At 65.5% G+C, this 53,597-nt stretch carries 50 protein-coding genes and 1 tRNA gene (1 of these 51 cut by a window edge); 26 read left to right on the top strand and 25 right to left on the bottom strand.

The window, feature by feature from the left end; genetic code table 11:
* The first annotated feature begins 74 nt into the window (after positions 1 to 74).
* Both FR728_RS12905 and FR728_RS12900 read left to right on the top strand, forming a co-directional pair.
* A tRNA-Met gene (locus FR728_RS12905) sits at positions 75 to 151 on the top strand.
* 484 nt (positions 152 to 635) lie between these two features.
* Positions 636 to 1,136 carry an Lrp/AsnC family transcriptional regulator gene (locus FR728_RS12900; protein ID WP_149893048.1) on the top strand — a complete coding sequence of 167 codons (501 nt, stop codon included), beginning with the start codon at positions 636 to 638 and terminating at the stop codon, positions 1,134 to 1,136.
* Positions 1,137 to 1,255: 119 nt separating this feature from the next.
* Here the strand turns inward: FR728_RS12900 and FR728_RS12895 are convergent, their stop codons facing one another.
* The 9 genes from FR728_RS12895 to FR728_RS12855 all read right to left on the bottom strand — a co-directional run bounded on the left by FR728_RS12895 (position 1,256) and on the right by FR728_RS12855 (position 12,973).
* A complete protein-coding gene (locus FR728_RS12895) occupies positions 1,256 to 2,257 on the bottom strand; it encodes an EamA family transporter (protein WP_149893047.1) in 1,002 nt (333 codons plus the stop codon).
* A gap of 431 nt (positions 2,258 to 2,688) precedes the next feature.
* Positions 2,689 to 3,789 carry a class I SAM-dependent methyltransferase gene (locus FR728_RS12890; protein WP_149893046.1) on the bottom strand — a complete coding sequence of 367 codons (1,101 nt, stop codon included), beginning with the start codon at positions 3,787 to 3,789 and terminating at the stop codon, positions 2,689 to 2,691.
* Positions 3,777 to 5,327, bottom strand: a complete 1,551-nt coding sequence (locus tag FR728_RS12885; RefSeq protein ID WP_188318890.1) for an amino acid adenylation domain-containing protein — start codon at positions 5,325 to 5,327, stop codon at positions 3,777 to 3,779. Before FR728_RS12885 ends, FR728_RS12890 begins: the two co-directional genes overlap by 13 nt.
* Before the next feature lie 566 nt (positions 5,328 to 5,893).
* On the bottom strand, positions 5,894 to 6,097 hold the full coding sequence (locus FR728_RS12880; RefSeq protein ID WP_149893044.1) for a formate dehydrogenase subunit delta: 204 nt from the start codon (positions 6,095 to 6,097) through the stop codon (positions 5,894 to 5,896).
* Positions 6,087 to 6,917 carry a formate dehydrogenase accessory sulfurtransferase FdhD gene (fdhD, locus tag FR728_RS12875; RefSeq protein WP_149893144.1) on the bottom strand — a complete coding sequence of 277 codons (831 nt, stop codon included), beginning with the start codon at positions 6,915 to 6,917 and terminating at the stop codon, positions 6,087 to 6,089. Before fdhD ends, FR728_RS12880 begins: the two co-directional genes overlap by 11 nt.
* Positions 6,918 to 7,015: 98 nt before the next feature.
* On the bottom strand, positions 7,016 to 9,877 hold the full coding sequence (gene fdhF, locus FR728_RS12870) for a formate dehydrogenase subunit alpha (protein ID WP_208998807.1): 2,862 nt from the start codon (positions 9,875 to 9,877) through the stop codon (positions 7,016 to 7,018).
* 77 nt (positions 9,878 to 9,954) lie between these two features.
* Positions 9,955 to 11,484 (bottom strand): formate dehydrogenase beta subunit, encoded by a 1,530-nt coding sequence (locus FR728_RS12865; RefSeq protein ID WP_149893143.1) that lies wholly within the window; start codon positions 11,482 to 11,484, stop codon positions 9,955 to 9,957.
* A 20-nt stretch (positions 11,485 to 11,504) separates the two neighbouring features.
* Positions 11,505 to 11,981: a formate dehydrogenase subunit gamma gene (locus FR728_RS12860; protein ID WP_149893042.1), complete on the bottom strand. Its 477-nt coding sequence runs from the start codon at positions 11,979 to 11,981 to the stop codon at positions 11,505 to 11,507.
* 89 nt (positions 11,982 to 12,070) lie between these two features.
* Positions 12,071 to 12,973, bottom strand: coding sequence for a LysR family transcriptional regulator (locus tag FR728_RS12855; protein WP_149893041.1), 903 nt, complete (start codon positions 12,971 to 12,973; stop codon positions 12,071 to 12,073).
* Between the two features lie 319 nt (positions 12,974 to 13,292).
* Here FR728_RS12855 and FR728_RS12850 point away from each other — a divergent pair, with 319 nt between their 5' ends.
* From FR728_RS12850 to FR728_RS12830, 5 genes are all read left to right on the top strand, one after another.
* Positions 13,293 to 13,985 carry a response regulator gene (locus FR728_RS12850; protein ID WP_149893040.1) on the top strand — a complete coding sequence of 231 codons (693 nt, stop codon included), beginning with the start codon at positions 13,293 to 13,295 and terminating at the stop codon, positions 13,983 to 13,985.
* 46 nt (positions 13,986 to 14,031) lie between these two features.
* Entirely contained in the window at positions 14,032 to 15,195 is a 1,164-nt protein-coding gene (locus tag FR728_RS12845; protein ID WP_149893039.1) for an FIST N-terminal domain-containing protein, read from the top strand.
* Positions 15,192 to 17,432, top strand: coding sequence for a hybrid sensor histidine kinase/response regulator (locus FR728_RS12840; protein WP_149893038.1), 2,241 nt, complete (start codon positions 15,192 to 15,194; stop codon positions 17,430 to 17,432). Before FR728_RS12845 ends, FR728_RS12840 begins: the two co-directional genes overlap by 4 nt.
* A gap of 100 nt (positions 17,433 to 17,532) precedes the next feature.
* Complete coding sequence (locus tag FR728_RS12835; RefSeq protein ID WP_149893037.1) at positions 17,533 to 18,294, top strand: hypothetical protein; 762 nt, start codon at positions 17,533 to 17,535, stop codon at positions 18,292 to 18,294.
* The gene (locus FR728_RS12830) at positions 18,291 to 18,692 is read left to right on the top strand and encodes a hypothetical protein (RefSeq protein WP_377175588.1); all 402 of its coding nucleotides are present in this window, start codon (positions 18,291 to 18,293) and stop codon (positions 18,690 to 18,692) included. The genes FR728_RS12835 and FR728_RS12830 overlap by 4 nt, the downstream gene beginning before the upstream one ends.
* A gap of 47 nt (positions 18,693 to 18,739) precedes the next feature.
* On the opposite strand, the gene FR728_RS12825 is transcribed toward FR728_RS12830, so the two are convergent.
* On the bottom strand, positions 18,740 to 19,603 hold the full coding sequence (locus tag FR728_RS12825; RefSeq protein WP_149893036.1) for a quinoprotein dehydrogenase-associated SoxYZ-like carrier: 864 nt from the start codon (positions 19,601 to 19,603) through the stop codon (positions 18,740 to 18,742).
* Positions 19,604 to 19,762: 159 nt separating this feature from the next.
* On the opposite strand from FR728_RS12825, the gene FR728_RS12820 reads away from it, so the two are divergent.
* The gene (locus tag FR728_RS12820; RefSeq protein ID WP_149893035.1) at positions 19,763 to 20,827 is read left to right on the top strand and encodes a quinoprotein relay system zinc metallohydrolase 2; all 1,065 of its coding nucleotides are present in this window, start codon (positions 19,763 to 19,765) and stop codon (positions 20,825 to 20,827) included.
* Between the two features lie 12 nt (positions 20,828 to 20,839).
* Here the strand turns inward: FR728_RS12820 and FR728_RS12815 are convergent, their stop codons facing one another.
* Positions 20,840 to 21,406, bottom strand: a complete 567-nt coding sequence (locus FR728_RS12815; protein ID WP_244304585.1) for a hypothetical protein — start codon at positions 21,404 to 21,406, stop codon at positions 20,840 to 20,842.
* A 290-nt stretch (positions 21,407 to 21,696) separates the two neighbouring features.
* Here FR728_RS12815 and FR728_RS12810 point away from each other — a divergent pair, with 290 nt between their 5' ends.
* From FR728_RS12810 to FR728_RS12785, 6 genes are all read left to right on the top strand, one after another.
* Entirely contained in the window at positions 21,697 to 22,809 is a 1,113-nt protein-coding gene (locus tag FR728_RS12810) for an S-(hydroxymethyl)glutathione dehydrogenase/class III alcohol dehydrogenase (protein ID WP_149893034.1), read from the top strand.
* 8 nt (positions 22,810 to 22,817) lie between these two features.
* Complete coding sequence (gene fghA / locus FR728_RS12805) at positions 22,818 to 23,648, top strand: S-formylglutathione hydrolase (protein WP_188318899.1); 831 nt, start codon at positions 22,818 to 22,820, stop codon at positions 23,646 to 23,648.
* Positions 23,649 to 23,875: 227 nt separating this feature from the next.
* A complete protein-coding gene (gene xoxF5, locus FR728_RS12800; RefSeq protein ID WP_149893032.1) occupies positions 23,876 to 25,684 on the top strand; it encodes a lanthanide-dependent methanol dehydrogenase XoxF5 in 1,809 nt (602 codons plus the stop codon).
* 110 nt (positions 25,685 to 25,794) lie between these two features.
* Positions 25,795 to 26,412: a c-type cytochrome, methanol metabolism-related gene (locus FR728_RS12795; protein ID WP_244304583.1), complete on the top strand. Its 618-nt coding sequence runs from the start codon at positions 25,795 to 25,797 to the stop codon at positions 26,410 to 26,412.
* Positions 26,393 to 27,301 carry a substrate-binding domain-containing protein gene (locus FR728_RS12790; RefSeq protein WP_208998788.1) on the top strand — a complete coding sequence of 303 codons (909 nt, stop codon included), beginning with the start codon at positions 26,393 to 26,395 and terminating at the stop codon, positions 27,299 to 27,301. The genes FR728_RS12795 and FR728_RS12790 overlap by 20 nt, the downstream gene beginning before the upstream one ends.
* Positions 27,302 to 27,327: 26 nt before the next feature.
* Positions 27,328 to 27,927, top strand: coding sequence for a PQQ-dependent catabolism-associated CXXCW motif protein (locus tag FR728_RS12785; RefSeq protein ID WP_149893139.1), 600 nt, complete (start codon positions 27,328 to 27,330; stop codon positions 27,925 to 27,927).
* A 32-nt stretch (positions 27,928 to 27,959) separates the two neighbouring features.
* Here the strand turns inward: FR728_RS12785 and FR728_RS12780 are convergent, their stop codons facing one another.
* The gene (locus tag FR728_RS12780; protein WP_149893030.1) at positions 27,960 to 28,886 is read right to left on the bottom strand and encodes a YncE family protein; all 927 of its coding nucleotides are present in this window, start codon (positions 28,884 to 28,886) and stop codon (positions 27,960 to 27,962) included.
* A 61-nt stretch (positions 28,887 to 28,947) separates the two neighbouring features.
* Positions 28,948 to 29,517 (bottom strand): SRPBCC family protein, encoded by a 570-nt coding sequence (locus tag FR728_RS12775; RefSeq protein WP_149893029.1) that lies wholly within the window; start codon positions 29,515 to 29,517, stop codon positions 28,948 to 28,950.
* A 184-nt stretch (positions 29,518 to 29,701) separates the two neighbouring features.
* On the opposite strand from FR728_RS12775, the gene FR728_RS12770 reads away from it, so the two are divergent.
* From FR728_RS12770 to gfa, 9 genes are all read left to right on the top strand, one after another.
* A complete protein-coding gene (locus FR728_RS12770) occupies positions 29,702 to 30,919 on the top strand; it encodes an ABC transporter substrate-binding protein (protein ID WP_149893028.1) in 1,218 nt (405 codons plus the stop codon).
* Positions 30,916 to 31,887, top strand: a complete 972-nt coding sequence (locus FR728_RS12765) for a YVTN family beta-propeller repeat protein (protein WP_149893027.1) — start codon at positions 30,916 to 30,918, stop codon at positions 31,885 to 31,887. Before FR728_RS12770 ends, FR728_RS12765 begins: the two co-directional genes overlap by 4 nt.
* A gap of 150 nt (positions 31,888 to 32,037) precedes the next feature.
* Positions 32,038 to 32,532, top strand: coding sequence for a cupredoxin domain-containing protein (locus FR728_RS12760; RefSeq protein WP_208998787.1), 495 nt, complete (start codon positions 32,038 to 32,040; stop codon positions 32,530 to 32,532).
* A 101-nt stretch (positions 32,533 to 32,633) separates the two neighbouring features.
* A complete protein-coding gene (locus FR728_RS12755; protein WP_377176020.1) occupies positions 32,634 to 33,602 on the top strand; it encodes an ABC transporter substrate-binding protein in 969 nt (322 codons plus the stop codon).
* A 34-nt stretch (positions 33,603 to 33,636) separates the two neighbouring features.
* Positions 33,637 to 34,392: an ABC transporter permease gene (locus FR728_RS12750; protein WP_377176023.1), complete on the top strand. Its 756-nt coding sequence runs from the start codon at positions 33,637 to 33,639 to the stop codon at positions 34,390 to 34,392.
* On the top strand, positions 34,389 to 35,021 hold the full coding sequence (locus FR728_RS12745) for an ABC transporter ATP-binding protein (protein WP_149893025.1): 633 nt from the start codon (positions 34,389 to 34,391) through the stop codon (positions 35,019 to 35,021). Before FR728_RS12750 ends, FR728_RS12745 begins: the two co-directional genes overlap by 4 nt.
* Positions 35,018 to 35,824, top strand: a complete 807-nt coding sequence (locus FR728_RS12740) for an ABC transporter ATP-binding protein (RefSeq protein ID WP_149893024.1) — start codon at positions 35,018 to 35,020, stop codon at positions 35,822 to 35,824. The genes FR728_RS12745 and FR728_RS12740 overlap by 4 nt, the downstream gene beginning before the upstream one ends.
* A complete protein-coding gene (locus FR728_RS12735) occupies positions 35,821 to 36,615 on the top strand; it encodes an ABC transporter permease (RefSeq protein WP_149893023.1) in 795 nt (264 codons plus the stop codon). The genes FR728_RS12740 and FR728_RS12735 overlap by 4 nt, the downstream gene beginning before the upstream one ends.
* 122 nt (positions 36,616 to 36,737) lie before the next feature.
* The gene (gene gfa / locus FR728_RS12730; protein WP_149893022.1) at positions 36,738 to 37,307 is read left to right on the top strand and encodes an S-(hydroxymethyl)glutathione synthase; all 570 of its coding nucleotides are present in this window, start codon (positions 36,738 to 36,740) and stop codon (positions 37,305 to 37,307) included.
* Between the two features lie 93 nt (positions 37,308 to 37,400).
* Here the strand turns inward: gfa and FR728_RS12725 are convergent, their stop codons facing one another.
* From FR728_RS12725 to FR728_RS12680, 10 genes are all read right to left on the bottom strand, one after another.
* Positions 37,401 to 38,543: a Gfo/Idh/MocA family protein gene (locus FR728_RS12725; RefSeq protein WP_149893021.1), complete on the bottom strand. Its 1,143-nt coding sequence runs from the start codon at positions 38,541 to 38,543 to the stop codon at positions 37,401 to 37,403.
* Positions 38,540 to 39,601 (bottom strand): sugar phosphate isomerase/epimerase family protein, encoded by a 1,062-nt coding sequence (locus tag FR728_RS12720; RefSeq protein WP_149893020.1) that lies wholly within the window; start codon positions 39,599 to 39,601, stop codon positions 38,540 to 38,542. Before FR728_RS12720 ends, FR728_RS12725 begins: the two co-directional genes overlap by 4 nt.
* A 54-nt stretch (positions 39,602 to 39,655) precedes the next feature.
* On the bottom strand, positions 39,656 to 41,275 hold the full coding sequence (locus tag FR728_RS12715; RefSeq protein WP_149893019.1) for a glycoside hydrolase family 43 protein: 1,620 nt from the start codon (positions 41,273 to 41,275) through the stop codon (positions 39,656 to 39,658).
* Positions 41,272 to 42,318 carry an L-glyceraldehyde 3-phosphate reductase gene (gene mgrA / locus FR728_RS12710; protein ID WP_149893018.1) on the bottom strand — a complete coding sequence of 349 codons (1,047 nt, stop codon included), beginning with the start codon at positions 42,316 to 42,318 and terminating at the stop codon, positions 41,272 to 41,274. Before mgrA ends, FR728_RS12715 begins: the two co-directional genes overlap by 4 nt.
* Before the next feature lie 12 nt (positions 42,319 to 42,330).
* The gene (locus FR728_RS12705; RefSeq protein WP_149893017.1) at positions 42,331 to 43,452 is read right to left on the bottom strand and encodes a Gfo/Idh/MocA family protein; all 1,122 of its coding nucleotides are present in this window, start codon (positions 43,450 to 43,452) and stop codon (positions 42,331 to 42,333) included.
* 11 nt (positions 43,453 to 43,463) lie between these two features.
* Positions 43,464 to 44,210, bottom strand: a complete 747-nt coding sequence (locus FR728_RS12700; RefSeq protein ID WP_149893016.1) for a sugar phosphate isomerase/epimerase family protein — start codon at positions 44,208 to 44,210, stop codon at positions 43,464 to 43,466.
* A gap of 27 nt (positions 44,211 to 44,237) precedes the next feature.
* Positions 44,238 to 45,329 carry an ABC transporter ATP-binding protein gene (locus tag FR728_RS12695; protein ID WP_149893015.1) on the bottom strand — a complete coding sequence of 364 codons (1,092 nt, stop codon included), beginning with the start codon at positions 45,327 to 45,329 and terminating at the stop codon, positions 44,238 to 44,240.
* 12 nt (positions 45,330 to 45,341) lie between these two features.
* Positions 45,342 to 46,352, bottom strand: coding sequence for a carbohydrate ABC transporter permease (locus FR728_RS12690; protein WP_149893014.1), 1,011 nt, complete (start codon positions 46,350 to 46,352; stop codon positions 45,342 to 45,344).
* Complete coding sequence (locus FR728_RS12685; RefSeq protein WP_149893013.1) at positions 46,349 to 47,239, bottom strand: carbohydrate ABC transporter permease; 891 nt, start codon at positions 47,237 to 47,239, stop codon at positions 46,349 to 46,351. Before FR728_RS12685 ends, FR728_RS12690 begins: the two co-directional genes overlap by 4 nt.
* Before the next feature lie 213 nt (positions 47,240 to 47,452).
* Complete coding sequence (locus tag FR728_RS12680; RefSeq protein ID WP_149893012.1) at positions 47,453 to 48,685, bottom strand: ABC transporter substrate-binding protein; 1,233 nt, start codon at positions 48,683 to 48,685, stop codon at positions 47,453 to 47,455.
* Here FR728_RS12680 and FR728_RS19715 point away from each other — a divergent pair.
* The 3 genes from FR728_RS19715 to FR728_RS12670 all read left to right on the top strand — a co-directional run bounded on the left by FR728_RS19715 (position 48,684) and on the right by FR728_RS12670 (position 50,779).
* Positions 48,684 to 48,806, top strand: a complete 123-nt coding sequence (locus tag FR728_RS19715; protein ID WP_280115342.1) for a hypothetical protein — start codon at positions 48,684 to 48,686, stop codon at positions 48,804 to 48,806. The genes FR728_RS12680 and FR728_RS19715 overlap by 2 nt on opposite strands.
* Positions 48,807 to 48,933: 127 nt before the next feature.
* Positions 48,934 to 49,989 carry a LacI family DNA-binding transcriptional regulator gene (locus FR728_RS12675; RefSeq protein ID WP_341872934.1) on the top strand — a complete coding sequence of 352 codons (1,056 nt, stop codon included), beginning with the start codon at positions 48,934 to 48,936 and terminating at the stop codon, positions 49,987 to 49,989.
* 160 nt (positions 49,990 to 50,149) lie between these two features.
* On the top strand, positions 50,150 to 50,779 hold the full coding sequence (locus FR728_RS12670) for a YitT family protein (RefSeq protein ID WP_149893010.1): 630 nt from the start codon (positions 50,150 to 50,152) through the stop codon (positions 50,777 to 50,779).
* Positions 50,780 to 50,794: 15 nt separating this feature from the next.
* Here FR728_RS12670 and FR728_RS12665 read toward each other — a convergent pair whose 3' ends face one another.
* Both FR728_RS12665 and FR728_RS12660 read right to left on the bottom strand, forming a co-directional pair.
* Positions 50,795 to 51,679, bottom strand: a complete 885-nt coding sequence (locus FR728_RS12665) for a transglutaminase family protein (RefSeq protein ID WP_149893009.1) — start codon at positions 51,677 to 51,679, stop codon at positions 50,795 to 50,797.
* 8 nt (positions 51,680 to 51,687) lie between these two features.
* Positions 51,688 to 53,597 carry the 3' portion of a circularly permuted type 2 ATP-grasp protein gene (locus FR728_RS12660; RefSeq protein WP_149893008.1) on the bottom strand. Its footprint extends 502 nt past the window's final position, so only the last 1,910 of its 2,412 coding nucleotides appear in the window; its start codon lies off the right edge, out of view; its stop codon occupies positions 51,688 to 51,690.

The raw sequence follows: 53,597 nt of genomic DNA, 5'->3' as shown, positions 1-53,597 counted from the left end.
AAGGTGTGGGAGAGTAGGTCGCCGCCAGGCCTGCTAAACGCAATCAATTCTCTTCAACAAATCCTCCGACATAACGCGGGATGGAGCAGCCCGGTAGCTCGTCAGGCTCATAACCTGAAGGTCGCAGGTTCAAATCCTGCTCCCGCAACCAATCAAAAATACCCGCCCAAAAGGCGGGTTTTTTGTTTGGTAACGGGATCCAGCCGAGATCCTCACGCCGGCCCCCTCAAGGAGGGCAAAGCCCGACGCAGAAGGGCAAAAATGACAAATCCTGCGACACAAACCAAAATCCATATAGAAGAATACCATCAGCCTCGCCAAAAGCGGGGCTGTCTTGCGTTTTAAGGACCACCAAAACTTAACAGCCCAGAAACCCAGCCTCTGGAAGAAAACCCGCCCTCGTGGCGGGTTTTTGCGTTTGAAGGGGGAGATTTGATGCTGGATCGGGCGGAAGCCTTTCACCTATCCCGAGGCCGCTTGAGCAGTAATGGGAATGCTACAAGCGGCATAGATTGCGGTAACCGAAATGTCCCGTTCGGGGCGTTTTGGTTTGAAGGGAGCGGAGCGGTCGGATATCCTTCTGTGAATGGATCCGGCGCAGATCGGGTCGTGCAATCGCCAACAAGCAAGTCCTGATGCCCCGGCCCGTTCCTTCCGAGAAGATTTCGCTCACCGACACGGATCGCAAGATCCTTGACATTCTGTCCCTGGACGGATCGATCAGCTATGCGGCCCTTGGGGCTGCGGTCGGCCTGTCGTCGACGGGGGCCCATGAGCGGGTGAAGCGGCTCAAGGAGCAAGGGGTCATCAAGCGCATTGCCGCGGTGATCGAGCCGCGCAAGATCGACCGGAGCTTCCTCTGCTTCGTGCGCCTCAAGCTGTCGGATGTCGACAAGCGCGGCAAGGCCGAGCAGCTGATGAAGATCAGCGAGATCGAGGAAATCCATAACATCGCCGGGGAATACTCCATCCTGTGCAAGATCCGGTCCAAGGATACGGAGCACATGGAGCAGGTGTACAACGAGATCTACAAGATCCCTGGCGTGGTGCAATCCGAGACCACGGTTGTCTTCGGAACCTTCCTCGAACAGCCCATGCGCCTGTCCAGCGACGAGGATGATGGGGCCGAGGCCTGAGGCCGCGCACCGCGTCTCGTCATCCGGCAGCCGCCACGCCGCAGCCTGACGGGCGATGGCCCGACCTGCGCTTCTTCAGTTTCCGGGAACCAGCTCTTTGACGCCTGTCAGCCTCGAGGCTAGAGGGGATTGCGGAGCCTTGCGACCTGGGCCGTCGTGACGGGAGCGCTCGTCGAGGCACCGTTGCGGGCGAGGCGGGCGCGGTTGAGCTTGTTGGCGATGAAGATGCCGATGCCCGTCCAGACCAGCAGGAACATGATGAGCGAGGGCAGGCCGAAGGGCTCGCGGTAGTAGAAGACCGCCAGAAGGAAGTTGAAGGTCGGCGACAGATACTGAATGAAGCTCATGGTCACCGAGGGCACGTTGGTCGAGGCGTAGCTGTAGCACCACATGGGAATGACATTCATCAGGCCGATGAAGATCAGAAGGGCCGTCTGGGTCGGGGTGGTGGTGACGAAACCGACCAGGGTTCCCTCCGCGCCCTTGGCAGCCAGATAGGCGAGCGCTGGAACGAGCAGCAGACCGAATTCGATGGTGATGGCGACCTGGCTCGGGACGCGGACAAAGCCGCGCTTGAAGATGGTGTAGCCCGCATAGAACAGGCCGAGCATCAGTCCGTAGACCGGGAAGTGCCCCTGGGTGGCGAAGGCGTAGATCAGGATGCCGGTGAAGGAGACGGCGACCGCCAGAAGCGATCCGCGATCCGGCTTCTCCTTCAGGAAAACCACCCCCATGAGGGCAGTGAGGACGGGACCGAGGTAATAGCCGAGGCCAGCGTCGAGAATGCGTTCCGACACCAGGCAATAGACATAGGTCAGCCACCAGCCGGCGAGAATGCCGGCGCAGGCCGTCAGCAGGGCGACGGTCCGCAGGCTACGGAGGGTCTCGATCAGGCGCGGGCCCTGCCGGGACACGAGGAGCGTGACCGGAAGGAGAAAGACCACGGACCAGAGCACCCGGTGCGCGATGACCTCGAGGATGTCGATGGAGGCGAGGGGCTTGTAGATGAAGGGATAGACGCCCCAGATCAGGCCGGCTGCGATGCCGGTGTATATTCCCTGTCGCGTCTGGTTGGCCTGTTCCGACTGCAGCTGGTGATGGCCGGACCCGTCCTTCGTCATGATGCGCCTCGACTTTCTCGTTCCCCGATCCCCGGTTGTGCTGATGTTCCTGTCTTGTCGTGTTCTGTCGTGCCGGGCCCGCTTTTCGGGCTCTTGCTGCTCAGGCGGGCCTGATCTTATGTCGGGTCCCGCTCGGGGCGGCTAGAGGCCAAGTGGGAGACTTGCTCCGGCCGAGCCTTTGTCTTTGTGGCCTTCATCCGCTGTTGCGGTTGGAGCCGGTCCGGTGCCTGTAACGCGGGCGAATGCGGGAAAGGGGAGAAACGTCGCTTGTCTTGCACTCCCCTTCGACCCTGCAAGGGGCCGGAGGCCTCAGGGGCGCGCTCCGGATTACCCGGGGTTCCCCGAAAGGGCCCGCCGGAGGGGTGGGCTCACTTGAAGCAGACCAGGCTGATGATCTGCCTCAACCCCTCCGACGGAAGGTGGACGGGAGGTCAGGCCTCCCGAAACGGCTTCTGGGCAGTAAACAGGTAACGGAACTGTTGGATCCCTGCCTCATATGCGGCTTCATCGTGACGGAAGACGAAGAGCTCCTCGAAGCCTTCCGCGATGAAGTCGTCCCGCAGACTGTCGAGCACGCGGAGCTTGCTGGCCCAGTGCTGGTTTTCCTCGGCGCTGAAATCGACCGCCCGGTAGTCCCCGAAGACCTCGCGCAGGATGACGGCGAGTTCGGTCAGATCCGGGCGCCAGGTGTCGCTGGTGAAGGAACGCTTGGGGAAGGTGCGGAAGATCGCGAGCTTGCCGCCGGGCTTCAGGGCCTCGTGGAAGTCGCGGATCGTCTGGCGCTGGTCACGGGTGAAATAGATCGTGTCGATGGACACGATATGATCGAAGCTTTCGGGCTCGAAATCGATCTGCTGGAGATCCATGCGATGGAATTCGAGCGGCAGATCGCCGAGGCGCGCCCGCTCGGAAGCCTCGGCGATGGCGCTGGCTGCCAGATCAATCCCGACCACCTGCGCGCCGGTCTTTTGTGCCATGTAGGTGGAGATCAGCCCGTAGCCGCAGCCCACGTCCAGCAGCCGGTCACCGGCTTCCGGGGCCAGAAGATCGAGCATGGCGTCGAGCTGGGTGAAGTCGGCCATGCCGTGCTGGCCATAGTTCTCGCCATAGACCTGGCGGCAGAACTCCGCGTGGGCCTTCGAGCGCAGAGCCTGGGCATAATAGCTCTCGTAGGCGGCGTTGCGCATCGCCTGCTTGTCCGGATCGTTGTAGCGCAGGAGATACTGGATCTGGGTCTCCTTGCCGTCGATGCTGAAGGGCTCGACCGCCTCGTGCTGCAGGCGCGGATTGCTGCGGATGTAGTCCGCCAGCCCGCCCAGGGTCGGGTTCTCGACCAGTGCCGAGAGCGGCAGGCAGATGCCGTGGTCTTTCTCGAGCTGGCTGACGAAGAGCATGGCCTTGAGCGAGTGGCCGCCGGACTGGAAGAAGTCATCCGCAGGAGCGGCCGACGGCACGCCCAGGGTCTCGATCCAGAGCGGAGCCAGAAGGTCGATGATCGTTTCCGTCGGCGACGGGGCGGTCAGCGTGGACATTTCGTTTGGGCCTCCCAGGCATTCAAGAGAGCGGTCCGGTCGATCTTCTGGTTTGCCGTGAGCGGCAAGGCGTCGACCATCAGCACATGCGACGGCACCATGTGGGCTGGCAGCCTGGCGCCGAGGGCGCTGCGGATCTGCTCGGCCGTCATCGGAACGCGGGTGACGACGGCTGCAAGCAGGTCGCGCGTCGCCCGGTATTCGATGCTGGTGACATGAGCCGAGGCCACGCCGTCCAGCGACTTGAGCGTGCTTTCCACCTCCCCGAGTTCGACCCGGTGACCGCGGATCTTCACCTGATCGTCCTTGCGGCCGATGAAGACGAGGTCTCCGTTGTCCCGCGGACGGGCATAGTCTCCGGTGCGATAGATCCTTTCGCCGGGGCGGAAGGGAAGGGAGCAGAAGGCGCGCTGGGTCAGCTCGGGCCGGTTCAGATAGCCGGAGGCGACCGAAGGACCGGCGATGAAGATCTCGCCGCTGGCGCCCGGCGGCACGGGTTGAAGCGTGTCGTCGAGCAGCAGGATGTCCATGTTGTCGATGGGGCGACCAATGGAGACGGATCCGTCCTGATCTCTCAGCGGATCATAGACGTGATGCATGCAGCCGACCGTGGCCTCTGTCGGGCCGTATTCGTTGATCAGCTGGACCTTTCCTCCCATGCGGGAGTGAACCTTCGCGGCGAGGTCGGAGGTGAAGTCCTCTCCGCCCACGATGATCCGCGAAATGCGGCTGGTCGCGGTGACCAGCTCTGCAAACACCTCCAGATAGGCGGGGGTGATCTTGAGGACGTCGACCCGATTGTCCGACAGGATCGTGCGGATCACGAAGGGATCGTTGATCCCGTCATAAATCTCGATCGTGCCGCCGCGCAGAAGGGGCGGAAAGATGCAGGTCGCCGTGAAGTCGAAGGACAAGGGCGAGTAGAGGGCAAAGCGCTCGGGACCGCGCGGTGCATAGGCCTCGGCCGCCCAGTGGCAATAGTTGGCGAGATTGGCGCGGCTGACCACCACACCCTTCGGCTGTCCGGTGGAGCCGGAAGTGTAAATGACATAAGCCGGATCATCCTCTTCCACGAGCGCGCCATGGGCAATCGCCAGATTGCCGGACGGGGTGATCTCGTCGACGGCGATGGCGCTTGCGGTCGTGTCACCGGGGAGGCGGGAGAGCAGCGCGCTTGTGCCCAGGATGGCAGTAGCGCCACTGTCGGTCAGGAGAAAGGCGAGGCGCTCTTCCGGCAGGCGCTGGTCAAGCGGCAGATAGGCCGCGCCCACATGCAGGATCGCCAGCAGGCTGGCCACAAGGTCGAAGCCGTGGGGTTGCAGAACCCCTACAACCGCTCCCCTGCCGATGCCGGCCTGGATCAGGGTTTCGGCAATGGTCGACATGCGCTGCACCAGGTCATCGCAGGTCCAGGTTTCATCCCCTTGCGAGAGCGCGGGATTGAGCGGATTACGCGCACAGGTCTCCAGAATGCAGAACAGCACGTCCGATGTGACGGACGATATGTCTTGAGCTACGGTTCTGGTCAGCAGTGCCATGATCCCCTCCAAGGATGACATCCTATGATATGATCAATATCCGGATATTGTACAGTGATAAGCGAAAAAAATATGACAGCATCCCGCATATGTCCCTGTTTGCCGGATGGAAACATACACGCAAAGGTGGTGTTTGCGGGCTCTGTCACCTGACCGCTGGGGCGGGTCAGATTGGGGCGCGAGTGGCGGCCAGCGCCCCGTTCTCAAGGCAGATGGCGGTATTTATTCCGGGTCGCGCGCAGGCGTCTGGCGGAGGTGTCCGGGCTGCTGCGACTAGGGGATCAGGAGCTGGCAACCCGAATTGCAACCAGAGCGCGTTCCTGTCTTTTTTGCGGATTTTTTGTCACCGATCCATTCGCAAGCGCAAATGGCGGGCGGAAGGGGGCATTTTGGCAAACGCATGCCGGTGCCGTCGCGCGGGGCAGGTGCCACGGCGCGGCCGGACGAGAGCCGGAGCGGAACGCTCTCAGCGTCGATTCGCAAGGGTCGCAGCCGTCACGCTGAGCCCGGCACTAGGGTCGCGGCAGCCAGGCAACCCCAAAAAACGGCGCGGGCCGATTGTGGTGTCAGAGGCGGCGTGCGGCTTCGATCACCGTGGCGTCGAGGCCAGCGCCGCCGGTTTCCACGTGGGCGATCAGCTGTTCGCGCATGCGTGGTTCCCAGAAATCCTTCAGGTGGGCGGCAATCCGCTCGGCCTGGTCGCTGCCGCGCTGGCTCTTGAAGAAGGTGGCGATCTGGTTGGCCATGTAGACCATCTTCTCAGGCGACATCACTGTCCTCGTGGCGAATGCGATGCGGGTGGGCGTAGAGATCGAAGCCGGAGCCGCGGGCAAAGGCGGCCAGGGTGATGCCGCAGCTTTCCGCCAGCCGCTTGGCATGGGCGGTCGGAGCGGAGACGGCGATCAGGCAGGGAGAGCCGGCGAAGGCGCATTTCTGCACCAGTTCAAGGGACACGCGGCTCGTCAGCACGAAGGCGCCATCGGCAGGTGAAAGGCCGCCCCGGGCCAATGCGCCGATCAGCTTGTCGAGGGCGTTGTGGCGGCCGACATCTTCCCGGGCGAGCACGATGCCCTTGCCCGGAACAAGAAAGCCGGCGGCATGAACGGCGCCCGTCTGGTCATAAAGGGGCTGCATCCGGCGCAGCTGCTCCGTCGCGCCGGCAACCTCGGCGCGGCTCAGGGTGAGCGTGGTGCCGATCACCGGCAGGTCCCTGAGCGCCTGGTCCAGACTGTCGAGCCCGCAGAGGCCGCAGCCGGTGGGGCCAGCCATGACGCGGCGGCGCTGGTGCAGAGCGTCGGCCCGCTCGGCGCGCAGCCACATGCGGGCCTCGATTCCGTTCTCGTGGGCGACGGGCTCGAAACTCTCGATCTCGTCCGCATGGGTGACGATGCCTTCGCTCAGCGAGAAGCCGACGGCAAAATCTTCGATGTCATCAGGCGTGGCGAGCATCACCGCGTGGGAGGTGCCGTTATAGACCAGGGCCACGGGCACCTCTTCCGGCAGGGTGCGCGAAATGGCCCGGCGGCCATCGGCCTGCTGGGTCACGCCCTGTTCGCTGGAGGCGCGGGAAAACGCCGGTCCTGTGGTCATCGGTCCTTCCTCGCCCGCGGCGCCCGGCTGCTCTGCGCCGCGCCAGCCCGCATTCGGGCGGGGCAGGGCAGACAGGCGCAGGGCGGCGCGGACCTTGCTCATTCGGCGGCCGGCAGGATGCGGCGGGAGCGTGTGGCCTGGGCCGCATAGTCTTCCTGCCAGTCGGTCGGCCCGTTGGACGGGCTGACCTGCACTGCCGTCACCTTGTATTCCGGGCAGTTGGTCGCCCAGTCGCTGTAATCGGTGGTGATCACATTAGCCTGAGTGTCCGGGTGGTGGAAGGTGGTGTAGACGACGCCGGGGCTGACCCGGTCGGTGATCTTCGCCTTGAGCGTGGTCTCTCCGGACCGGCTGGCGAGCTTGACCCAGTCGCCTTCCTTGATGCCGCGCTGCTCGGCGTCATGGGGATGGACCTCCAGACGGTCCGCATCGTGCCAGATCACGTTGTCCGTGCGCCGGGTCTGGGCGCCCACGTTATACTGGCTGAGGATGCGGCCGGTGGTCAGCAGCAGCGGGAAGCGCGGTCCGGTCTTCTCGTCGGTGGCCACATATTCGGTCAGGATGAAGCGCCCCTTGCCGCGCACGAAGCCCTCCACATGCATCAGCGGCGTGCCGTCCGGATTGGCGTCGTTGCAGGGCCACTGGACCGAGCCCTTCTGCTCCAGCAGCTCATAGGTGACATTGGCAAAGGAGGGCGTGGTGGCCGCGATCTCCGCCATGATCTCAGACGGGTGCTCGTAGGACCATTCGGCCCCCATTGCATTGGCCAGCATCTGAGTGATTTCCCAGTCCGCATAGCCGTTCTTCGGTGCCATCACCTTGCGCACCCGGTTGATGCGGCGCTCGGCATTGGTGAAGGTGCCGTCCTTTTCCAGGAAGGACGAGCCCGGCAGGAAGACGTGGGCGTAATTGGCGGTCTCGTTCAGGAAGAGGTCATGCACGATGACGCAGTCCATCGCCGCCAGGCCCGCGGCCACGTGCTTTGTGTCCGGATCTGACTGCAGAATGTCCTCGCCCTGGCAATAGAGCCCGCGGAACGTGCCGTCGACGGCGGCGTCCAGCATGTTGGGAATGCGCAGGCCCGGCTCCGGGTCGATGGTCACGCCCCAGGCCTTCTCGAAGATGGCGCGCACTTCCGGCAGCTTCACATGGCGATAGCCGGGCAGCTCGTGGGGGAAGGAGCCCATGTCGCAGGAGCCCTGCACATTGTTCTGGCCGCGCAAGGGGTTCACGCCCACACCCTCGCGGCCGATGTTGCCGGTGAGCATGGCCAGATTTGCGATGGCCATGACCGTGGTCGAACCCTGCGAATGCTCCGTCACGCCGAGGCCGTAGTAGATTGCCCCGTTGCCGCCGGTGGCAAAGAGCCGGGCCGCGGCCCGCAGCTCTTCCGCCGGCACGCCGGTGAGAAACTGGGTGGTCTCCGGGCTGTGACGCTCCTCGGCGACAAATTCCGCATAATCCTGGAACTCGTCCCAGTTGCAACGGTCGCGGATGAAGGCCTCGTCATAGAGCCGTTCGGTGACGATGACATGGGCGAGCGCGGTCACGACCGCGACGTTGGTGCCCGGACGCAGCGCCAGATGGTGCGAGGCCTCCACATGGGCGGAGCGGACCAGGTCGATGCGGCGCGGATCGATGACGATCAGCTTCGCCCCCTGGCGCAGGCGCTTCTTCAGGCGGGATCCGAAGACCGGATGACCGTCGGTCGGGTTGGCGCCGATGACGATGACCACGTCCGTCTTCTCGACGCTGTCGAAGTCCTGGGTGCCGGCGGAGGTGCCGAAGGTCTGGCCGAGGCCATAGCCGGTCGGCGAATGGCAGACACGGGCACAGGTGTCCGTGTTGTTGTTGCCGAAGACCGCGCGGGCCAGCTTCTGCACCAGGAAGGTCTCCTCGTTGGTGCAGCGGGACGAGGTGATGACCCCGATGGACTTCGGACCGTAAGCCTCCTGGATGCCGCGCATGCGGTTGGCGGCAAAGGTCAGGGCCTCCTTCCAGGAGACCTCGCGCCAGGGCTCGTCGATGCGGTCGCGGATCATGGGCGACAGGATGCGGTCCTTGTGGCTGGCATAGCCATAGGCAAAGCGGCCCTTGACGCAGGAGTGGCCGCGATTTGCCTTACCGTCCTTGTAGGGGACCATGCGCACCAGCTCGTCGCCGTTCAGCTCGGCCTTGAAGGAGCAGCCGACGCCGCAATAGGCGCAGGTGGTGACGACGGAGCGGGTGGGCGTGCCCTTTTCGATAACGGACTTTTCCTGAAGGGTCGCCGTGGGGCAGGCCTGAACGCAGGCGCCGCAGCTCACGCAATCGGACGACAGGAAGTCGTCAAAGGCAGCCCCCGGGCTCACCCGGCTGTCGAAGCCGCGGCCCTCGATGGTCAGGGCGAAGGTGCCCTGCACTTCCTCGCAGGCGCGCACGCAGCGGGAGCAGACGATGCATTTCGCCGGATCATAGGTGAAATAGGGGTTGGAGCTGTCCTTCGCCTTGTAGAGCGGGTTGGCCTCTCCGGAGGTGTCGCGGGCGCTAAAATGATTGGCGAGGACGGGCGCCTGCGGCGCGGTGTAGCGCACGTCGCGCAGGCCCACCGCACCGGCCTGGGTCTGCAATTCGCAGTCGCCATTAGCGGAACAGGTGAGGCAGTCCAGCGGGTGGTCGGAGATATAGAGTTCCATCACCCCCTTGCGCAGCTTCTGCACCTTGCCGGTCTGGGTGTGGACGACCATGCCCGGGGCCACCGGCGTGGTGCAGGAGGCGGGCGTGCCGCGCCGTCCCTCGATTTCCACCATGCAGAGGCGGCAGGAGCCGAAGGCGTCCACCATGTCGGTGGCGCAGAGCCTGGGGATCTGGATGCCCGCTTCCATGGAGGCGCGCATGACCGAGGTGCCTTCCGGCACGGTGACCTCGAACCCGTCGATGGTGAGGGTCACCGGCTTGCCGGTTTTCGGCGGGGTGCCCATGTCCCGGTCGTCGTGCCGGGCATCTGCAACCTTGCGGCCGTCGATCAGGTCGGCATGCGGGGTGCCTGCATGAACGTTCATTCTGCAGCCTCCTTGAAGGGCTTTGCGGCGCCGGGGAAGTCTTCCGGGAAATGGGTGAGCGCGGACATGACGGGGAAGGGGGTGAAGCCGCCGAGAGCGCAGAGCGAACCATCCTTCATCGTCTCGCAGAGATCGGTGAGGAGCGGGATGGCCTCCGCCTCGCCGGCGGCGATCCGGTCGATGGTCTCGACGCCCCGCGTGGAGCCAATGCGGCAAGGGGTGCACTTGCCGCAGGATTCAACGGCGCAGAATTCCATGGCGAAGCGGGCCATCTTCAGCATGTCGACCGTCTCGTCGAAGACGACCAGCCCGGCGTGACCCACAAGGCCGCCCGCCTTGTCGAATTCCTCGTAGCCGAGCGGCGTGTCGAAACGGGAGACGGGCATGTAGGCACCGAGCGGACCGCCCACCTGCACGGCGCGCACCGGACGGCCGGAGCGGGTGCCGCCGCCGATCTCGTTGACGGCCTCGCCGAGGGTCATGCCGAAGGCGGTCTCGAACAGGCCGCCATGTTTCACATTGCCCGCGATCTGAAGGGTCACGGTGCCGCGCGAGCGGCCAACGCCGAAGCTGGCGTAATGCTCTGCGCCCCGTTCGAAGATGACCGGCACGCTGGCCAGGCTGATGACATTGTTGACCACGGTCGGCTTGCTGAACAGGCCTTCCAGCGCGGGAAGCGGCGGCTTGGCGCGCACGGTGCCGCGCTTGCCTTCCAGAGAGTTGAGCAGCGAGGTTTCCTCGCCGCAGACATAGGCGCCCGCGCCCATACGCACCTCCAGCTCAAAGGCGTGACCGCTGCCGAGAATGCCGGACCCGAGCACCCGGTTCTGGTTGGCAATGCGGATCGCCTGTTCCAGGATGCGGATGGCGTCGGGATATTCGGAGCGCACGTAGATGTAGCCCCGGGTGGCGCCAGTCGCGAGGCCGGCGATCACCATGCCCTCGATCAGGGAGAAGGGGTCGCCTTCCATGATCATGCGGTCGGCGAAGGTGCCGCTGTCGCCCTCGTCCGCGTTGCAGACGATGTATTTCTGCGGGGCCGGGGCCAGGCGCACCGTGTCCCACTTGATGCCGGTTGGGAAGCCCGCGCCGCCGCGGCCGCGCAGACCGGAGAGCTTCATCTCGTCGACGATCTCTTCCGGCTTCAGGGCCAGCGCCCGGCGCAGGCCGGCAAGGCCGCCATGGGCCTCGTAGTCGGCGAGGCTCACCGGGTCGATCAGACCGCAGCGGGCAAATGTCAGCCGGGTCTGGCGGGCGAAGAAGGGGATCTTCTCGACCGGACCGAGGCTTTCCAGGGTGCCGTTTAGCAGGGCGTCCGCCTGTCCGGGCGTGACATTGCCATAGGCCTGGCGGCCGTCGCCGCGATCCACCTCGACGAGGGGCTCGAGCCAGATCATGCCGCGGCTGCCGTTGCGGATCAGCTCGATCTCGAGGCCTGCCGCCTTGGCCGCAGCCCGGATGGCGTCCGCCACATCATCGGCGCCAAGGGCGCGGGCGGCGGTGTCGAGGGGCACGTAGATCTTCATGGGCGGATTGAGGTGAGTGCTCATGCGCCCGCCTCCGCGAGAAGTCGGGTCAGGCGGGTCTCGTCGAGGTGAGCGAGGGGCTTGTCATCAAGGAGAGCAGCCGGCCCGCAGGCACAGAGCCCGAGGCAATAGACCGGCTCGACCGTGACAGCGCCATTCGCGGTGGTGCCCGGGCGGTCGAGACCGAGCCGGGCGAGGGCCGCCTCTTCCAGCGCGCGGGCGCCGACCGACTGGCAAGCCTCGGCGCGGCAGATCTTCAGCACGTGCCGGCCATGGGGCTCGGTGCGGAAATCCGGATAGAAGCTGACGACCCCATACACCTCGGCGCGGGTGATGTTCAGCTCATGGGCAATGGTCTGGAACCCGGTCTCGGGAATGAAGCCGAACTCATGCTGCAGGTCGTGCAGGATCGGCAGCAGCGGCCCCTCGCGGTGCAGATGACGTGCGACGACGGCGCTCACCTCCGCCTCTGTGGGGGCGGTTCGGGGTGCGGACATGCTTCTCTCCCATGTAACCTCCGGCACAGGATGCGCCTGTCACATGGAAAATCAATATCGCTGTTCCGTTATTTGATTGAGAAATTCTATCAAGCGGCCGGAGGCGTTCGGCAGGTCGAGATGGTCCGGGCCGCGCGCAGGAGGGATTGCACGACCGGGGTATGCGGATCCCGGTGGGGGGCGATCAGGCCGACCACGTGATCCTTGCGCGCACCGTCGAGGGGCACGGCGGCGAGCGGCTTTCCCTGGATCAGGAACTGGGCGATATCGGCCGGCAGGACGGTGACCCAGTCACCGGCCAGAACATTGGCGACGAGAACGACGGTCGAATTGCTTTCGATCCGGGCATCGGGTGCGATCCCGGCCTCCGAGAGGTTGCGGTTGATGATCCGCCGGTTCTGCATGGCACCGGTCAGCAGGCACAGGCGCTGGTCAGCCAGATCGGCCCAGCCGACGCTCTTGCGGGCGGCGAGCGGCGTGTCGGCGCGGCAGACCAGCCGGTAGGCCTCGCTGTAGAGGGGCTCGGAGCTGACGCGGCCCAGCGGCTCGTTGTCGAGATAGGTCAGCCCCGCATCGACCTCCAGATTGTCGAGCATCGACAGGATCTCGGCCGACGTGCGGGAGAGCACCGTGAAGCGCACGTTGGGATGGCTGGCGCTGAGCTCCGAGGTGAGGCGTGCGGCCCAAGTCAACGCGGTGGGAATGACCGCGATGCGCAGGTGTCCTGCGAGCCCGTGCCGGGAGGCCTGCATCTCCTCCTTCAGCTGCTTGGCATCGGCCACGATGCGCCGTGCCCAGGCCAGCGCGCTCTGCCCCTCGGGTGTGAGGCCGCCGTAGCGCGAGCCGCGGAAGATGAGCTGGACGCCGAGCTGCTCCTCCAGCTGGCGGATGCCCGTGGACAGGGTGGGCTGAGTAATGCCCAGGGTCAGGGCGGCGCGACCGAAATGCTCCTCATTGACCACGGCAATGAACATTTCCAGCTTGTCCAGCATCGGAATTCCCAATCGAAAGAGTGTCTTTCAATCGGAAATACCAAAGAAGTCGGACGCCTGTCACCTGCTCTGTCAGAAGGTCTTTTGCTGTTCATCTTGCCGCAGGGCAGCGTGAATGACTTGCGCTGCACAACGTGAAGTGTTTGCCGCATCGTTAATTCCATGCAACCATAACTTTACGGAGTGATGAAATTCACCCCCGGGAGGAGGTGCACGGGTCGGCTCGTGCATTCGGGGGAGGATGGACGGCACCTCCGAAAACGGCGCAAGAAGCGCCGAAAAACCACAAGAAATCGGAGGTTCTTCAGGGAGGGAAGCCATGTCGCGAGCGGTCGCGTCCGGTCATCATCTTACCGTAAAGTCAGCGCTCGTCATCGATGATCATCCGCTTTATTGCGATGCTCTGGCCATGACGATGGAAGGGATCTTCAACACGCGACGGATCCGGACGGCCACCTGTCTGGAAGAGGCCCTGCGTCTGCTCAGGGCGCCCTATTGTCCGGATCTGGTGATGCTGGATCTCAACCTGCCGGATGTGTCCGGCACCAGCGGGTTCATCAAGATCAAGCGGCGCATTCCCGATGTGCCGGTCATCGTCACCTCGGCCGTGGCCACCGACGCAGTGATTCATGCTGTGATGCAGGCCGGCGCCACGGGCTTCATCCCCAAGGATATCGGCCGCGAGGCCTTCAAGCAGGCGATGATCGATATCGGCGAGGGCAAGATCTATCTGCCGCCCGGTTACAGCCGCACGGCGAGCACCGCCCTGCCGGAGGACACGTCCGGCGATGCGATTTCGGCGAAGATCGCCAGCCTCTCCGCCCAGCAGACCCGCATTCTAAGCCTGATCTGCGAAGGCAAGCAGAACAAGATGATCGCCTATGAGATGCAGCTCGCCGAAGCCACGGTGAAGGCCCATATCACGGCGCTTCTGCGGCGTCTGGGGGTGCGCAGCCGCACCCAGGCCGCGCTCATGGTGCGCGAGGTGTCGATCCGGCACAGCCTGCAGTGAGGGAGCACACGACTGTGAGGTCGCTGCCGGGGACAAAGAGGGCGCCGTGACGACACTGGAGCAGAAGCCGCCGGAGACGATCCGGATCGCGGTGTCGCGCTCGCCTGATCCGCAAGCGGCGCTGGCGGAGATTGCGGCGCAGATCGCTGATCTGCGCACCAGTTTCCTGCTGTTGCTGGTGCCTGCCCATCTCGACCTGAAGCTGATGCAGGAGGAGCTTGCCTCCGGCCTGCCCGGGCGAACGGTCTTTGGCTGCACTACAGCGGGGCAGATCACCGGCCGGGGCTACGAGGCGGAGGCGCTGGTCGCGCTCGCCTTTCCGCGCACCCAGTTCCGGGTGGCCTCTCATCTCTTCCATCCGGTTGCCCCGGTGTCGATTGCCGATGTGGTGGCGCAGACCGAACGGGTCGTCGACAGGTTCCGGCCGACGCCCGGTCGCCGGCGGCTGGCGCTGGTCTTCACGGATGGCCTGTCGAAACAGGAGGACATCCTGGTCGCAGCCCTGGAGGCGGGTCTGAAGGACATTCCGGTCTTCGGCGGGTCCGCCGGTGATGGTCTCACCTTCCGGCAGACCTTCGTTCTTCATGACGGGCGGTTCCACAGCAACGCCGCCCTGCTGCTCCTGCTGGAGACGCCGCTGTCCTTCCGGGGCGTCGGCTTCGATCACTTCCAGCCGACGGAAAAGCGCATGGTGGTGACGAAGGCCGTGCCGGAAGAGCGGCTCGTGCTGGAGATCAACGGCGCGCCGGCGGCGGAGGAATATGCGCGGCTGGCGGAGGTGCCGGTCGCCGAGCTGTCGCCCATCGTCTTTGCGGAAAATCCCGTTCTCGTGCGCAACCGCAATCTCTATCACGTGCGCGCCATCCAGCAGATCCAGGGGGGATCGGGGCTGACCTTCCTGTCCGCCATCGATGACGGCCTGCTGCTCACGCTCGGGCGCGGCAAGGAGATCATCCGCACCCTCGACAGCAGTCTGGATCTGACGGGAGAGGGCGGCGAGGAACCGGACTTCATCCTCGGCTTCGACTGCTATCTCCGGCGGCTCGAGATCGAGCACAAGGGGCTGGGTGCCGAGGCCTCCGACAAGCTGCGCCGGCACCGGGTGGTCGGCTTCAACACCTATGGCGAACAGCATCTCGGCGTTCACGTGAACCAGACCTTTGTCGGCGTCGCCTTCTTTCCCGGCGGCGCGGTGAGCGGGGTCGCATGATCGATCCGAACGAACCGCTCGAGGTCCAGGTCGTCCGGCAGGCGCGCATCATCGAGGCGCTGATCGGCCGGGCCGAGCGCAGCCACGAGCTGGGGGGGAGCGCCTATTCCCTGTTTCAGTCGGCCATCGCCCTGCAGGCGGAGGTCTGGGAAAAGACCCGGACGCTGGAAGAAGCGCTGGACACTCTGGGGCGGGCCTCAGGCGAGCTGGAGGTCGCCTATCGCAGCCGGGAACGGACGGAAAAGACGCTTGCCGACGTGATGGTGGCCATGGAAGGGGGCTTCGCGCTGTTTTCCGAGGACCGCCTGCAGGTCTGCAACCGCCTGTTCCGCCAGTTGTTGCCGGATGTGGAGCCGCTGATCCAGCCGGGGCTTCTGCTGGAGGATTTTCTCGAGGCGCTGCGCACCAGCCGGCATGTGCGCCGGGAAGGCGGGCGCGACGCGGATGCGCTGATGCAGCTGTCGACCCGCCGGCGCCTGTCCTCCTTCATCATTCCGCTGCGCGGCGAACGGTTTTACCAGCTGTCCCTGCGCAAGACGGGAGCGGAGACCACCGCAGTCCTGCTCACCGAGGTGACGGATATCGTCCGCCAGAACCGGCAGGAAAAGCGTCTGCTCATCGAGGGGCAGGAGCATTTCCTCCAGACCACCTTCGACCATCTGGCGCTGGGCATCTGCACCTTTTCCGCCAGGGGCGAGGTGCAGGCCAGCAACGAACGTTTCGCCGAACTGCTCGCCCTGCCGCTCTCGCTGCTTGCCAAGGGCGTCAGCCTGACCCGTCTGGTGGAGCATCTGGAGAGGCACGGCATCCTGCAGGAAGAGGGTGTGCGACTGGTCTTCCCCGGCTGGTTCAAATCGGTGCTGCGGGGCAGGCGGGTGCAGAGACTGGTCCGCCGCAGCGACGGATTCGCGCTGGATCTTCAGGCGCATGGATTGCCGCGCGGGGGCTTCGTGGTGACCGTGATGGATGTCACGGCGCAGACCGAGGCGGCCGACCTGCTGGAGCGGCGGGTGCAGGAGCGCACGGCGGAACTGACCGAGGCGAACCGGCAGCTGCAGCGCCATGCGAAGGAGCAGGCCCAGACCGAAGACGCGCTGATACAGGCCAAGGAGGCGGCCGAGGCGGCCCATGTCTCCAAGACCCGGTTCCTGGCGGCGGCCAGCCATGATCTGCTGCAGCCGATCAACGCGGCGAAACTCTATATTTCCACTCTGCGGGAGACGGTCGGCTCTGACCGGGCGCGGGACACGGTGGATCGTCTGAGCCGCTCCTTTGCCTCCATCGAGACCCTGCTTCAGTCCTTGCTGGAGATCTCCCGGCTCGACAGCACAGGGGCGGAATTCAACATCACCAGCTTCTGTCTGGAGGAGCCCTTGCGCTCCCTGCAGGAAGACCTGGCGCCGCTCGCCGCCCAGAAGGGGCTGGCGTTGCATGTGGAGCCGAGCAGTGCCTGGGTCCGCTCCGACCGGCGCTACCTGATGCGTTCCATCCGCAATCTGGCGGTGAATGCGATCCAGTACACCCAGAGCGGCCGCATCCTGATCGGTTGCCGCCTGCGCGGACAGGAGATCTCCGTGCAGGTCTGGGACACGGGCGTGGGCATCTCGCCGGAGAACCAGACGCGGATCTTCGAGGAGTTCACACGGCTGGGCGAAGGGGGCGGGGGCAGCGGAATGGGGCTCGGCCTGTCCATCGTGCAACGGGCCTGCCGGCATCTGGGCCACGAGGTGCGGCTTCAATCCCGGCGCGGCCGGGGGTCGATGTTCGCCATCGACCTTCCCATGGTCCGCCGGCCGGGCGAGATGCGCTCCGTGAACCGGGCCCAGCCGGTCGAACCCATGTCGCCCCATGGCGGGCTCGACCTGATCATCCTGGCCATCGAGAACGATCCGGACGTACTGCACGCCATGACCCAGCGGCTCGACAGCTGGGGGGCGGGTGTTCTGGCCTGCGCCTCGACCGAAGAGGCGCTGACGCTGATGGAAGACATAGGCACGCCGCCGGACATCATCATTGCCGATTATCAGCTCAACGGGGAAGACACGGGCGTTCAGGCGATCCGGGCCCTGCGGGCGGCGGCCAGGGTGGAGGTGCCGGCTATCGTCATCTCGGCGCGCAGTTCGAAGGACCTGTTGCAACTGGGGCGGGACGAGGCGTTCTCGGTGATGAAGAAGCCCGTCAATCTGCCGCGCCTGCGGGCGCTGATCGACTGGAAAACGCGGCCTCAGGTGGCCTGAGATCCGGCGAGCCGCAGACTTTGGTCGGCAGTGACTCCGTTTCTGCCTGCGCTCATCCTGACAGGCGAATGACTGGTTCTTGTGCGGGGAGGAAAGGCACATGACGCGGCGCTGGTCCGTTTTCAGCGCAGGATGGGGGCTGGCACTGGCCGTGCTGATCGCGGGGCCATGGGCAGGCCTGGGGGCGAGCATGGGGGCAGGCGAGGCGCTGGCCGAGGAACGCCCGGCCGTCGAACCGGTGCTGTCCACCTACGAAGCCTTCTTTCGCGCGGGCTCGCTGGACCGCATCGAAGGGGGAGCGCCGCTCACCTATGTGGTGCAGACGCGAGGGTGGTCGGGCAAGGACGCCGCCACGCCGCCGCCAGCCGAGGCAGCGGACGAGCATCTGACCCTCACCGTGCAGGCGGACGGGCAAGCCGTTCTCGCCCGCAAGGGGCATCAGCTCGGGGCATTTCCGGCGTCGGTCGGCAATCCGGTGATCATGTATTTCATGGAGACCACCCTGCGCGACATGGCGCGGCAATCCGGCGGCAGTCCCTTCTACATCCGCAACCGGCTGAAGGAGGCACTCTTGCGGGCGGCCGAGCGGCAGGAGGTGACGGTCGAGCGCGGTGCGGGGACGAAGCCTGCCGAACGGGTGACCATCCATCCCTTCGCAGGCGATGCGGAGCGTGACCGCATGGGCGGCTTTCGGGACATGTCCCTGTCGGTGACCTTTTCCGAAGAGGTGCCGGGCGAGATCGTCGCGCTGGAGGCCGCCGCGCCGGATGACGCTGGCGACGCGGAGAGCGGATATCGGCACAGCCTGCGCCTGGAGGGTGAAACGGATGCGGGCCAGCAACAGGGGAGCCTGACGCGATGACGAGGCAGCGAGTGTCCAGAGGGCGAGGAAGGCTGATCCGTGCGCTCGTGCTTTCGGTGGCCTGTGCCTTGCCGCTGGCCGGTCAGGCGCAGTCTCACGGCGGTGCGCATGACCCCGGGCGGTGGAACGACTATCCGACCGAGGCGCGGGCGGATTATGTCTTCGGCTGCATGGCGGCCAACGGGCAGGACCAGCTGACCCTGCGCCGCTGCGCCTGTTCGGTCGATGTGATCGCCTCGATCATCCCTTACGAGAAATACGAGCAGGCCGAAACGGTGCTCACCCTGCAACAGGTGGGCGGCGAGCGCATGTCGGCCTTCCGCACCATGCACATGGCCACCGCGCTGGTGGCGGATCTGCGCCGGGCGCAGGCGGAAGCCGAGATCCTGTGCTTCTGATATGAAGTGCCGCGCTCAGGTCCGCCCGGGCGCAGGCAATATCCCGGTCACGCCGGCGGGGTCTTGGGCAGGCGGGTGTCGAAGCTGTTGCCTTCCGTGTCCCGGGCGATCACGTGGAACTCCGGCGCGCCATTGTCGCGGTAGCTGAAGCGGAACACCGGGTTCTCCGAGATCGAGATACCCCCATCCACCCGGAACAGAAGCGTGTCGCCCTGCCAGACCTCCAGCTGGTGGATGAAATGGGCGGAGATGAAGAGATGGGTCAGCTGATCCCGCTGCAGGCCCGAGTAATTGGGGTGGCGGATCATGATCTGGGCCTCGCGCATCTGGCCGGACTGGGCGGGTGCCTCTCCGAAGATGCGCAGGCGGGTTTCCCCCATGCCGGCGAGCGCGGCTTCCGGGTCCTTGGTGGCCGGGGCCGAACAGCCGCCCGATGCCTTGACGAACCTTCCGGCCATGTAGGTGCCACGCTCCGTTTCGGCCAGCACGCGCACATTCGAATACTGGTTCACCCGCACCCGCGTCTCGAAGGCGAGCGGATGCATGTCGGGGCCGAAGTCGATCTCGGCGGCGATGGGCGAGGGGTTCTCGTCGATCACCACGCGAACCCGATTGAGGAGCAGCGGGTCGGAAGGATCCTGCTCGATGCGGATGGGGACGGTGGCCGCGTCGGCGGCCCGATAAGGGGCCTCGACGGTGAAGACCGGTGCGCCTTCGGCCAGCGGTGTCTCGCCCAGGATATCCGGGCGCAGGGCCTCCCAGGTCGCGCCGTCCTGCAGGGGATTGTCCGGTGCCGGGTCCTCGGCTCTTGCGCCGGGTGAGAGGAGGATGAGCGCGGCTGCGAAAGCGGCACCAAAGGCAAGGCGCGGCAAACGTGCTGCCGATCCTGCTGCATGCGGGATGGGGAACATCTGGATGGTCCTCCCGGAACTGTCCATGGATCGGTGCAGGATAGCAGTCAGGGGAAAGCCGTAGAACCGAGCCTTTCGGATGTGTAGGCAGACGGTCCGGACCCGTCAGACTGGGCGCGTTGGACTGGGCGGGGAACCGCCAGCGAGGAGGCTGGTGACGTGTTCGAGGCATTCATCCTGATCTGTGCGCTGGGCGTCGGGGTTCCGCCCGGGGGCGGCGACACGCCGTGCCGCGAGATGCTGCTCCCGGGCTACGGGCGCGCAAGCGTGGAGCCATGTCAGGCGGCGCTCGCCGCCCGGCCGTCGCCCTGGCAGGTGGTGCCGGGGACGGGTGCCGTATCCTGCAACCATGTGGCGGCTTCTTCCCTTGTCTTCCGCGAGATCGCGCCGGGTGTCCATGTGCACGAGGGACGGGTCTCCGTGCCGGACCCGTCGAGCGGCGGGGATCTGTCCAACATCGGCTTCGTGATTGGCGCGCGCAGCGTTGCCGTGATCGATGCGGGGGGATCGCGGCGGGTGGGCGAGGAAGTCTACCGGGCGATCCGGCAACTGACAGACCTGCCGATCAGTCATCTGGTGCTGACCCATCTTCACCCGGATCATCTGCTCGGAGCCGAGGTCTTCGTCGAGGCCGGGGCAACGGTGATCGGGCATGAACGCCTGCCCCGTGCCCTGGCCGAGCGGACGGAGACTTACACGACAACCTTCCGCAGGTCGCTCGGAGAGGAGGTCTTTCTCGGCAGCCGGATCCTGTCACCCGAGCTGATCGTCCCAGCCTCTCCCGGGATGACGCTGGATCTCGGGAACCGGGTGCTGGATCTGCTCCCGCAGGAGACCGGCCACAGCCTTGCGGATCTCGTGGTGGTGGACCGGGCGACCGGGACCGCGTTTCTCGGGGACGTGCTCTTCGACCGGCATCTGCCGGTGGTGGACGGGTCGCTGAAAGGGTGGTTGCGCGGGCTTGATACGCTCGCTGTCCGGCCCTTCGCCCGGGTCGTGCCGGGACACGGGGCGCGCAACCTCTCCTGGCCCGATGCCGCTGCCCCCTTGCGGCGCTATCTGGAGGCTCTGGAACAGGAGACCCGCGCGGCGCTGGCGGCCGGAGAGACCCTCTCGGCGGCAGCCTCCCACGCAGGGCGGGAGGCCGGTGAAAGCTGGGAGCTGTTCGAAGCCTATGGAAGCCGTAACGCGACGGCGGCCTATACGGAGCTGGAGTGGGAGTAGGGCGCCCGTGCCCTATTCGGGCAGGGCCTCCTGCAGCAGACGGGAGAGGGCGTAGATCCGCTTTTCGATCAAAACCGGCGTCTCGCAGACATAGGTGAGCGCCCGCTGGCGATCCTGAAAGATCCGCTCGTCCCACGCGATCTGCTCCTCCAGCGTGTCGAGGCGATCGAAATCCGGGGTCTCGCTGGCCTCGACCGTCGCAAATTCCTCCCGGGCGGCCTCGATGCGGGCACTGAGTTGGGTCTGCTTCTGGGCGTAGGTGACGATGCCGCTCATGATGCGGCTGCGGGTGGAGGAAAGTCGCTCGAAACTGGCGCGGAAGATGCGGCCGGGTTCGGCCGGGTCCAGACCGGGATGGGCTGCGATCCATCGGGCGATCTCCGCCTCCGCGGTCTCCAGATCGACGCGGCGCAGGGAGATCTGATCGGCCAGATCCTTGCCCTCCCGGGACAAGGGTTGGTCGTCGACCGGAGCCGGCCACATGACCCCCAGCGACAGGGTCTCGACCTTGCGCTGTACACAGGGCCACTCCGGATCGGTGAAGGTTTCGGCGTGCCCTGGAAGGGCCGTGCCAAGCATCAGTGCGGCCCCCAGAACCAGACCTGGAAACGGGGCGCAAAGCGCGCGCGGTGGACGAGACCCCTGCGGGCGCGCGTCCTGTCTTCGGCTCGTTCCTTGCAGCTTCCGCATGGTTCGGTCCTCGTCGTTCTTGCTCAAGCCAGTATAGGAGGGCGCCTGCGCAAATGCAGGTCTCGATTTACACACTAAGGTCGCAATTGTGGGTCGGGGGGGCGTTTCTATAATCGGCTCAGATCGAACATTACGAACAGTTAATCCGGCTCTCAGACCGGATATCGGGAGGAAAAACCATGCGCACACGCGCTGCTCTGGCTGTTCAGGCCGGAAAGCCCCTCGTTGTGACCGAAGTCAACCTGGAGGGTCCCAAGGCCTTCGAGGTGCTTGTCGAGATCAAGGCAACAGGCCTGTGCCACACGGACGAGTTCACCCGCTCGGGCGATGACCCGGAGGGGCTGTTTCCCGCCATTCTGGGCCATGAGGGCGCGGGCGTCGTCGTCGAGGTCGGACCGGGGGTGACCTCGCTCAAGCCGGGTGACCACGTGATCCCGCTCTACACGCCGGAATGCCGGCAATGCGAGTACTGCCTCCACCCCAAGACCAACCTGTGCCAGGCGATCCGCTCGACCCAGGGCCAGGGGCTGATGCCGGACGGCACCTCGCGCTTCACCACCCTGGATGGGGAGAAGATCCACCACTACATGGGCTGCTCGACCTTCTCCAACTATACGGTTCTGCCCGAAATCGCCCTGGCGAAGATCCGCGAGGACGCGCCCTTCGACATCGTCTGCTATATCGGTTGCGGCGTCACCACGGGCATTGGCGCGGTGATCAATACGGCGAAGGTCGAGATCGGCTCCCGGGCCATCGTTTTCGGTCTCGGCGGCATCGGGCTCAACGTCATTCAGGGCCTGCGTCTGGCGGGCGCGGACCAGATCGTCGGGGTGGATCTCAATCCGTCGAAGAAGGCGATTGCCGAGCGTTTCGGCATGACCGATTTCGTCAACCCTTCCGAGGTCGACGGGGATCTGGTGGCCTATCTCGTCAACCTGACGAAGGGTGGCGCGGATTACACCTTCGATGCCACGGGCAATGTGAAGGTCATGCGCACGGCGCTGGAGTCTGCCCACAAGGGCTGGGGCGAAAGCATCATCATCGGCGTGGCACCGGCCGGGGCCGAGATCTCCACCCGTCCCTTCCAGCTGGTGACCGGGCGCAACTGGCGCGGCACGGCGTTCGGCGGCGCGCGCGGGCGCACCGACGTGCCGAAGATCGTCGACTGGTACATGCAGGGCAAGATCGAGATCGACCCGATGATCACCCATCGTCTCAGCCTGGACGAGATCAACCACGGCTTCGACCTGATGCACGAGGGCAAGTCCATCCGTGCGGTGGTGGTCTATTGAGCGGCGCCATGGAGATCCTGTCGCAGAACCGGTGCTTCGGTGGCGTGCAGACGGTGGTCCGGCATCGGTCCGACGTGTGCCGCTGCTCCATGACGCTCGGGGTCTTCATGCCGCCTCAGGCAGAGGAGCGGCCGGTGCCGGCCCTGTGGTTCCTCTCCGGGCTGACCTGTACCCACGAGAATGCCATGACAAAGGCCGGCCTGCAGGCCCATGCGGCCCGGCACGGTCTGGCGCTGATCTTTCCCGACACCTCGCCCCGGGGCGAGGGGGTGGCTGATGACGACGCCTATGACCTGGGTCAGGGGGCGGGGTTCTACGTTAATGCCACCCAGGCGCCCTGGCGCGGCCATTACCAGATGTACGACTACGTGGTGAAGGAACTGCCGGCGCTTCTGGAAAGCGAATTTGCGCTGAACGGCGTGCACGGCATCACCGGGCATTCCATGGGTGGCCACGGGGCGATCACCATCGCCCTGCGCAACCCGGACCGCTACCGATCCCTCTCGGCATTCGCGCCGATCGTCAACCCGACCCGGTCGGACTGGGGCCGCAAGCAGCTCTCCGCCTATCTGGGGGATGACGAGGCGCAGTGGGCTGCCCATGACGCCAGCCTGTTGCTGGAGGAGGCGGGGTGGAAGGGAGACATCCTGATCGACCAGGGCGCGGCGGACCAGTTTCTCGACCTGTTGCGGCCGGAGGCGATGGCGGAAGCCCTGGCGCGGACCCGGCAGCCTTCCGTGCTGCGCCTGCAGCCGGGATATGACCACAGCTATTTCTTCGTCGCCAGCTTTGGCGAGGATCACGTGCGCTGGCATGCGGAGCGTCTGGCCAGCGCCTGACAGGGAATTCGCGAGGTTTCGGAGGAGCCCGAGCCGCGACGGGGGCGTCGCGCGGAGGGCAGAGATCTGGCGATGGGACCGGCGAAGGCCGGTCGGGTGGAACGGTCGGCGATGGGTCGGCCGCACCGGAATGCGTTCACCCGATGCCGGGGCCGGAGGAGGCCCCGGTTGCGCAGGCGGGCTCGCCCGGATCGGGATCTCTATGGGAGGAAATGATGAAACGGCTAATGCGTGACAAGCGGCTTCTCGCCGCGACAGCAGCCTTCCTGATTGGCAGTTCGGCCGCGGCCGTCGCCAATGAGGAACTGAAATCCCTGATGAACGACCCGAACCAGTGGGTCATCCAGACGGGCAACTATTCCAACCACCGTTATTCCGAGCTGGACCAGATCAACGCCGACAACGTGGGCAAGCTGCAGGTCGCCTGGAGCTTCTCTACCGGCGTGCTGCGTGGCCATGAAGGCTCGCCGCTGGTGATCGGCGACGTGATGTATGTGCACACGCCGTTCCCCAACATTGTCTATGCGCTTGACCTCAACAACGAGGGCAAGGTGCTCTGGAAATACGAGCCCAAGCAGGACGCCAATGTCGTGCCTGTCATGTGCTGCGACACGGTGAACCGTGGTCTGGCCTATGGCGACGGCAAGATCTTCCTGCATCAGGCCGACACGACGGTCGTGGCCCTCGATGCCAAGACCGGCGAGAAGGTCTGGTCCGTGATCAACGGCGATCCCTCCAAGGGGGAAACCAACACGGCAACCGTGATGCCGGTCAAGGACACGATCATCGTCGGCATTTCCGGGGGTGAATTCGGTGTGCGCGGTTCGGTGACCGCCTACAAGATGTCCGACGGTTCGGTCGCCTGGCGCGGCTATTCCATGGGCCCGGACAGCGACACGCTGATGGATCCGGAAAAGACCACCCATCTGGGCAAGCCGGTCGGCAAGGACAGCGGCACGGCGACCTGGGAAGGGGACCAGTGGAAGATCGGCGGCGGCACCACCTGGGGCTGGTATTCCTATGATCCCGAGCTGAACCTGATCTATTACGGCACGGGCAACCCGTCGACCTGGAACCCGGCCCAGCGCCCGGGCGACAACCGCTGGTCCATGACCATCTTCGCACGAGATGCGGACACCGGCATGGCCAAGTGGGTCTATCAGATGACGCCCCACGACGAGTGGGACTTCGACGGCATCAACGAGATGATCCTGACCGAGCAGGAAATCGGCGGCCAGATGCGCAAGCTTCTGACCCACTTCGACCGCAACGGCCTGGGCTATACGCTTGACCGGGAAAGCGGCGAACTGCTGGTGGCGGAAAAGTATGATCCGGTCGTGAACTGGACCACCGGTGTCGACATGGACAAGAACTCCGACACCTATGGCCGTCCGGCCGTGGTGGCGCAGTATTCCACCGAGCAGAACGGGGAAGACACGAATTCCACCGGCATCTGCCCGGCGGCTCTCGGGTCCAAGGACCAGCAGCCGGCGGCCTATTCGCCCAAGACCCAGACCTTCTATGTGCCGACCAACCACGTCTGCATGGACTACGAGCCGTTCCGCGTCAGCTACACGGCCGGTCAGCCCTATGTGGGTGCGACGCTGTCCATGTATCCGCCGGAAGGCAGCCATGGCGGCATGGGCAACTTCATTGCCTGGGACAATGTCAACGGCAAGATCAAGTGGTCCCTGCCGGAGCAGTTCTCGGTCTGGTCGGGTGCCATGGCGACCGCAGGCGACATCGTCTTCTACGGCACGCTGGAAGGCCACGTGAAGGCCGTGAGCGCGGAAACGGGTGAGCTTCTCTACAAGTTCAAGACTCCGTCCGGGATCATCGGCAACTTCATGACCTATACCCACAAGGGCAAGCAATATGTTGCGATCCTGTCGGGTGTCGGTGGCTGGGCCGGGATCGGCCTCGCAGCCGGGCTGACCAACCCGAATGACGGTCTGGGTGCCGTCGGCGGGTATGCGGCTCTGAGCGACTATACCGCTCTGGGCGGAACGCTGACGGTGTTCACCCTGCCTGAGTGACCTCCCGTCGAGGCGGCGGCCACAGTCGCCGCCCACCTTGTCCGGCGCGCGGATCCCACGTCCCTGCGCCGGACCTGTCTGACACTCCAGAAGCCTTGGTGATTGAGACGATGCGTGCTCCCCTTTCTTCCTTCGGCCCCTTCTCAGGCCCCATTTGCGGCCCCATTTTCGGACCTGTGTCCGGTCTGGCGCTCGCGGCGGCCCTGCTCATCGGCCCCTTCTCCGGACTGGTTTCCAGCGCTGCCCTTGCAGAGGAGGTCGACAAGACCTCGGAAGCCTATCAGGTGGCCAACATCGTCGCCGCAAGCCAGGAGGACGGCGTCTATTACACCGAGGACGGCGTGCCGACCTATTCCATCAAGGAAGACGGCACGGTGGACTGGCTGACCTATTCCGGCTTCCGGCGCTATCACTCCGAATGCCACGTCTGCCACGGCCCGGAGGGCGAGGGATCAAGCTATGCACCGGCCCTGAAGAAGTCGGCGATCGATCTCGACTATTACAGTTTCGTCGATGTGGTGACCAACGGACGCACCAAGGTCAATGCAGCCGAGAACTCGGTGATGCCGGCCTTCGGCACCAATGCGAACGTGATGTGCTATCTCAACGACATCTACGTCTACCTCAAGGCGCGGGGCATGGACGCGGTGCCGCGTGGCCGCCCGGCCAAGAAGGAAGGCAAGCCGGATGCAATCCGGGAGGCGGAGAATGCCTGCCTCGGTGGTTGAATACGGGCCTCGCCTGTGCAGCAAGAAGCCCCGGGCCTGGCTCGGGACCTTTCTGGCTGTCGCGACCCTCTCTGGCTTGGGCGGCGGCGGCGAGGCGCTTGCCCAGTCGGCCGACCTGACCTCGAAGCGGGCCTTCCGGGTCTGCGCCGATCCGGCGAACCTGCCCTTGTCATCGGAAGACGGCAGCGGGTTCGAAAACCGCATCGCCGAGCTTCTGGCCGAACGGCTCGAGCTGCCGCTGACCTACACCTGGTTTCCCATGGCAACCGGTTTCGTGCGCCGGACACTCGGCGAAAACCGCTGCGATGTGGTGATCGGCTATGGCCAGGGCGACGAGATGGTCCTCAACACCAACCACTATTATACCTCTGCCTATGTGCTTGTGTCCCGGCGCAACGGACCGCTCGACGAGGTCTCCCGCCTGAGTGATCCGGCGCTTTCCGGCGCACGGATCGCCATCGTCGCGGGCAGCCCGCCGGCCACTCATCTGGCGCTTCACGGTCTGCTCAAGACCGCGCGGCCCTTCCCGCTGGTCGTGGACCGGCGCTACGAGAATCCGCCCCGGGACATGCTTCAGGCCGTTGAGGCGGGGGAGGTGGATGCGGCGATCCTCTGGGGGCCGATTGCCGGCCCGATGATCAAGGCGTCCCATCCGGACTTGCGGCTGGTGCCGCTTCTGGAGGAGCCAGGGCTGCCGCGCATGTTCTATCGCATCACCATGGGGGTGCGACGCGGCGAGAAGGACTGGCAGCGCAAGCTCAATTCGCTCATTCGCCGGAACCAGAAGGAGATCGATGCGATCCTCGTCGACGCGGGCGTGCCCCTTCTCACCCAGATGGGGACCGAGTGGCTCTATCCCGATCAGCAGGCCGGTGAGGCGAAGCCATGACACCGGCACAGAGCGGCCTGGGCTTGATGAGGCGGCGGGCAGGATTCTGGCCGCTTGTCCGCTTTCTCGCAGCCTTGTTCGTCCTGTCCGTCTCAGGTCTCCTCGCCTCCGGTTTTCCCGTTGTCCCTGCCCTGGCCGCTGACGTGCCGGAACCGAAGGGCTATCGGCTCGATGAGTATCGCGCCCCGGTTCCCGACACGCTCGCCGGCGCCCGGGTCATCGATGCGCGGGAGGCGCATGATCTGTGGGAGCAGAAGGCGGCGGCCTTTGTCGACGTGATGCCGCGCCCGCCGAAGCCCAAGGGGCTGCCGGCCGGCACCCTGTGGCGCCAGCCGCCGCGCCAGTCGATCCCGGGCAGTCTCTGGCTGGCCAATGCGGGCTATGGCGATCTCGCGCCAGAGATGGAAAGCTATTTCCTCAACGGCTTGCAGGCTGCGACCGGCGGAGACCGGACCCGGCCGCTGGTGATCTTCTGTCAGGCCGGATGCTGGATGTCCTGGAATGCCGCAAAGCGGGCGCTCGCTCATGGCTATCGGCAGGTGCTCTGGCTGCCCGAGGGCATGGATGGGTGGAGTGCCGAAGGCTATCCGGTGGAGGATCTGCAGCCCGAACCCGGCGGCTTGTGAGCGCCTTCTGACTTTCCTGAAGTCCCGCCGGTTCAAGGCACGACGAAGCGGCCGAGAGCACGCGGGCCATCGCCGGTCTCGAGTTCGTCCAGGACCATCAGGGTATCCGTATCGATCACGGTGACAGAGTTGGAGAACCAGTTGGCCACATAGATCCTGCGGCCGTCCGGGCTGACATCGATTCCTTCCGGATATTCGCCGACCGGCAGGGTCGCAATCACCGCAAGGGTCCGGGTGTCGAAGACGGTGACGCTGTCCCCATACTGGTTGCTGACAAAACCGCGGTGTCCGGCGAAGGCAACGCAATAGGGGCGCTCGCCGGTTGGAACCTTGCCAAGGGTCGCGCCACTCCGCGGGTCGAGAAGCGTCACCGCATTGGAGCCCACATCGGCGGTGGCCAGCCTGCCGTCGGGCAGGAAGCGCAGTCCGAAGGGACGTTCGCCCACCGGAATGCGCCGGATCAGGGTGAGGCGATCCGCATCAAAGAGGGAGACCTGATCGGCATCCCTGTCGGCGGAGGCGAGAAAGCGGCCGTCGGCAGAGACATCCAGTCCCGCCGGTGCGCTGCCGGTTTCCAGCTCGCCTGCCACGCGCAGGGCGGTGGGGTCTGACAGGTCGATCACCCAGATGCGGGCGTTGTACCAGTCGGAAACGAAGGCGCGCCGCCGCGACGGGTCGACCGCCACGCCGATCGGTCCTCCCGCCAGTTGCAATGTGGTCTGGATCTCGAGGTCGCCGAGGGACAGGCGGGTCAGGGTCTTGCTGCCCGGACTGACGATGAAGACCGCCCCGAGCTCGGGGGAGACGGCAACCCCCGCCGGTTCGCCGGGGATGGCGACCCTTGCGTTCCACTCCTGATCCATCGGATCGAGCACGCTGATGTCATTGCTGCCCTGATTGGTGATGATCAGGGTTTCCGACGAGGCGGGGGCGCAGGAAAACGTGACGGCGAGGATCATCAGGCCCGCCGCCACCAACGTACGGGACCCTGCGCCGGGATGCGCGGGCCGCCTGACCGTTCTAGTCACCGAACCGGGCCTTCAGGGCGTCGAGCCCTCCCTGATACACGCCGCTCACGGCGGCAACGGCGGCCTCGTCGTTGAGGTTCGCGGGCGGATCGTTGTTGGGATAGCCGCGATAGAAGGCGCCGCGCCACTCGATCAGGGACCGGTCGCTGCCCACCGGCTTCACCGTCAGATGGGAGGAGTAGTTCGTGACCGGCAGCACCTCCACCTTCACGTCGGTGATCCGGTAGGAATAGGTCATCTTCGCCGCGTCATACTTGTAGAGCTCTTCGGAGATGGTCGGGCCGCCCTCTTCGCCGAGGGTGAGCACGCGGGTGGCACCGGGTGCATTGTCGCCGGTTCCGGTGGAACTGTGCACCGCCGGATGCCAGCTCATGTCCTGGAAATTGCCGACGACCGCCCAGACCTTGTCGGGCGTGGCGGCCACTTCGGTGGAAAGCGTCACCTTCTGGCGGGTGGGGCCGTGGGCCTCCACGGGGCTGGCCAGCACGGCCAGGGCAAGGCCCGCCAGCCCCACACCGAGGGAGAAATTGCGGAAGGCGGAAAACGAGGAGGTGGAGGTCATGTCGTCATGTCCGTGCAGGGCGCGCTGACGCGCGAGAAGGGCCGGTCTTTGCCGCAAGGCGATGGGTTTCAGCCTATTGGGCAAGGGCGCAACGGCAATAATCCTTAGGTCTCGGTTTTTGTTCTAAGTCGAGGGTGACATTCTACTTAAAATTGAAGCTGGGGCACGTGGGAGGAAACCAGCAATGTCTGTCACGAAAGGGTCTCATCGGATCCTTTGCTGCGGCGCATTACTTTTTTGCCTTGCAGCATTTTCCGCGAATACTGCTTTGGCCCTCGAGGTGCGGGCGGCGCTGCTGCGGGTGGACACCACGGGCTCCCTGCCGATTTCCCGTCTTGATCTGCCCCCGGAAGATCTGGGGATTGCCGGGGGCCGGCTTGGTACGGAAGACAATCAGACCACCGGCCGCTTCACCGACACGACCTACACCCTGGAAACCCGCGTGGTTGCGCCGGAGGCCGCCGTCGAGGCGCTGGACGAGTTGCTGGGGCAGGGCATCGGGCTGGTCGCCGTCATGGCGGACGGGGCGACGGTTGCCGAGCTGGCGCGCCGTGCGGGCGAGCGGGCCGTGATCCTGAATGCCAGCGCGCCGGATGACGACCTGCGCAGCGAGGCTTGCGCGGCCAATCTCCTGCACGTGGCCCCCAGCCGGGCGATGCTGGCCGATGCGCTGGTCCAGTTTCTCGTCTGGAAAAAGTGGCCTCGCATCTTCCTGATCCACGGGTCGCATCCGGCAGATCTGGCCCTGGCGGAGAGCTACCGACGGGCCGCGCGCAAGTTCGGTGCGAAGATCGTCGAGGAACGGGTGTTCGAGGATACGGGTGGGGCGCGGCGCACGGATTCCGGTCATGTGCTGGTGCAGCGGCAGATCCCTGTCTTCACCCAGCGCGCGGAAGATCATGATGTTGTCGTTGCCGCCGACGAGAGCGACGTCTTTGCGCCCTATCTGCCCTATCACACCTGGGACCCGCGCCCGGTGGCGGGATCGGCGGGCCTCACGCCGGTGAGTTGGACCTGGGCCCATGAGGCCTGGGGCGCCACCCAGTTCCAGCGGCGGTTCGAGAAGCTCAACGGCCGGCCCATGCGCCCGCAGGACTATCAGGCCTGGCTTGCCATGCGGGTGATCGGCGAAGCGGTGACGCGGACCGGATCGAACGACCCGGCGCGGCTGCGCGACTATGTGTTGTCGGACGGGTTCGAGCTTGCCGCCTTCAAGGGGCAGAAGGTGACCTTCCGGCCCTGGAATGGCCAGATGCGCCAGCCGATCCTTCTGACCAACCTGCATCTCACGGTGTCTGTCTCGCCGCAGGACGGGTTCCTGCATCAGACATCGCCCCTCGACACGCTCGGGCTGGACCGGCCGGAATCCGGTTGCACGGCCTTCAAGGAGATCCGCCCATGATCCGCCCCGGCCTGCTCGTTCTGGCGAGCCTCCTGATTGCGCCTCCGGCGCTCGCCAACAAGGTCTTCGTGACCAACGAACGAGGCAACACTGTCACCGTTCTGGACAGCGCCAGCTGGGAGGTGATCGGCGAGTTTCCGGCGGGCAATCGGCCCCGTGGCATCACCATCAGCCCGGACGGCAAGGAGCTTTATGTCTGCGCTTCCGACGACGATGTGGTGCGGGTCTTCGATCCGCACACCTATGAGGAGCTGCACACGCTTCCCTCAGGGCCTGATCCGGAGCTCTTCGTGCTGCATCCTTCGGGCAATCCGCTTTACATCGCCAATGAGGACGACAATCTGGTCACCGTGGTGGATGTGAAGACCCGTCAGGTTCTGGCGGAAGTGCCGGTGGGGGTGGAGCCGGAAGGCATGGCGATCCGGCCGGACGGCCAGTACATCGTCAACACCTCCGAGACGACGAACATGGCGCATTTCATCGATGCAGAGAGCTATGACATCACCCACAACGTGCTGGTGGACCAGAGGCCGCGTTATGCGGAATTCACCGCCGACGGGTCCAAGCTCTATGTGAGTGCGGAAATCGGCGGCACGGTGTCGGTGATCGACACGGCCGCCGGAGAGCCCTCCATCGTGCACAAGATCGCCTTCCAGGTGCCCGGCGTGTTGCCGGAATGGCTGCAGCCGGTCGGCATCCGCATCACGGAGGACGCGTCCCGGGTCTTCGTGGCGTTGGGGCCGGCCAATCGGGTCGCGGTGATCGACGGCAAGACCGATGAAGTCTCGGACTATCTGCTGGTCGGCCAGCGGGTGTGGCAGATGGCCTTCACCCCGGACGAGGCCTTCCTGATTACCACCAACGGCAATTCCAATGACGTGAGCATCATCGACGTGAAGGCCGAAAAGGTCATCCGGTCTGTCCAGGTGGGCGAGCAGCCCTGGGGGGTGGTGGTCGCGCCGGAGTGACGGGTGCTGCAGCGGAACAATCGCCAGAGAAAGAAACGGAGCAAGAGACCGGCAATGCAACGGTCCGCTCCAGAGGCAAGGGCTTCCAAGTCGATCCGGGCCGTGATCGGGGGAGACCATCATCAAAGATGACGGCCCGGGAGGACGATCATGAGACAACATAATCGCGCGAAAGGCCGGGCCGCTCGCCGGGCTGCCGGGCTTGTCGGAGCTCTTGCCGGAGCTCTTGCAGGCGCGCTCGGGCTTTCGGTGGCCGCGAGTGCGGCCCCCCTGTGTGACGACCTCGGCTTTGCCGGGTTGCTCGCCAAGTGCAACCGGGGCGAACCGATCACCCTGACGCTTGCCTCGGGCAAGCCGCTGGGCGAGGACGCGGTGCTGCAATCCGGGGCCTATTACGTGATCAATTTCGTCGCCGACGGCACGGCGGAGCTGGCCATTACCGGGCCTGAATTCTTCCGCGCCATCTGGATGAACGAGGTGGTGATCAACGACATCGAGATCCGTCCGATGGCGATCGACAGTCTGGAGTTCGACGACGAGGGCGAGGCGCGCCTGTCCTTCATCGCCATCAAACCGGGCTCCTACGAGCTCAAGATCCCCGACAGTCATGGGGATGCGCAGAAGGTGACGATTTCGATCCAGTAGCTTGAAAGACGCCGCGTCTCTCCGATGGGAGGCGCGGCGTTCTGCTCCGGGGGAGGGAGGCAGAGATGAGAAGCCTGATCACACATGCATTCGCAAAGACCCTGACCGGCCTTGCGCTGGGCGTCTGCGCGGGGCTTGCGGCTCTGGTCGCGCCGCTTCAGGCGCAGGACCTGCCGAAGATCCGGGGCGCCATGCTGGCCACCGGAACGGTGAACTGGGAGATTTCCACCATCCGGGCCAATGGCCTGGACAAGGCGAACGGCTTCGAGTTCGCGGTGCAGGACTATGCGGACAATGCGGCCACCCGCATCGCCCTGGAAGGCGGCGAGGCGGATGTGGTCGTGGCCGACTGGATCTGGGCGGCGCGCCAGCGGGCGGCCGGCAAGGCCTATGTCTTCCTGCCCTATTCGCGCGCGGTGGGCGGGATCGTCGTCAAGCCGGACAGCGGTGTCGAGGAGCTGCCGGATCTGGCGGGCAAGCAGATCGGCATTGCCGGAGGACCGCTCGACAAGTCCTGGCTGATCCTGCGGGCCTATGCGACCCGCAAATACGGCTTCGACCTGAAGGGCGAGACCGAGCAGGTGTTCGGCGCGCCGCCGCTGATCTTCAAGTCGGCGCTGACCGGCGAGACGGCGGGGGCGATCAACTTCTGGCATTTCCTCGCGAAGATGAAGGCCGCAGGCATGACCGAGCTTGTCTCCGTTTCCGATGCGGCGCAGGAGCTGGGGCTCGATCTTGATACGCCGCTTCTCGGCTATGTGCTGAAGGAGGAGTTCGTCCGGGCCCATCCGGACGCGGTCAAGGGGCTGGCAAAGGCCTCGCGCGCCGCCAAGGCCCTGCTGCAGAGCGATGAGGCCGCATGGGACGCCCTGAAACCTGCCATGGGGGCGAAGAGCGATGCGGAATTCGAGGCGCTGAAGGCAGGATATCTGGAGGGCATCCCGGCGGATCGCCCGGTGGATGAAGCGGCGGCAGACCGGTTCCTGAAGATCATGGCGGAGCTGGGCGGCGAAGAGCTTGTCGGCACGGCGACGCAGCTGCCGGAGGGGTTGTTCCTTCACCTTGACTGACATCCGACACGCCCCCCGACCCCATGCCGCCTTTCTGCCGGTCTTCCGGCTGCCGCTCGAGCGGTTGGCGTCGCTTGGCGCGCTGCTGGTGCTGTGGCTGGTCGCGGCAGAGTTGACGGGAGATCCCACGGTGCTGCCGGCGCCCTGGGAAATGGTGGCCCCTGCGGCAAAGGAGCTGGCCAGTGGAGCCTTGCCCTTTCATCTGGGCATGACCCTGTGGCGGGTCGCCTGGTCCTTCTGCCTGGCCATGGCGCTTGGCGGTCTCATCGGCTTTGCGATGGGGCGCTCCGAGCGGGTTGACCGGTGGCTCGACCCCTGGCTGGTCATCTTCCTCAACCTGCCGGCGCTGGTGCTGATCGTGCTGTGCTATCTCTGGATCGGCCTCAACGAGACGGCGGCGATCGCGGCGGTGGTGCTCAACAAGATCCCCAATGTGGCGGCGCTGATCCGGGAGGGCGCACGGGCGCTCGACCCGCAGGTCGATGCCATGGCGCGGGTCTATCGTCTCTCGCCCCTGACCCGTCTGCGCCACATTCTTCTTCCGCAGCTGGCTCCCTTTATCACGGCGGCAGCGCGCTCGGGTCTGGCGGTCATCTGGAAGATCGTGCTGGTGGTGGAGTTTCTCGGGCGCTCGAACGGCATCGGCTTCCAGATCCACCTTCATTTCCAGCAGTTCGATGTGGCGATGGTGCTGGTCTATGCCTTTTCCTTCATTCTGGTCATGCTTGCGGTCGAAGGGCTGGTTCTCCAGCCTGTGGAGCGGCGGGTGCGGCGATGGAGGGCGGCATGACGGCGGTTCATGTGCAGCGCAAGGCCTTCGGCTCGCTCGAGGTTCTGGGCGATATCCGCTTCACGGTCGCGCCGGGGCAGACACTGGCGATCCTCGGGCCGTCAGGGGTGGGAAAGTCAACGCTGCTGCGGATCGTTGCCGGGCTGGATCCGGATTTCGAGGGCCGGGTCCGGCGACCGGAGCGGTTGGCCATGGTCTTTCAGGAACCAGTGCTGCTGCCCTGGCGCACATGCCTGCAAAATCTCACGCTGGTGCATCCAGACCTGACCGAGGCGCAGGCGATGGACCTGCTCCGCCGGGTCGGGTTGGAGGACAAGGCCGGGGTCTTTCCAGGGCAGCTTTCGCTTGGCCAGCAGCGCCGTCTTGCCCTTGCCCGGGCCTTTGCCGGACGGCCGGAGCTTCTCATCCTCGACGAGCCCTATGTCTCGCTGGATGAGGCGACGGCTGCCGAGATGCTGTCGCTCACCCGAGATCTCCTGCGCGAGCACGCGCCCGCAACATTGCTCGTCACCCATTCGGAGGCGGAGGCACGTTCTCTGGCCAACCGGGTGATGCGGCTTGACGGGTCTCCGGCGCGGCTGGTGGAAGAGCGGCCGTTCAGGCCGCGGGAACGGGAGGCGCTGGCATGAGCGGGCTTCAGGTGGACGGCATCACGTTTCGCTACGCCGCAAAGGGCCCGGCGGCGCTTGAGGATGTGAGCTTCCGGGTGGAGCCCGGTGTCTTCTGCGCGCTGCTTGGCCCCAATGGGGCGGGCAAGTCCACGCTCTTTGCCTTGCTCACCCGGCTGGTTGTGGCGCGTGCGGGCCGGATCGAGGTGGCCGGACACGACCTTGCCCGCCATCCGCGCGCGGCGCTGGCCGCCATCGGCGTGGTGTTCCAGCAACCGACGCTGGATTTGGACATGAGCGTCTGGAGCAACCTGACCTATTTCGCCGGACTGCACGGGCTCTCCGGTCGCAAGGCGAGGTGCGCCATCGAGGCGGCGCTTGACCGGCTGAGCATGCGGGAGCGGGCCGGGGAACCGGTGCGCAATCTCAATGGAGGTCATCGGCGGCGCATGGAAATCGCGCGGGCGCTGATCCACCGTCCCGCGGTGCTGCTTCTGGACGAGGCCACCGTGGGGCTGGATGCGGCGTCGCGGGCGGCGATCACCGATCATGTGCATGATCTCGCCGCGCACGGTTTGGACGGTCATCGCCCGGCGGTGCTCTGGGCGAGCCATCTGGTCGACGAGATCCGCCCGGCGGACCAAGTGGTGATCCTGCACCGGGGCAAGGTTCTGGCGCAGGGCGATGCTCGCGATCTGGCCGGCGAGACCACGCTGGCGCAGCGGTTCCTGGCCATGACCGGGGAGGAGCGGGAAGGGGCGTCCGGCGCGGCCGGCCCGGTGGGAGAGGGCGCAACTGGAAGGGCCGGGGAGGCAGCCGAATGAGCGGATGGATGGTGGCGATGCGGGTGATCTGCCTGCGCGAGGCCCGGCGGTTCCTGTCCCAGCGGGGCCGCTTTCTCGCAGCCCTCGTCCGTCCGCTCGTCTGGTTGCTGGTCTTTGCGGCAGGTTTCCGGGCGGCACTGGGCCTGTCGATCATCCCGCCCTATCAGACCTACATCACCTATGAGGTCTACATCATTCCGGGCCTGTGCGGCATGATCCAGCTGTTCAACGGCATGCAGTCTTCCCTGTCCCTGGTCTATGATCAGGAAATGGGGTCCATGCGGCTGCTCCTGACCTCGCCCTATCCGCGCTGGTGGCTGCTTCTGTCGAAGTTGCTGGCAGGCGTTCTCGTCTCCATCCTGCAGGTCGCGGCCTTCCTGGCGCTTGCGGTCCTGTTCGGGGTGGAGATCCCGCTCGAAGGTCTCGCCCTGCTGGTGCCGGTGCTGGTGGCAACCGGGCTGATGCTCGGGGCGCTCGGGCTGCTGCTCTCCTCAACCATCCGTCAGCTGGAGAATTTCGCCGGGGTGATGAACTTTGTGATCTTTCCCATGTTCTTCCTCTCGAGCGCGCTCTATCCCCTCTGGAAGATGGCGGAAAGCTCGCCGCTCCTGCGCGATGTCTGTGCCTTCAATCCCTTCACCCATGCAGTCGAGCTGATCCGCTTCGCGCTCTATGGCCAGCTCAATCTTCCCGCGCTCGGCTGGGTCGTTCTCACCTTCTGCCTCTGCATGGGCGGTGCGCTCTGGGGCTATGATCCCGGCAGGGGGCTGCAGCGGCGCCGGGTGCGCTGAAACCTCCCGAAGGCCTCCGAAAACCGCGACTTTCCGCTGTATTGTGTGCTCAGGCCTTCGAGCCAATGCTGATCCGGGGAGGTGAATGCGCCCTGCATCGCCGAGGAAGCGGAGGAAACCCCATGGTCAGTATCCATCCAGCCATCGACAATGGCTTCTCGCCGGCCAGGGCCGGCTTTTCCGGCGGCACGTTGAAGTGCCACTGTGCCACCAATCCGGTCTGCGTCGAGGTCAGCGCGCAGACGGCGCATAACCACGCCTGCGGCTGCACCAAGTGCTGGAAGCCGGCCGGGGCGACCTTCGCCCAGATCGCCGTGGTCGGCCGCGACAATGTGAAGGTCACCGCCAACGGCGACAAGCTGCAGATCGTCGATCCCAGCGCCACGATCCAGCGCTATGCCTGCAAGGACTGCGGCGTGCACATGTTCGGCCGGATCGAGAACACCGGTCATCCGTTCTACGGCCTCGACTTCGTTCACACGGAACTCAGCGATCAGGATGGCTGGTCGCCGCCGGAATTCGCGGCGTTCGTCTCGTCGGTGATCGAAAGCGGGGTCGACCCGTCCCAGATGCCCGCAATCCGCGCCCGCCTGCGCGAGCTGGGGCTGGAACCCTATGACGCCCTGTCGCCGGCGCTGATGGACGCGATTGCGACCCATGTGGCCAAGCAGAAGGGATTGCTCGCCGCCTGAGGGCAGACGGCCGAGAGGGAGTGAGACAAGAACAACGCCGCCCTGGAGCGATCCGGGCGGCGTTGTTGCGTCAGGTGAGGAAGCGGAGCGGCCTCAGAGCCGGGTCCAGAGGCCGTTGGCGCGCGAGGAGGCGATGCAGGCGGCGATGAAGCGCATGCCGGCCAACCCGTCCTCGATCCCCGGTGCGTGGACTGCCGGGTCGGCGCTCTGTCCCGCCGCATCGGCCCGGATCAAGGCGGCCGCTTCCGTGTAGAGCGTGGCGAAGGCCTCGAGATAGCCTTCCGGATGGCCGCCGGGGGTGCGCAGGTTGCGGCTGCCTTGCGGCGTCGTGCCGCTGCCGCCCCGGGTGAGGATGCGGGCCGGTTCGCCGAAGGGGGTGTAGCGCATCTCGTTCGGGTTTTCCTGGTGCCAGTCGAGACCGGCCTTGTCGCCGTAGATCCGCAGCCGCAGGCCATTCTCGTTGCCCGGGGCGACCTGGGAGGTCCAGATCAGGCCCTTGGCGCCCCCCTCGTAGCGCATCATCACGTGGACATTGTCGTCCACCTGACGGCCGGGCACGAAACTGTCGAGATCGGCAGCAAGCTCCTCCGGCGTGAGGCCCGAGACATAGCAGGCGAGGTTGAAGGCATGGGTGCCGATGTCGCCGACGCAGCCGCCCGCACCCGATCGGGCGGGATCGGTGCGCCAGTCCGCCTGCTTGTTGTGGGTCTCGACCGTCAGCCAGTCCTGGACATATTCCGCCTGAACCAGACGGATGGTGCCCAGATCGCCCCGGGCCACCATCTCGCGCGCCTGACGGACCAGCGGATAGGCGGTGTAATTGTGGGTGAGGATGAACCGGGCGCGAGACCGGGCGGCGGCCTTAGCGATGGCGTCGGCCTCTTCGCGGGTCGCCGCCAGCGGCTTGTCGCAGATCACGTGGATGCCCGCTTCGAGGAAGGCGATGGCCGGGGCGGCGTGCATGTGGTTGGGGGTGACGATGGCCACCGCGTCGATGCCGTCGCCGCCGTTGGTCCGCCTCGCTGCCTCGCGGGCGGCCATCTCGATGAAGTCCGTATAGGCACGGTCCGGCTCGATGCCGAGTTCGGCTGCGGAAGCGCGGGCCCGCTCCGCATCGGAGGACAGCGCGCCCGCGACCAGTTCCCACTGACCGTCCATGCGGGCAGCGATGCGGTGGACGGCGCCGATGAAGGCGCCCTGACCGCCGCCGACCATGCCCAGTCTCAAGCGTCTCATCGGTCGATCCCCAGCATGGCGCGCAGCTGCGCCCGGTCAGTGGTGCCGCCGGCAAAGTCGTCGAAGGCCTTGTCGGTTACCTGAATGATGTGGCTCTCGATGAAGGGGGCGCCCTCGGCGGCACCCTGTTCGGGCGACTTGAGGCAGCATTCCCATTCCAGCACCGCCCAGCTGTCATAGCCATGCTGGGCGAGTTTGGAGAAGATGCCCGAGAAATCGACCTGGCCGTCGCCGAGGGAGCGGAAGCGGCCTGCGCGCTGGACCCAACCCTGATAGCCGGAATAGACGCCTTGCCGTCCATCCGGGTTGAACTCGGCATCCTTCACGTGAAAGGCGCAGATGCGCTCGTGGTAGATGTCGATGAAGGAGAGATAATCGAGCTGCTGCAGCAGGAAGTGGGACGGGTCGTAGTTGATCCGGCAGCGGGCGTGGCCGCCGAGCGCTTCCAGGAACATCTCAAAGGTAGCGCCGTCGAAGACATCCTCGCCCGGATGGATCTCGTAGCCCACGTCGACGCCATTCTCGTCATAGACGTCGAGGATCGGCTTCCAGCGCCTGGCCAGTTCGCCGAAGGCTTCCTCGATCAGCCCGGCCGGTCTTTGCGGCCAGGGGTAGAGGTAGGGGAAGGCAAGCGATCCGGTGAAGCTGACGGAGGCGGAAAGGCCCAGACGGCGGGAGGCGACGGCCGCCTTCTTCATCTGGTCCACCGCCCACTCCTGCCGCGCTTTCGGCTGGCCGTGGACGCTTGCCGGCGCGAAGGCGTCGAAGGCCAGATCATAGGCTGGATGGACCGCAACGAGCTGACCCTGCAAGTGGGTGGAGAGTTCGGTGATCTCGACCCCGGCGTCGCGGCAGATGCCCTTGATCTCGTCGCAGTAGGTCTGGCTTTCGGCCGCCTTGTCCAGGTCGAAGAGGCGAGCGTCGAAGGTGGGGATCTGGACCCCCTTGTAGCCGAGGCCCGCCGCCCAGCGGGCGATGGCGTCGAGGGAATTGAAGGGAGCCTCGTCTCCGGCAAACTGGGCCAGAAACAGCGCCGGACCCTTGATCAGTCCTGCCATGAGAAACTCCTCTTCCTGTTGCGGTGTCTGCGTCGGCGGGAAATGCCGGGTTGGTCAGGCCTTGCGCCCGTCTTTCGGGGCGTAAAGAAAACGGGTGAAGTCGGCGGTGCGACCGAGACCGGTCACATCGAAGGCGATCATGCCGACGAAGGCACCGGTGAAGGAGCCGTGCTCGCCGCGCCCCCCCTCGTCGGAGATGACGCTCGCGTCGAGGGCCGGGCCGAAGGGGTGCCAGTCGGTGCCGTCCTGCCGCCAGAAGAATTGCTGCGCGGCATGGTCTACCTCGACGGCGAGCTCCACCGGACCGGGGGCAAGCGGCACCGGATCGGCCGGGAACTGCATCTGGCCGTTGGGCCAGTCGCCGGGGCAGGACATCAACATCAGGCAGCGTCCGAGCGCCTCGGTGTGGCTCACGGCGGCGGCGTGGAACTTGTGCCGGTTGTAATAGGTCGTGAGGCCGGCGGCCTGCTGATAGGTTTCCGGCGCGAAGGCGTCGAGGGTGGTCTCCACCCGATAGGCGAGGTGTTCCTGGCGGCGGGCGATCAGCGACTGCTCGTACCAGCTGCCGATGCTCTCGCGCCCGATCAGCCGCAGGGCGGAGCCGGTGAGCGTGTAGAGGCGCCGGGGTTCCGGGGTTCGCAGCCACTGGAACTCGGGCGGAAGGTCCTCGCCGGTAAAGCGGTGTTCGATCGGTGCGGCCGGTCGGGGCGCAGCATTGGTCAGGCCCGTAACCTCGACCGCGGGCACTGTGCCGCCCTGTTCCAGCCAGAGCCAGTCGTCGCGCCAGACGCATTTCTGAATGCCCGTCTCGCGGCCAAGCGGCGAGAAGCGTCCGGTGCCGTCGGGCCCGGGAATGGGCCGCGAACACAGGTGGGTGTGATAGGTCTGGCCGTCCGGCGTCTCGACGATCTGGCCGTGGCCGGCGCGCTGCAGCGGTGCGTCGGGATCATCCTTCGCGGTGATCAGGTGGGTTGCCGGGTGCAGCTCGTAGGGGCCGTCGATCTGGCGCGATCGGGCCATGGTGACCGCGTGGCCATAACCGGTGCCGCCCTCGGCCACGGTCAGGTAGTACCAGCCGTTGCGCTTGGAAAGATGGGGGCCCTCGGTCAGACCATGGGGGCTGCCGGAGAAGATCTTCTTCGGCTTGCCGATGAGACCCTCCCCCTCGGACCATTCCTGCAGCAGGATGCCGTCGAAGGCCGGGTGCTTCGGATGGCCTCCGACGGAATTGGAGATGTGGTTCCACTGGAGCACCAGGAACCACTTCCGGCCGTCGTCGTCATGGAAGAGCGACGGGTCGAAACCGTGGGAGCAGACGTAGATGGGATCGCTCCACGGCCCCTCGATGAAAGGGGCCGTGACGATGTAGTTGTGTGCGTCCTTGAAGTTCCCATCCAGCCGCTTCACATCCGTGTAGACCAGCCAGAACCGGTCGTCGGCATGGCTGAGGCACGGGGCCCAGATGCCGCCGCTGTCCGGATTGCCGCGCATGTCGAGCTGCGAGGCGCGCGACAGGGGGCGGCAGGCCAGATCCCAGTTGACCAGATCGGTGGAGCGGTGGATCTGCACGCCCGGATACCATTCGAAGGTCGAGGTGGCGATGAAGTAGTCATCGCCTGCCCGGCAGATCGAGGGATCCGGGTTGAAGCCCGGCAGGATGGGATTTCGGATCATTTGCGCGCCGGTCCTTTGCGCTCTGCGGAGGCAGCCCACAGGTTGATGTCGGCCTCCCGGGTGGTGTCCTCGATGAGGCGCAGTTCCTCGTCCGAGAAGTCCAGGTTCTCGAGCGTGCCGACACAGTCGATCACCTGCTCCGGACGGCTGGCACCGATGAGTGCCGTGGTGACGCGACCGTGGCGCAGCACCCAGGCAATCGCCATCTGGGCGAGGGTCTGGCCGCGGCTCCTGGCGATCTCGTTCAGGGCGCGGATGGCGGCGAGGTTCTCCTCGTTCAGGAATTCCGGCCGCAGGGACTTGCCCTGGGTCGCCCGGCTGCCTTCCGGGATCTCGCCGAGATATTTCGAGGTCAGCATGCCCTGAGCCAGCGGCGAGAAGGCGATGGAGCCGACGCCCAGATCCTCGAGAGTGTCGAGCAGGCCATCCTCTTCCACCCAGCGGTTGATCATCGAATAGCTCGGCTGGTGGATCAGGCAGGGGGTGCCCAGCTCCTTCAGGATCGCCACCGCTTCCCGGGTCCGCTTCGAGTTGTAGGAGGAGATCCCCACGTAGAGCGCGCGCCCCGACCGGACGATGTGGTCCAGCGCCATCATCGTCTCTTCCAGCGGCGTGTCCGGATCGAAGCGATGGGAATAGAAGATGTCGACATAGTCGAGACCCATGCGCTTCAGGGACTGGTCGCAGGAGGCGATGAGATACTTGCGGCTGCCCCATTCGCCATAAGGCCCCGGCCACATGCCATAGCCAGCCTTTGACGAAATGATCATCTCGTCGCGATAGGGCGCGAAATCCTTGCGCAGCAACTCGCCGAACGCGGTCTCCGCCGACCCCGGCAGCGGCCCGTAGTTGTTGGCCAGATCGAAATGGGTGATGCCCAGATCGAAGGCCGTGCGGGCAATGGCCCGCTTGGTCGCATGGGGGGTGTCATCGCCGAAGTTGTGCCACAGCCCGAGGGAAATCGCGGGTAGTTTCAGCCCGGATTTCCCGCAGCGGCGGTAGATCATCTTGTCGTAGCGTGCGGACGATGCAGTCCAGGTCATGGTCTCTCCCGTTCAGGCCAGAAGGCCCCTTGCTGCCTGCGGATCCAGCGCTTGCGGCCGGTCGCAGGTCGTTTGCATGTCGATGAAGGCGCCACGCTCGCCTGAGGCGAGAATCGCGGTCATCACCTCCACAACATGCAGTGCAAATTCGAGAGAGCAACGGTGCGGCCGATTTTCCAGGATGGCCTGTGCCATATCTGCAAGGCCTGCGGTCCGGTAATTGGCGTGGCCCCGGTCATTGGCCTTGGCGAAGGGGTGATCCCATTCGCGCAGGATGTTGACGAAGACATTCTGCTCGGTCATGCGCACTTCCCCGCCGAAGAAGTTCGGATCCGGAACGTGCAGCGTGCCCTTGCGGCCGTAGAGCTCCATGTTGGAATGCCCGTGCTGCCACACATCCCAGCTTGCGCAATAGGTGATCTGGGCGCCGGAGTGGAACTGCAGCACCGCGTGGATCGTGGTCGGGGTCTCGACCTTGATCTTCTCGCCGTTGCGGGGCTGGGAGGTGATGGTGCGCTCGGGCGAGCCCATGGAGCTCATGGCCGCCACCCGCTTCACGGGTCCGAGCAGCTGCACCAGGTTCGAGATGTAATAGGGACCGAGATCGAGGATCGGGCCGCCGCCGGGCTGGAAGAAGAAGTCCGGGTTCGGATGCCACATTTCCATGCCCGGGCTCTGGACGAAGCAGGTGCCGGACGTGACCTTGCCCACCGCATCCCCGTCGATCAGGGCGCGGGCCAGCTGATGGGACGCGCCCATGAAGGTGTCGGGCGCGGAGCCGATGCGCAGGCCCCTGGGCTCGGCGATCCGTGCCAGCTCCTGACCCTGGTCCACGCTCAGCACGAAGGGCTTTTCCGAATAAACGTGCTTGCCGGCCTCGAGCACGGCCTTCGAGACCGTGAAATGGGCGTTGGGAACGGTCAGATTGACGATGATGTCGATGTCATCGGCGGCCAGCAGGCCGTCGACGGTCTCCGCCCGCAGGCCGAATTCCTCGGCGCGGGCCTTGGCGGCGGCCTCGTTCAGGTCGGCGCAGGCGCGCACCTCGATGCCACGGAAGAGAGGGGAGAGGCGCATGTAGGCGGCGGAGATGTTGCCGCAGCCGAGAATGCCGATGCCCAGGGACTTGCTCATGACAGGGATCCTCAGAAGGTCTTGAAAGTGGCGATGGAGCGGGTGGCGAAGCGGGTCGCATCGGACGGCTTGTCGTGCTCCATCACGAAGAGGTCGATGCCGATGCCGCGCAGGGCCTTCATGATGGCCGGCCAGTCCATGGTGCCGTGGCCGACATCGGCCCAGCCGTCCTCGTCGGTGCACTTGCCTGCCGGGGCGATGTCCTTCACATGGGCCGTGGTGATCCGGTCCTTGTGCCGTTCGATCCAGGCCAGCGGATCGTGATTGCCACGCACCACCCAGGCCACATCCATTTCCCACTCCAGCGACGGGGCTGCGTCGAGGATGATGTCCATCGGCACGCTGCCGTCGGCGAAGGGCTTGAATTCGAAATCGTGGTTGTGCCAGCCGAAGCGTAGGCCGGCATCCTTCATGGGTGCGGCAATCGCCTCGAGCCGTTGCGCCAGGGCGCGCCAGTGGGCCGGATCGCCCGAGCGCTGTTGCGGCGGCACGGCGGGCACGAAGACGCGGCCCATGCCTAGGGTCTTCGCCGTTGCGATGACCTTGGCGATGTCGTCCTCGAACTGTTCCATCGGGAAGAAGTGACCGGAGGGCATGGTCAGGCCGTGCTTGTCGAGCAGGGCGCGGAAGGCGGCCGGGTCGGCGTAGTTGCCACCGAAGCCTTCGACCTGGGTGTAGCCGAGGCCGGCCAGCGTGGCGAGCACATCGTCCCAGGGGGTGAAGTCGCGGGCAGAATAAAGCTGGAAGGACAGTTCCATTTCCGAAATTCCTGTGGGTTCAACGGGTCAAAGACGAAGTTCGGTATCGAGGTCGAAAAGATGGGCGCGTTCCGGGGCGAAGCCGATCACCAGACGGTCGCCGGGGCGGGTGCGGGCCTGGCCGTCGAGGCGGATCCAGAGGTTGCTGCCGTCGAGGGTGACCCGGGCGAAGGTGTCCGAGCCCAGAGGCTCGATCAGGTCCACCTCGGCGGTGAGGGATATGGCGGCGGCTTCTGCCTCTGCGCCGGACACGATGTGCTCGGGCCGGATGCCGAGGGTCGCCGGGCCGGGGCGCGCGCCCTGCGGGTCGGCAAAGGCATAGCCGGCAAGCGGCAGGTTGAGGCTGCCGGACACGAACCGCAGATGATCGCCGCCCTCGATGCGTCCGTCGAAGAAGTTCATGGACGGCGAGCCGATGAAATTCGCCACATAGCGGCAGTTCGGGCGCAGGTAGATCTCTTCCGGCGTGTCGAGCTGGAGGATCGAGCCGCCGCGCATGATGGCGATGCGGTCGGCCAGGGTCATGGCCTCGATCTGGTCATGGGTGACGTAGATCATCGTGTTCTTCAGCTTGGAATGGAGCTGCTTGATCTCCACCCTCAGGTCGGCCCGCAGCTTGGCGTCCAGATTGGAGAGCGGCTCGTCGAACAGGAAGACATCCGCGTCGCGCACCAGCGCCCGGCCGATGGCGGCCCGCTGGCGCTGGCCGCCGGAGAGGGCTGCGGGCTTGCGGTCGAGCAGGGGCTCGATCTGCAGGATCTTCGCGGCCCGGTCCACGCGGGCGGCGATTTCCGCCTTGGGCAGCCCGGCGTTCTTCAGGCCGAAGCTGAGGTTTCCGGCCACCGTCATTTGCGGGTAGAGCGCGTAGGACTGGAAGACCATGCCGATGCCGCGCTGCGACGGTTCCTCCCAGGTCACGTTGCGCCCGCCGATGAAGATCTGACCCTCGGAGATTTCCAGAAGGCCGGCGATGCAGTTGAGCAGGGTGGACTTGCCGCAGCCCGACGACCCGAGCAGGACGAGAAACTCGCCCTGGCCGACATTCAGGTCCAGATCCTTCAGCACTCTAAGGGAGCCGAAGTCGAGGGAGAGGTTGCGGATGGAAATGCTGGGTTCCATGAGCGTGATCCTTCAGCCTTTGACGGCGCCCGCCGCGATACCGCGAACGAAGAGCTTGCCAGAGAGGAAGTAGATGGAGAGGGGAACGAGGCCGGTGAGGATGGTCGCCGCCATGTTGACGTTGTATTCCTTCACCCCTTGCGTGGAGTTCACGATGTTGTTGAGCTGCACGGTCATGGGATAGAGGTCCGGCTTGGTGTAGATCACGCCGAAGAGGAAGTCGTTCCAGATGCCGGTGACCTGCAGGATGATCGCGACCACGAAGATCGGCAGGCTCATGGGCAGCATGATCTTGAAGTAGATCGCCCAGAAACCGGCGCCGTCCACCCGTGCGGCCTTGAAGAGTTCTTCCGGCACCGAGGCGAAGTAGTTGCGGAACAGCAGGGTCAGGATCGGCATGCCGAAGACCGAGTGCACCAGCACCAGACCGGTCAGGCTGCCGTAGAGCCCCACTTCCCGCAGCATGATCACGATCGGATAGATCATCACCTGATAGGGGATGAAGGCGCCGACGATCAGGATGGTGAAGAAGAGCTCCGCCCCCTTGAAGCGCCAGTTGGCCAGCGCGTAGCCATTCACCGAGGCGATGGCGATGGACAGGATCACCGAGGGAACAAGGATGCGCACCGAGTTCCAGAAACCGCGGGACAGGCCGTCGCAGTTCAGCCCGGTGCAGGCCTCCGACCAGGCCTTCACCCAGGGCTCGAAGGTGATTTCGAGCGGGGGCGCGAAGATGTTGCCGAGGCGGATCTCCGGCATGCCTTTCAGCGAGGTGACGACCATCACGTAGAGGGGCAGGAGATAGTAGAGGGCGACAAGGGTCAGCGTGCCATAGATGAAGAGATTGCGGCGCGAGAAGCGGCGTGCCGGCTTGCGTCCGCGCGGGCCAGGTTCGAGATCGGATCGCGTGCCGCTTGGCGTCGGGGTCGCAGCGGTAGCGACGGCAACGGTGGTGTCGACAGGCTCCAGCTCGGGCTGCGGGAACTTCAGGGAGTTCTTCAGGAGGTGGGGCGTCTTGGTCATTTGCGCTTGCCTCCGAATTCGAGATAGGCCCAGGGCACGACGATGATCACCACCGTGAGCAGCATCATGGTCGAGGCGGCGAAGCCCTGACCGAGGTTCTGGGACAGGAACATGGCGTCATAGACGTATTTCGCGGGGACTTCCGAGGCGATGCCCGGGCCGCCGCCGGTCTGGGCGACGACGAGGTCGTAGACCTTGATGATGCCCGAGGCGATGAGCACGATGGCGGTGATGAAGATGCCGCGCATCATGGGAATGACGATGAAGAGATAGGTCTTCCAGGTCGGAATGCCGTCGATGCGTGCGGCCTTCCAGATGTCCTCGTCGATGCCGCGCAGGCCGGCCAGCATCAGGCACATGATCAGCCCTGTCTCATGCCAGAGACCAGCGATCAGAACCCCGTAGATCACGATGTCCGGATTGTAGAGCGGGTCGAAGGTGAAGCTCTCCCAGCCCAGGCCGCGCACCACGGCCTGCACGCCGAAGTCCGGGTTGAGGATCCACTGCCAGGCGAGGCCGGTGACGATGAAACTCAGGGCGAAAGGATAGAGCAGGATGGTGCGGAACGTGTCCTCGAAACGGATCTTCTGGTCGAGCAGGGCCGCGAGCAGGAAGCCGATGACCAGCGCGAAGATCAGGGAGAACGCCCCGTAGATCGCCAGGTTCTCGATGGAAGTCAGCCACTTGCTGCTGCCCCAGAGACGCTCGTACTGGCGCAGGCCCACGAAGCTTTCCTTCGGCAGGAGCTTGGAGTTGGTGAAGGAGTAGACCACCGTCCAGGCCGTGCCGCCGATGAAGATGCACAGGGCGGTCGCGATCATGGGGATCGCGGCGACCTTGGCGCTGATGTTCCTGTGCCACCTTGCGGGGCGAGCCATTGCAGCCATGCGGAAGACCTTTTGCGGGTTGTCGTGACGCCGGAAGCCTCTTTCCCGAGCCGGATGGCGCAGTTCCCCATGCGCGGTCGCAAGGCGACCGGGGCGCACGCCGGGATGGCAAGGGAGCCCTCAGGCAGAGGCCGGGCCCAGGCCCGGACCGGTTCCCGCGCCCTCGGGTGAGGAGGAGCGCGGGCGCCGGTCCGGTCAGTGCTGGACGTCAGCTCAGTCGGCTTCTTCCACGATGGAGGCGAAACGGGTCTGGGCCTCTTCCGCCGTCAGGGACGGGGTGTTGAAGAACTCCACGAAGAGATCGTTCACGAGGGTCAGACTGTCGGCGGACATGAGCTGGTCAGGGGACGGGATGACGTTGCCCTTGGCCAGGATGTCGAGGCCCTTGCGCATGCAGTCGTTGGCCGCATTCAGGTCTACGTCGCCGCGCACGGGCAGGGAGCCCTTCTTCAGGTTGAAGGCGACCTGGGTTTCCGGCGACATCATCACCTCGGCGAGGACGCCCTGGGCTTCGGTGATGGCAGCGTCATCCACCTTCGGGAAGTAGAAGGCGTCACCGCCGGTCTGGATCACCTCGTTCACGCCGAGACCCGGCAGACAGGTGTAATCCTTGCCGGCGACCTGTCCGGCCACCTGGAATTCCCCTTGCGCCCAGTCGCCCATGATCTGGCCGGCGGCCTTGCCGGTGATGACCATGGTGGTGGCGTCGTTCCAGTTCTGGACGTTGGAATTCTTGGCCATGTCGCGGGCGGTGGCGGCGGCCTGGAAGACGCGGGCCATGTCCGGGCCTGCGGCGAATTCCGCATCCTTGTCGCCGAAGACCTTGGTGTAGGCATCGGGGCCGGCGAGGGCGACGAGCAGGACCTGGAAGGCCAGGGTGGTCTGCCAGGGCTGCTGGCCCAGCGCCAGCGGCACGACGCCTGCGGCCTCAAGCTTGGGGGCGGCGGCGGCGAATTCGTCCCAGTTGGTCGGCACGGCGACACCGGCCTTTTCAAAGACCGAGTTGTTCAGCCAGAGCCACTGCTGGGAATGGATGTTGACGGGCACGCAGTAGATCTTGCCGTCGAGGGTGCAGCTGTCGAGCAGGCTGGCGGGACGGACGATGTCCTTCCAATTGTTCTTCTCGGCAATCTCGGTGAGGTCGCGCATCAGGCCGGCCTCGACCAGCTCCTCGGCCTGACGGCCGTGGTTGAACTGGGTGGCGCCCATCGGGTCGCCGCCGGTGATGCGGCTGATCATGATCGGCCGCGCGGTGCCGCCGGAACCGGCGATGGCGCCGTCGACCCACTTGTTGCCGGTGGCATCGAAGGCCTTGGCGAATTCGGCCACAGCAGCGGCTTCACCGCCCGAGGTCCACCAATGGGTGACTTCCAGATCTGTGGCATGGGCCACGGAGACGCCGCAAAGGGCCGTCGCCGCGACAAGCGTCGTGCGAATGGATTTCATGATTTCCTCCCTGGTGACCACCCGTGTTCAGTCGGATGGCCGGATCCTCCACGCCCTGACCGGATCTCCTCCATCCGGTGCGGACGCCTTCCATGTCCGCTCCTCCTCGACCGGACAGTGAAATCGATTACATTGACCATTCTGATTTCTTCGGGTTTGATCATGTAAACGATTACATGCATCATTTGCGCGGAAAGCGTTTGAGTCAAGTCACAGAATGGGCAATTGATCGGATGATCGGAAGGTGAGTGCGAGTGGTCGAAAAGCCCGTTAGAATTCAGGATGTTGCAAAAGCTGCGGGTGTATCCACTGCAACCGTAAGTCGTGCCTTGAGCAATCCGGCGCTGCTCAGCGAGGGGACTCGCGATGCGGTTCTGGAGGCCATTCGCGCCACCGGCTACCGGGTGAACCGGGCCGCACGCTCCCTGCGGCGGCAGGAAGCACGTGCGGTTCTCGTGCTCGTGCCCAATCTCGGCAACCCCTTCTTCTCAGAGATCCTGGCCGGCTTGAGCGCGGTCATGGGGGAGGCGGATTATTCCGTGCTCATCACCGACACCAAGGGCGAGACCCACGAGGATCCGGCGCTGCTCGATGCCTTCCGGGACAGCCGGGTCGACGGCATGATCTCCCTGGATGGCAGCATGTGCGTCCGGGATCTGCGCACCCTGGCCAGTCGGGGCGGGGAGGGGCGGATCGTCTTTGCCTGCGAATGGGTGCGCGATGCCCATCTGCCTTCGGTGCGCAGCGACAATCTGGAAGGGGCGCGGCTTGCCGTCCGTCACCTGCATGATCTCGGGCACCGGAGAATCGCCCATGTCACCGGGCCTGAAGACAACGTGCTTACCCACATGCGGCGTCAGGGGATGCTGGAGGAGCGGGCGCGACTGAACCTGCCGACGCGGGACGAATGGATCATCCGGGGAGACTTCTCGCTCAGGTCCGGCGCCCATGCGGCGGCGCGCATCCTGGAGATGCGGGAGCGGCCGAGCGCGGTCTTCTGCGCCTCCGATCAGGTGGCCTTCGGTCTGATCTCGGCGCTTCAGGCTGGCGGCGTGCGGGTGCCGGAAGATCTCTCCGTCATCGGCTTCGACGATATCGAGTTGTCGGCCTATTACGTCCCGGCCCTGACCACCATCCGCCAGGACCGGCGCCGGCTCGGGGAATCCGCGGCGCGCATGCTGCTCGACCGGCTCGGGGCAAGCGGCCCATTCGCCGGAGGGCGCGCTGCCTGCGACAGCGAGGTGGTCACGCTCGGGGTGGAGCTTGTGGTGCGCGACAGCACCTGCCCGCCGATCGTGGCCTGATCCCTGCGACCCAGGGCCGACGCCTGACCGAGCAGGCGGGAAAAGCAGCGCTGCCCTCTTGCGGGATGGGCGCGGGCTTTCTACTGGAGGAGCTTCCGCATTCCCCTGCGGCTGGCTGCCCGGCACACGGCGCCGCCGCTCGAGACCGAGAGCCTTGATCATGTCTGTTTCCGACCGCCCGGATCTGGAGCCGCGCAAGCCCACCCACACGCTTCTGGACAATCTGCAAGGGCAGGCTTTCGGCATCCTGATGACAGCCTTCGGCGTCACGTTGCTGCGGGCCGCCGGACTGGTGACCGGCCAGACGGCGGGCATGTCCCTGCTGATCTCCTATTCGACCGGATACAGCTTCGGGATCGTCTTCTTCCTGATCAACATCCCCTTCTACCTCTTCGCCTGGATGCGCATGGGACCGGGCTTCACCCTGCGGTCGCTCATTTCGGCGACGATGATCTCGATCCTGGCCGATTTCGCGCCGCAGGTGATCGCCTATTCCCATCTGAACATCTTCGTAGCCGCATTGCTGGCCGGCGCCACGTCCGGCGTCGGGTTGATCGCCCTGTTCCGGCACGGGGCGAGTGCGGGCGGGCTCGGCATCCTGGCGCTCTATATTCAGGACCGAACCGGGTTCCGGGCAGGCTGGGTGCAGCTGGGGGTGGATCTGTGCATCTTTGCCGCCAGTTTCCTGGTGCTGGCGCCGATGGCGGTGGCGGCTTCGCTTTTCGGCGCGCTCGTGCTCAACGTCATCATCGCGCTCAATCACCGCAAGGACTGGTACGTCGCGCACTGACCGGAGCGTGATCGATCAGACGTTCTTGAGAGGGATCACGTCGACGGCGTGGCTGGTGGCCTGACTGCCCGAGGAGCGCAGCACGCCCTTCACCGGAGCCACGTCGGAATAATCCCGGCCATAGGCGACGACGATGTGGTCCTGATCGACCATGAGGGCGTTGGTCGGATCGTATTCCACCCAGCCGGCCTCCTGTCCGCACCAGGCGCGTACCCAGGCGTGCATGGCGTCCGCGCCTTCCAGACGCTCCTTGCCTTCGGGCGGCAGGGTGCGCAGGAAGCCGCTGACATATCCGGCCGGGATGCCGAGGCTGCGCAGGCAGGCGATCATCATGTGGGAGAAGTCCTGGCAGACGCCCTTGCGCTGGTCGAAGGCGTGGCGCACCGGCGTGCTCACATCGGTCGCTTCCGCATCGAAGGTCATGTCCCGGTTGAGGGCCGCGCCGATGGCCAGAACGGCCTGCTGGACACTCATTCCCGGGCGCAGGCACCCGGCCGCATAGTCGCGGAAGACCGGATCGGCGGGGACGCGCTGGGACGGGCCGAGGAAATGGATCGGCTGGTCGCCGTCCATCTGGCGAATGGCCGAGAGTTCGCTGGCCAGTCGATCGAGGGCGGGGGAGAAATCGAGGCTCGGGCCGCCCCCGTAACGTTCCACCCGGGCGGCCAGCCGGTAACAGAGATGGGAATGGGGCGAGTGGAAGACCACGTCGCACTGGCGGTTGCCGAAGAAGTCCACCTGCTCGTAGCGCTCGTCCGCATCGGGTTCCACGGCGAGGTGATGGGCGTGGACATGCTGCACCCCGGGCAGGTGGCGCGGCGCAAGGCGCAGGATCTGCCGTCCGGAATCCGCCGGGACCACATAGTCGTAGCGGATGGAAAGGGTGATGTCGTAGAGCACGGCAGCCTCTAGCGGGTGTAGGTCGAGAACAGTCCGTCGGAAAGATTGCGAATTCGCAGGCTCAGGTCATCCAGATCCTCGGTCGACAGGTCGTCCGGGGTCTTGACCGCAAGGCTGGCGTAAAGGGCAAGGACCGAGCGCGCGAGCGGCGAGGGCTGGCCATTGTGGTCGGCGCCCGGCAGGGCCTCGATGTGATCGCGCAGATGCTCCAGCTGATAGAGTACGGAGCGCGGATTGTAGGTGTCCAGTCCGAGCAGATCGAGAACCGGCGCACGGCTGAGCGTCACCGCATAGCGCTGGTTCAGGGACAGGGTGCTGTCGCCCACTTCCAGCAGCAGGTCGAGCGCGCCTTCGGGCGCATCGTCGGCCCCGAAACGGGCGAGGAGCGCGCACATGGCCAGCGCCCGCTCGAGCGAGCGGCCGATGCTGAGGAACCGCCAGCCGACGAAGCGGTACATGTTCTCGTGCACAAGGCCGGAGAAGCCGGTGATCTGGCGCAGGACCCCGCCCATGGCGAGGGTGGCGTCCTCGCTGTCGAGGCGTGGCCGGGCGCGGATCTCGGTAAGGGACCGGGAGAGGTCATTGAGGGCAAGCCAGCCATCGATGGAGAAACGGTCGCGCACCTTGGCCGCGCTGGCCAAGGCCGCATTGACGTTCATCTGAAGGCCCTCCGGAATGGGTGTCTTGAGTTCGAGGCCGAGGGTTTCCAGATGGTCTGCGATCGCGGCGGTGACGGGGCCGTCCGGGTCTCCGGTCTCGGCAAGACGGGCGTGATAGGCGCGCAACAGGCGCACGGCCCCTTCGGCCCGCTCCACATAGCGGCCCAGCCAGAACAGGTTGTCGGCGGCGCGGGCGGGCAGCAGGCTGGGGCGGCTGCGCACATAGGGCGCATTGGCCTTGGGCAGCAGGGACTCAGGCTTTTCGGGGGCGCCGCCCACGATCCAGACGTCTGCCGCGCGGCCGCCCGACTGCATGGCAAGGGCGCCGACCTCGTCGGAGCCACCGATGCGGGCAAAGCCTCCGGACATGACTTCCCAGCCCTTTTCCGTGCGGGCGAGGAAAACGCGCAGGCTCATGGGGCGCGGGACCAGTTGGCCGTCCACATGGGCCGGCGTGGTGGAAAGGGTCACGGCCTCCTGGCCGACAAGGGCCTCGCCCTCCGTCTCCAGCCACTTGCGGAAGTCGCTGTCATTGGCGCGGTCGAGACAGCCGCCGAGCACATCGTTGGGGCCGACGGTGAAGGGCAGGCCGGTGGAAAGCGACCGGCTGATCATCATCCGCTCGAGATTGTCGCCCACATAGGCCCGCGCCGCCTCGTCGCCGCACCACCAGGTAGCGATGTTGGGCAGCTTCAGCGGTTCGCCGCGCAGGTGCTCGCAGATGCGCGGCAGGAAGGCCAGCAAGGCGCGGGTTTCCAGCACGCCGGAGCCGAGGGCGTTGATCATGGTCAGCGAGCCGTTGCGCAGGGCCTCGACCATGCCCGGCGTGCCGATTTGTGACTGTTCGTCCAGTTCCAGCGGGTCGGCCCAGTTGGCGTCCAGCCGGCGCCAGAGCACGCTGATCGGCCGCGGTCCGGCGATGGTGCGCACCATCAGCTTGCCGTCCGTGACCATCAGGTCTTCGCCGTCGAGCAGCATGAAGCCCAGGTAGCGGGCGATATAGGCATGCTCGAAATAGGTGTCGTTCATCAGCCCGGGGGTGAGGATCGCCACCCGGCTGTCGGTCTCGCCGCGCAGGTTCAGCAAGGTCTCGCGGAAGCGGCGGAAGAAGCCGGCGAGGCGGTGAACATGGGCCTTGGGGTAGAAATCAGAGAAGATCCGTGTGGTGGCCACCCGGTTCTCCAGAGCAAAGCCGGCGCCGGAAGGAGCCTGTGCCCGGTCGCCCAGAACCCACCAGGTGCCATCCGGGCCGCGCCCGA

It is taken from the genome of Roseibium aestuarii (genome assembly GCF_008477545.1).
In the GTDB taxonomy this organism is placed as follows: Bacteria; Pseudomonadota; Alphaproteobacteria; order Rhizobiales; family Stappiaceae; genus Roseibium; species Roseibium aestuarii.
The sequence above is the reverse complement of the archived record's forward strand: the minus strand, read 5'-3'. Positions and strand labels throughout refer to the sequence as shown.

Excerpts from the sequence above, each read along its gene's own strand:
- FR728_RS12700 (WP_149893016.1), bottom strand. The coding sequence starts at position 44,210 with ATGGAACTGTCCTTCCAGCTTTATTCTGCCCGCGACTTCACCCCCTGG.
- FR728_RS12890 (WP_149893046.1), bottom strand. The coding sequence starts at position 3,789 with ATGTCCACGCTGACCGCCCCGTCGCCGACGGAAACGATCATCGACCTT.
- FR728_RS12795 (WP_244304583.1), top strand. The coding sequence starts at position 25,795 with ATGCGTGCTCCCCTTTCTTCCTTCGGCCCCTTCTCAGGCCCCATTTGC.
- FR728_RS12695 (WP_149893015.1), bottom strand. The coding sequence starts at position 45,329 with ATGGAACCCAGCATTTCCATCCGCAACCTCTCCCTCGACTTCGGCTCC.
- FR728_RS19715 (WP_280115342.1), top strand. The coding sequence starts at position 48,684 with ATGATTTCCTCCCTGGTGACCACCCGTGTTCAGTCGGATGGCCGGATC.
- FR728_RS12745 (WP_149893025.1), top strand. The coding sequence starts at position 34,389 with ATGACGGCGGTTCATGTGCAGCGCAAGGCCTTCGGCTCGCTCGAGGTT.
- FR728_RS12815 (WP_244304585.1), bottom strand. The coding sequence starts at position 21,406 with ATGCTTGGCACGGCCCTTCCAGGGCACGCCGAAACCTTCACCGATCCG.
- FR728_RS12735 (WP_149893023.1), top strand. The coding sequence starts at position 35,821 with ATGAGCGGATGGATGGTGGCGATGCGGGTGATCTGCCTGCGCGAGGCC.
- FR728_RS12760 (WP_208998787.1), top strand. The coding sequence starts at position 32,038 with ATGAGACAACATAATCGCGCGAAAGGCCGGGCCGCTCGCCGGGCTGCC.
- FR728_RS12900 (WP_149893048.1), top strand. The coding sequence starts at position 636 with ATGCCCCGGCCCGTTCCTTCCGAGAAGATTTCGCTCACCGACACGGAT.
- FR728_RS12880 (WP_149893044.1), bottom strand. The coding sequence starts at position 6,097 with ATGTCGCCTGAGAAGATGGTCTACATGGCCAACCAGATCGCCACCTTC.
- FR728_RS12855 (WP_149893041.1), bottom strand. The coding sequence starts at position 12,973 with ATGCTGGACAAGCTGGAAATGTTCATTGCCGTGGTCAATGAGGAGCAT.
- mgrA (WP_149893018.1), bottom strand. The coding sequence starts at position 42,318 with ATGACCTGGACTGCATCGTCCGCACGCTACGACAAGATGATCTACCGC.
- FR728_RS12670 (WP_149893010.1), top strand. The coding sequence starts at position 50,150 with ATGTCTGTTTCCGACCGCCCGGATCTGGAGCCGCGCAAGCCCACCCAC.
- FR728_RS12865 (WP_149893143.1), bottom strand. The coding sequence starts at position 11,484 with ATGAAGATCTACGTGCCCCTCGACACCGCCGCCCGCGCCCTTGGCGCC.
- FR728_RS12860 (WP_149893042.1), bottom strand. The coding sequence starts at position 11,981 with ATGTCCGCACCCCGAACCGCCCCCACAGAGGCGGAGGTGAGCGCCGTC.
- FR728_RS12825 (WP_149893036.1), bottom strand. The coding sequence starts at position 19,603 with ATGTTCCCCATCCCGCATGCAGCAGGATCGGCAGCACGTTTGCCGCGC.
- FR728_RS12780 (WP_149893030.1), bottom strand. The coding sequence starts at position 28,886 with ATGATCCTCGCCGTCACGTTTTCCTGCGCCCCCGCCTCGTCGGAAACC.
- FR728_RS12690 (WP_149893014.1), bottom strand. The coding sequence starts at position 46,352 with ATGACCAAGACGCCCCACCTCCTGAAGAACTCCCTGAAGTTCCCGCAG.
- FR728_RS12810 (WP_149893034.1), top strand. The coding sequence starts at position 21,697 with ATGCGCACACGCGCTGCTCTGGCTGTTCAGGCCGGAAAGCCCCTCGTT.
- FR728_RS12725 (WP_149893021.1), bottom strand. The coding sequence starts at position 38,543 with ATGAGACGCTTGAGACTGGGCATGGTCGGCGGCGGTCAGGGCGCCTTC.
- FR728_RS12685 (WP_149893013.1), bottom strand. The coding sequence starts at position 47,239 with ATGGCTGCAATGGCTCGCCCCGCAAGGTGGCACAGGAACATCAGCGCC.
- fghA (WP_188318899.1), top strand. The coding sequence starts at position 22,818 with ATGGAGATCCTGTCGCAGAACCGGTGCTTCGGTGGCGTGCAGACGGTG.
- FR728_RS12740 (WP_149893024.1), top strand. The coding sequence starts at position 35,018 with ATGAGCGGGCTTCAGGTGGACGGCATCACGTTTCGCTACGCCGCAAAG.
- fdhD (WP_149893144.1), bottom strand. The coding sequence starts at position 6,917 with ATGACCACAGGACCGGCGTTTTCCCGCGCCTCCAGCGAACAGGGCGTG.
- fdhF (WP_208998807.1), bottom strand. The coding sequence starts at position 9,877 with ATGGGCACCCCGCCGAAAACCGGCAAGCCGGTGACCCTCACCATCGAC.
- gfa (WP_149893022.1), top strand. The coding sequence starts at position 36,738 with ATGGTCAGTATCCATCCAGCCATCGACAATGGCTTCTCGCCGGCCAGG.
- FR728_RS12850 (WP_149893040.1), top strand. The coding sequence starts at position 13,293 with ATGTCGCGAGCGGTCGCGTCCGGTCATCATCTTACCGTAAAGTCAGCG.
- FR728_RS12885 (WP_188318890.1), bottom strand. The coding sequence starts at position 5,327 with ATGGCACTGCTGACCAGAACCGTAGCTCAAGACATATCGTCCGTCACA.
- FR728_RS12705 (WP_149893017.1), bottom strand. The coding sequence starts at position 43,452 with ATGAGCAAGTCCCTGGGCATCGGCATTCTCGGCTGCGGCAACATCTCC.
- FR728_RS12775 (WP_149893029.1), bottom strand. The coding sequence starts at position 29,517 with ATGACCTCCACCTCCTCGTTTTCCGCCTTCCGCAATTTCTCCCTCGGT.
- xoxF5 (WP_149893032.1), top strand. The coding sequence starts at position 23,876 with ATGCGTGACAAGCGGCTTCTCGCCGCGACAGCAGCCTTCCTGATTGGC.
- FR728_RS12790 (WP_208998788.1), top strand. The coding sequence starts at position 26,393 with ATGCCTGCCTCGGTGGTTGAATACGGGCCTCGCCTGTGCAGCAAGAAG.
- FR728_RS12715 (WP_149893019.1), bottom strand. The coding sequence starts at position 41,275 with ATGATCCGAAATCCCATCCTGCCGGGCTTCAACCCGGATCCCTCGATC.
- FR728_RS12835 (WP_149893037.1), top strand. The coding sequence starts at position 17,533 with ATGACGCGGCGCTGGTCCGTTTTCAGCGCAGGATGGGGGCTGGCACTG.
- FR728_RS12840 (WP_149893038.1), top strand. The coding sequence starts at position 15,192 with ATGATCGATCCGAACGAACCGCTCGAGGTCCAGGTCGTCCGGCAGGCG.
- FR728_RS12680 (WP_149893012.1), bottom strand. The coding sequence starts at position 48,685 with ATGAAATCCATTCGCACGACGCTTGTCGCGGCGACGGCCCTTTGCGGC.
- FR728_RS12830 (WP_377175588.1), top strand. The coding sequence starts at position 18,291 with ATGACGAGGCAGCGAGTGTCCAGAGGGCGAGGAAGGCTGATCCGTGCG.
- FR728_RS12770 (WP_149893028.1), top strand. The coding sequence starts at position 29,702 with ATGTCTGTCACGAAAGGGTCTCATCGGATCCTTTGCTGCGGCGCATTA.
- FR728_RS12785 (WP_149893139.1), top strand. The coding sequence starts at position 27,328 with ATGAGGCGGCGGGCAGGATTCTGGCCGCTTGTCCGCTTTCTCGCAGCC.
- FR728_RS12895 (WP_149893047.1), bottom strand. The coding sequence starts at position 2,257 with ATGACGAAGGACGGGTCCGGCCATCACCAGCTGCAGTCGGAACAGGCC.
- FR728_RS12765 (WP_149893027.1), top strand. The coding sequence starts at position 30,916 with ATGATCCGCCCCGGCCTGCTCGTTCTGGCGAGCCTCCTGATTGCGCCT.
- FR728_RS12720 (WP_149893020.1), bottom strand. The coding sequence starts at position 39,601 with ATGGCAGGACTGATCAAGGGTCCGGCGCTGTTTCTGGCCCAGTTTGCC.